This window comes from Chryseobacterium sp. RU33C (assembly GCF_900156015.1).
GTDB classification, from domain to species: domain Bacteria; phylum Bacteroidota; class Bacteroidia; order Flavobacteriales; family Weeksellaceae; genus Chryseobacterium; species Chryseobacterium candidae.
Genome location: NZ_FTMT01000027.1, coordinates 1 through 57,671 on the forward strand (window position 1 = coordinate 1; position 57,671 = coordinate 57,671).

The window sequence follows — 57,671 nt, forward strand, 5'->3', positions numbered from 1 at the left end:
ATTGGTTCAAAGAGGTGGAAGAAGCAGATTTTAAATCTTTTTCTACCTTAAGAAAAACAATAATGAATCATTACAGGGATATTTTAAACTATTTTCATCTAAGAAGCACCAATGCTGCTGCTGAATCCTTCAATGCGAAAATAAAAAACTTCAGAATGCAGCTCCGCGGTGTAAAAGACAAAGCATTCTTCTTATTCAGATTAGCTAAACTTTTTGCCTAGCCCCCAAATTTTGCGCTTGATCCGAAATCAGAATCAGATATCGTTGGAAAGCTGTTGAAATTGAAAATAAAGCCACTAAAGAAGCATCAGAAAAATAAATATCCGAAGTAGGTATTTGCTACTACTCCGGATTTATATATATTTTACTTTGCCTTCTTTAAGAGCCGAAGCGCTCTCTGGACTCTCTTTTTAAAATCATAGTTTAGTAATCGTTCTATCAGGAGAAGGTGATTCTGTTCCCTGCGCCCTTGTTTGACTTTGAGACGGGGATGCTGAAGAGGTAGATCCTGTTCCCGCACCTGCTTGAGGTTGATTTTGGGGATTTGTCATATGACTAAGACTATTTCCCGGTGCCACTGTTTGAGTTTGAGACGGGGATGCTGAAGAGGTCGATCCTGTTCCCGCCACTTTTTGAAATTGATTTTGGGCATCTGTACTCTGAAGAGGCTTTTTCTTCACCTCGTCTATTTGACTTTGAGACAAAGCGGATGCTGGAAGAGCCGAACTTGTTCCCGCACCTGCTTGAAGTTGATTTTGGGAAGATGTCATATGAGGAAGACTATTTCCCGGTGCCACTGTTTGAGTTTGAGACGGGGATGCTGAAGAGGTCGATCCTGTTCCTGCCACTTTTTGAAATTGATTTTGGGCATCTGTACTCTGAAGAGGCTTTTTCTTCACCTCGTCTATTTGACTTTGAGACAGAGCGGATGCTTGAAGAGCCGAACTTGTTCCCACACCTGCTTGAAGTTGATTTTGGGAAGATGTCATATGAGGAAGACTATTTATATTTCCCGAAACCTCTGGTTGACCTTGAGACGGTGATGCTGGAAGAGCCGATCCTGATCCCTGTGCCTTTAAAATTTTCAATTTATCAGTCATTGACATATGATTATTTGGATCATTATTTATCCTAATGTAACTGTCATTGTAAATGTCACTGTCTCTGTCTCTGTAACGTATCGCTGGTTTTTTTTCAATCGGGTTACCAGTAAAATCAATTGTTTTGACAGAGTAGTAATTTTTTATGCTCATATCTACTCCATAACCTTTAATATTATTTTTCTTTAAATCCAGATAGTTAAGGTTTGATAGGTCATCAATATCAGGTAATTCTTTAAAACGGTTGTATCCTAAATCCAAACTTTCGAGTTTTTCAAATTCTCCTATGCCAATAGGAAAATCAGTAAGCTTATTATGTGCAACTTTCAGTTCGGTAAGGTTTGGTAGTTCTCCAATATTAGATAGTTCTGTAAGTTTGTTTTTGGTGAAATCCAAACTTTTGAGTTTTTTACAATTTTCTATGCCACTAGGAATATAAGTAAGCTTATTATGTGCAACTTTCAGTTCGGTAAGGTTTGATAGTTCTCCAATATTAGATAGTTCTTTAAAACGGTTGTGTCCTAAATCCAAACTTTCGAGTTTTTCAAATTCTCCTATGCCACTAGGAAAATCAGTAAGCTTATTATGTGCAACTTTCAGTTCGGTAAGGTTTGGTAGTTTTCCAATATTAGATAGTTCTTTAAGTTTGTTTTTGGTGAAATCCAAACTTTTGAGTTTTTTACAATTTTCTATGCCACTAGGAATATAAGTAAGCTCATTATCTGCAACTTTCAGTTCGGTAAGGTTTGATAGTTCTCCAATATTAGATAGTTCTTTAAAACGGTTGTCTCCTAAATCCAAACTTTCGAGTTTTTCAAATTTTCCTATGCCACTAGGAAGATGAGTAAGCTTATTATGTGCAACTTTCAGTTCGGTAAGGTTTGGTAGTTTTTCACCAGAAAGGTTATCTAAGTTCTTAAGTTGGTTGTTATCTAAATAAAGTATTTTAAGATCTTTTAGGTCGTTTATACTGCTAGGTACATTTTTAAGATTGTTGGTATGTAAATCAAGGTGAGTAAGATTATCAATCTTCAATATTGCAGGCATCACTCTCGATAACTCATCGTTAGTTAAATACAACTCTGACAAATTTAATTGTCTTCCTAAAGATGCGTCTTGATTTAAAGCACTTTGTATTCTTTTTTTAATTTCTGTTAATTTTTTAAAATTCAAATTCATATTTATTTTTTTTATGTTTAAAAAGTATTTTTAAAGTTTTATTGATCTAAAGCATTTTAATATGTTTACTATCTTTAGACAGAACATTTTCTCTCTTCTGATTAAGCAAAGTTCTTGATTAGCTACCACCTTTTGTTTTTGATCAGCAATATCTCATACTTTGTTTGTATGGAATATTACCTCAAATAACATTATTTTTTTAACTGATCAAAGACGGTTTCCACAATATCTTTTACAAAAGCATATTGAATAAAATAATCTCATTATAATAAACTAGTTCTCTGGAATGGATATTTTTAGAGAACTAATTTCTTCTAATTCTTACTGCTTAGGATTTATATGTATCTTTTCTTGGTCTTCGTTGAGAACCAAACCGCTCTCCGGACTCTCTTTTAAAAGCGTGGTCGTTTTGGAGACGAAGGTGAAGAATCTAATTCTTCTTTTATTCCCAGTTTCCCTGTTTGAGGTTGAGACGACGACGGAGATGCTGAAGAGGTCGATCCTTTTCCTGCAGCTGTTAAAAGTTGATTTTGGGTAGATGTCATCTGAAGAAGACTTTTATTTTCCCCCCCCCCTTTTTGACTTTGAGACGGAGGGAATGATGAAAGAGCCGATTCTCTTCCCTGTGACTCTATTTCAGGTTGAGACGGAGATACTGAAGAGGTCAATCCTGTTACTTGTGCCCTTGTTTGAGTTTGGGTAATTGCCATATGATGATCCTTATTCTCTGCTGACCCTGCCTGAGCTTGAGACTGGGATGCTGAAGAGGTCGATCCTGTTCCCGCCACTTTTTGAAATTGATTTTGGGCAGATGTCATCTGAAGGAGCTCACCATTTTTCCCTCCCGCTGTTTGAGTTTGAGTAATAGGCATTTGATGATCCTCTGTTGACCCCGCATGAGGTTGAGGTGGAAGTTGGGCAGATTCAATCGGTAATTCTGATATTGAATTTAGGTTTCGACGTTTGGCATCCACATTCGCCGAATAATCTTCAATGCCACCTTTTGCCAGAGAAATAGATACTTCATGCGGTGTACCATTTCTTTCATCAGTGAGATTTATTGTACCTGTAATGTCTTTAATCGTTCTTTCTGATTTATTTGAAGACGGATTATTACTAAAATCTAATTGTTCCAGATTGTTCGATAATTCTAAGCCTTCAGGTAGGTCCAAAAGCTTGTTGAAACTTACTTCCATTCTTTCGATATTGCTAAATAATTCAAGTTCATCAACTAACATATGATGATTCCTATTCTCTGTTGACTCTGCCTTAGGTTGAGGTGGAAGTTGGGCAGATTCAATCGGTAATTCTGATATTGAATTTAGGTTTCGACGTTTGGCATCCACATTCGCCGAATAATCTTCAATGCCACCTTTTGCCAGAGAAATAGATACTTCATGCGGTGTACCATTTCTTTCATCAGTGAGATTTATTGTACCTGTAATGTCTTTAATCGTTCTTTCTGATTTATTTGAAGACGGATTATTACTAAAATCTAATTGTTCCAGATTGTTCGATAATTCTAAGCCTTCAGGTAGGTCCAAAAGCTTGTTGAAACTTACTTCCATTCTTTCGATATTGCTAAATAATTCAAGTTCATCAACTAACATATGATGATTCCTATTCTCTGTTGACTCTGCCTTAGGTTGAAGTTGAGACGGAGCGGATGCTGGAAGAGCCGATTCTTTTCCCTGTGACTCTGTTTGAGTTTGGGCATCTACCATCTGACGATTCCTATTATTTTCCACCCCCACTACTGGAAGAGCTGATTCTTTTCCCTGTGACTCTGTTTGAGTTTGGGCATCTACCATCTGACGATTCCTATTATTTTCCACCCCCACTATTTGACTTTGAGACAGAGCAGATGCTGGAAGAGCCGAACTTGTTCCCACACCTTCTTGAAGTTGATTTTGGGGAGATGTCATATGAGGAAGACTATTTATATTTCCCGAAACCTCTGGTTGACCTTGAGACGGGGATACTGAAGAGGTCGATCCTGTTCCCGGTGCCACTGTTTGAGGTTGAGACGGGGATGCTGAAGAGGTCGATCCTGTTACCTGTGACTCTGCATGAGGTTGAGTTAGAAGTTGGGCAGATTCAATCGGTAATTTTGATACTGGATATAGCTTTCGCTTGTCATTCAAAACATTATACAAATAACTTCTAATTGTACCGTCTGCCAGAGTACGCGTTACTTCTTTCAGTGTACGATTTCTTAGTTCAATGAGATTAGGGTCGTCATTAATCATTTTCATTAGCTGATTTCTAGCGGGTAGACGATAAAAATTACGCTCTTGAGGAATATCAAAAGGTAACTTACTCAAAAATTCATACACTACATTTTTGGAAAATTTTTCCACGATCTTGTCTCCTTTAGTGATAGTAACGGAACCTAAATCAGGGTTCTCTATCTTACGTCTGATTTCTTCCAAGTCTTTATCATTCGGATACAAAGTCTTTAATGTATTATTAGATTTTTCCTCTATCTTATTTATTGTATCTTTAATGCGTTTAATAGTTTTTTTTGATTCATTTGAAAGCCGTTTATTACTAAAATCTAATCTTCTGAGATTTACCAAATTGTCTAAGGAAAATGTCTCAGGAATATATTGAATAGGATTCCCATCTAGATTCAGTTCGGTAAGGTTTGATAGACGAAAAAATTCCTCAGGTAGGTATTTGAGCTGGTTATCATTTGAAACTAAACGTTCGAGTTTTTCATATTTTGATATGTTTTCAAGAAGTAGAAGTCTATTATTTGAAACATTCAGATCTTTAAGGGTTAATAGATTACCAATCCTTGGAGGTATGAAATAAAGTTTGTTGTGACTTACATCTAATTTTTCGAGATTTTCTAATTTTGAAAAGCCTACTTCAGGAAGTTCTTCAATTTCATTCCTATCTAATTTCAAACTCTTTAATTTTAGGTTACCTATCAAATTAGTTACTTTCGTAAGCTTGTTGTTACTTAAATCAAGTTCCGTAAGACCAGGAATTTTTTCTATTAAGGGCATCGCGTACAATAAATCCCAGGAATTTAAATCCAAGTGTGACAAATCTAAGGTTCTTCCTGAATCTCCTTTTTGCTCTAAAGCATTTTGTATTCTTTCTTTAATTTTTGTTAGTGTTGATTTTGGTTCTTGTTCATCCGTAATCATATGTATTTTTTTTATGTTTAAAAAGTATTTTAACGTTATATTAATCTAAAGCATTTTAATATGTTTACTATCTTTAGACAGAACATTTTCTCTCTTCTGATTAAGCAAACTTTTTGATCAGCTACCAACTTTTGCGTTTGATCACAAATATCTCATACTTTGCTTGTATGGAATATTACTTCAACTAACATTAATTTTTAACTGATCAAGAACGGTTTCCACAATATCTTTTACAATAGCATAGTGAATAAATTAATCTCATTATAATAAACTAGTTCTCTAGAATGGATATTTTAGAGAACTAATTTCTTCTAATTCCTACTACTTAGGATTTATATGTATCTTTTCCTGGTCTTCGTTGAGAACCAAACCGTTCCTTTTAAAGTCGCCGTTGAGGAGTGGATACTGTTCCCTGTTCAACTGTTTGACCTTGAGACGGGGATGCTGAAGAGGTCGATCCTGTTACCTGTGACTCTGCATGAGGTTGGGCATCTACCATCTGACGATTCCTATTATTTTCCACCCCCACTATTTGACTTTGAGACAGAGCAGATGCTGGAAGAGCCGAACTTGTTCCCACACCTTCTTGAAGTTGATTTTGGGGATTTGTCATATGAAGAAGACTATTTCCCGGTGCCACTGTTTGAGATTGAGAGGGGGATGCTGGAAGAGTTGATCCTGTTCCCGGTGCCACTGTTTGAGGTTGAGACGGGGATGCTGAAGAGGTCGATCCTGTTACCTGTGACTCTGCATGAGGTTGGGCATCTACCATCTGACGATTCCTATTATTTTCCACCCCCACTATTTGACTTTGAGACAGAGCAGATGCTGGAAGAGCCGAACTTGTTCCCACACCTTCTTGAAGTTGATTTTGGGGAGATGTCATATGAGGAAGACTATTTATATTTCCCGAAACCTCTGGTTGACCTTGAGACGGGGATACTGAAGAGGTCGATCCTGTTCCCGCCCCTGTTTGAAGTTGAATTTGGGTAGATGTCATATGAAGAAGCCTATTTCCCGGCATCTCTGTTTGAGGTTGAGACGGGGATGCTGAAAGAGCCGATTCTGGTTCCTTTTCCACTGCCTGAACATTTTGGGTATTTGGTATACCTAGAAAATCATTAATAGCATTTTGGTGTTCCGATTCAAAATTTTTGTATTCCTGTCTTATTGATTCTACCTTATCAAGAGGTGCTAGCAACGTCCGAAGTTGTTCCTTTTGGTCAGCGAACTGAAATACTTCATCTCCAAGCAATTCAAAATTGTTAACTATTGTATCAGATCTCTTTCCGTCTCCATCATTCATCATAAAAGTGTTCATAACTTTCTCATAATTATTGATAAGATTATCCCGTGCTATTTCAAGAGGATCCTTTTTTATTAATCCTTTATCAGACAGAAAACGATTGGTCACTTTTTTTAGCTTTTCCTCATCCAAAATACGAATATCATTATCAGTTTGAACCGTAAACATCTCAGTAAAGTCTCTAATTACATCAGGAGTTAACGAGCCTAAACCAAATACTATATTTTCTGACATCGAAGGCAGATTTCTTTCTCCAGTAACATTTACATTATCTTTCCAATTTTGAAATTTCTTTTCAGCATCTTTATACTTGACATTAGGGTCCATATTAAGTGCATTCTCAATTTCCTTTTGAGAATAAACCAAGTTAGCCAGGGCATTTGCCGCTTCTATTCTTTCGACTTTTGGCAGACTTTCCAGTTTACCCGTTTCCTCAATCATGGCCTGCCTTTCTATCATATATTGTTCTTGCGGCGATAATTGATTTACTTCTTGTTTTGACTTTAATAGCTCTGCGATCTTCACACTCATCAAATTTTGTTTAACAGGAGTGGAACAGTCTCCCAGAGAAATAGCTATTTCTGCCTGTTTACTATTTCTTTCTGTAGTTTCTTGACTGCTATCGAGCAGTTGGGATAACAACTTTTTAGTGGTAGGACCATATAACTCCAGGTTAGAAGTAGTATCAACAGGTACCTTACTCAGAAATTCTTTTATTACATTTTTGGAAGACTTTGTCTGGTTGCTATCCCCAATAGTACCAATAGTAGAGGAACCTAAATCAGAAGTCTCTATCTGTCGTACGATATTTGCCCTCTCATCATCATTCGGATACAATTGACTTAATGTATATTCAAATCTATCATTTACCTGCTCTATATTGTTCATAATCATGTCCACATAATTACTTGATCGAGGTGAAAGAAAGTTGTCACTAAAATCTAAGTGTTCGAGATTTCCCAAATTATCTAAGGTTTTAGGAAGATCATAAATCTGATTATTATTAACATTCAGATGGGTAAGGGCTGATAGTTTATCAAATTCGGGAGGTAAGTTGAAAAGCTTGTTGTTAGTTAAACCTAAGCGTTCGAGATTTCCTAAATTTACTAAGGTTTGAGGAAGAAGTTTGATCTCATTATTTCCAGCATTCAGATCAGTAAGGTTTGATAGATTACCAATACCTAGAGGTAAACTATCGAGCTTATTGTAACCTAAATCTAAGCTTTGGAGATTAGATAGTCTACCAATAACGTTTGGTACGCTCGTAAGCCCGTTGTTATTTAAATCTAATCTTTTGAGATTTCCTAAATTTACTAAGGTTTGAGGAAAACGTTGAATCTCATTATTTCCAGCATTCAGATCGGTAAGGTTTGCTAGATTACCAATACCTAGAGGTAATCTATTAAGCTTGTTGTGACCTAAATCTAAGCTTTGGAGATTAGATAGTTGACTAATACTGTTTGGTACGCTCGTAAGCTCGTTGTTACTTAAATCTAAGCTTTGGAGATTTCCTAAATTTACTAAGGTTTGAGGAAAACGTTGAATCTCATTATTTCCAGCATTCAGATCGGTAAGGTTTGCTAGATTACCAATACCTAGAGGTAATCTATTAAGCTTGTTGTGACCTAAATCTAAGCTTTGGAGATTAGATAGTTGACTAATACTGTTTGGTACGCTCGTAAGCTCGTTGTTACTTAAATCTAAGCTTTGGAGATTAGATAGTTGACTAATACTCTTTGGTACTCTCGTAAGCCTGTTTTTACTTAAATTGAGTCCCTTAAGATTAGGGATCTCCAATATATCAGTCATCACTCCCTCTAAAAGACTTGAATCTAGATCTAACCCTGAAAAATCTAAGATTTTTTCCTGCGATTCTATAGTATAATCTATTCTATCGTAAATTTCTCTCATAAGTGCATCCGTAATCATATGTATTTTTTTTATGTTTAAAAAGTATTTTAACGTTATATTAATCTAAAGCATTTTAATATGTTTACTATCTTTAGACAGAACATTTTCTCTCTTCTGATTAAGCAAACTTTTTGATCAGCTACCAACTTTTGCGTTTGATCACAAATATCTCATACTTTGCTTGTATGGAATATTACTTCAACTAACATTAATTTTTAACTGATCAAGAACGGTTTCCACAATATCTTTTACAATAGCATAGTGAATAAATTAATCTCATTATAATAAAGGATCAAACTAATTTTTGAACAGAGATACTGTTAGTAACAATTTAAAAATAACCCGACGGTAAGGAAGGATTTGTTATCACTGAACATCTTTTCACATCTATTTTTGTAGAAAAAGTATTATTCGTTAAATCAGTATCTCCTATTTGGCTACTTGCAACATTAGAAACCAATTTAAAATGATTATTACTTTTGATCTTCTTTCTATAATATTCACCGTTCAAGGTTATAATACCTGAGGATTTAGCAGGAAGTCCAACGACTCCATTTATTTCATTGGTCAAAAAATTTGAAGTTGGCAAATTAGAATTGGTAAAACCGCTGTTGACAGAAAGTGAAGTAATTTTGAATTTGGACAAATCCAATAATGTATTATTTTCATCAATAATCCTTCCATTAAAGTTGATATTACTTAATGCAGCATTTGTATCATTGGTAACCTCAATTTTAAAGCTGACTGAATTCTTTTTCTCATTACATACAAAACTTGAATCTGAAGTGCTATCAACTCTTATGTTACCGGGAGTGGTTAGGATAATATTCCGTATCTCCTGATAATTAAACCCACCACCTGTTGACGCTGAAAATCCCAGTTTAAGATTATTCGGCATAGGATACAACGATGAATTCAGGGTATAAGTTAATACATCTGTAAAATCTGATTGGTTTTCTTTTCTCCATTTAATATTTATAAGATAATCAGAAGCTAACTTTGAGATACTGATCTGAACTCGGCGATAAAAAACACTATCTGAAGGACGACTTGCCGTAATTGTGTTGTAATCTATTTCATTCCTTTTACGTATAGCTTCCTCGGTTCCACTTCTATCTCCTAATTCTTTCCTTACCAAATAAACATTCGAATTACTGTAGAGGCTACTCGTAGGTCCACGAACTACAAATGCATTAGGAATAGGATTAGAACTTCCCCCATTTCTATTTTCTGTAGCGGCTGCATAATTACCATAGGCATCCAATCCTATACCTAAATACCCTCCTGAAAGACCTTTTGTTCCTACTGGATTACTAAAAGTAGCATATCCAAGAGAACCACCAAACCCTCCTAATTTAAAATCAATATCAGTAACTGAGGCATCAAACAAAAATACACAAAATCCATCTGCACCGTTATAATTACCGTCACTCGTATCACGCCATGCCTTATACTCAAAATCTGCTACCACGCCAAGTGTGGTAGGAAATCCCTGCAGTACGTACATATAGCCTTTTTGATTGGCCTTTGCTTCGGTTAATCTAAGCCAACCAGACCCATTAGGATCTGCGCCTGTAGAAGCAGTCAAATAGGCATTATCTCCAATACGTAATCCTGTATTCTCAGAAGTTTTAAAACTATTTGTAATACTAAACTGGCCTGAAAGCCTACCATTCAATAATAAAATAAAGATAATTAGTATTAAATTGTTATATTTAATAAACATATATATTAAAATTCTATTTTACAACAAATACGATATTCATAAAGCTTGTTTCCGAAGCATTACTATTTACTGTATAGTTCAATAAACCATTAGCATCAATACTGACGTTACTAAATAGACTAGTGTCATAATAAGTTATGTAATATTCTAAATCATTCTTTCCCAAAACAGGAATTTTTCCTGAAGCACCAGCACTTGATTTAGCCGGAGAAGTAAACTGATCATAATAAAGTTGATATAAATCCTTGGTTTTTGGTCCTAAAACAGTAGTATCAAAAATAATAGAGGGCATATAAAAAAATTTAGGCATACTAAGTGACAGCCATTTTGATAAAACGCTGTTATAGTAATAAAATCCAGGAGAGTTTATATTACTGGTTTTTAAACTAGGTGTTGTAGGCGTGGTGGTTACATACACTACGGTAGCATTTTGGTCCGTTCCATAATAATTATCTTTTCCAGCTAAAGCATTACCGGTCATTCGAACAGTTAAGAGACCTTCTGCTATATTGGGCGAAGATGATCTTCCCAATTCAAAGGTTGATTTTGGACTAATAGTATTTATACCAACCTGACCATAACATATAACGAAAGAGGCAAAACTGGAAATTAAAGAAAATTTTATTATTTGTATATTCATTTTTAAACAATTATAATAAGTATATTTAAATTAATATATCTTGAAATTAATATAAGAAATCGTTTACTAACTCTTATAAAAACTGGGAAAAGAAATAATTTAATTGATAAGACAAGATTACTTTTTCCCGGAACCTTAAAAAAGTATGAAAAATTTTATTAAATTTGTTATATTTTCAAATCAAGACTATTGATATGTTTTCTCTACTACAAAAAATTTTAAATAAAACCGCGACGAATTAAACACTCAGCTTAATCGAGAAAATTAGGTATATTCTCGATTAAGCAAATCATTTTGAATTTCATAACAATAGAATATGATTTATTAAGACTATTTATTATTTATTTCCAGACTATAGAAAATCCTTTTCCATTTTGTAACCGTATTGCGGCTTAAATTAAAGTGAGCTGCCAGTTGGAGGTTATTGAGGTTATGTCTAACCTGATATTCCAACATAAACACAATACTATCCTTGTCAAAGGATCTCAAATTGCTATTTAGCTTGATACTATTCTGGTCTCTTCCTAGTAAAATATTATTAAGAATAATAACATCAAGAGAGTTTATCTTATTCCTATTTAATATTTCCTGACACTCTTCCATTTTATGGGGATATTTCATTGAAATCATATCCGTATAGATTTTTTTATAATTTGGTAAAGTACTCATTAGTAATATATTGTTTTATAACTTTTTATATAGCTATATATAAAGTTTAATTATTTATTTTTAGTAAAAATGGTAATTGTAATAGTTTTTAGATTTTAACTTGTAACTTAATTATTAAAAATTTTCAAATAGATCTTTAATTATTTTTTACAGAATGTTAAAATCTTAATCTTCTTTAACGGGTCCTCTTTTGGCGATCCATTTATGCAAAGTTGTTTTTGGAATTCCGTACTCTTCGATCACCTGAGCTTTTGTTTTAGTCCCTACACTTATAAGTTCTAATAGAAATTCTTTTACTTCATTTGTATAAATATTTTTACGAAACTTGGGAAGTACCTCACGCCTACCTTCATTTGTTTTTCTATTAATAGTACCTCCCTGAGGTGCATATAAAATCAGGTGTTGGCTATAGATTCTAAAAAAATCATATTCTAAAAGTTTACTCCAAAGCAAAAGATTTTTCGTATCAAGGTGTTCACATTGATACATATTCAAAATATCGTTTTCACTTGCATTAAAAAAATTACAGATTCTGGAAGATTGAATTTCACTATTCAGAACCTCTTTCTCAATTAATTTTCCAATATGGATATCTCTAAAATTCATTTCAGTATATTATATATATTAATAAAATTTCGCTATTACTGACAGTTTTAATATATGATACATACAATAATTGTTTACATTTCCTTGGCTAAAAAAAATAAATAACCGTTTTTGATAAAATCTAATAAAATAATGTTTACTGAGGTATAACCATTCATTACCGTTATCTTCATTTGGTTGTCCCAATAAATTCAGCAACTCCTCTTTGGTTTTACCTAAGAAAAAATCTTGAATGTAACTTTCATCTAAAATGATTAGCTCATTTTTAAAGAAACTTATTTCCATATACAAGTTTTATTTAGAAAGTAAAATTTAAAATATCCTCAAAGAACCATATAACTATTACTACTTTTCATAATTATGAAACTAGAGAACTACAAAAATAAAATCATCGATTAGAGGCAAAATACTATAAAAAGTCATCTAATAACTATATAAATCACAAATAAAATATTTTAAAAACCGGGTATGAGAATATTATAAACTATTAATATACTTCTACAAACCCGGCGCATCACCACTAAAACTATTAGATTTCCAAATAATACTTAAAAAAAATGACTCAAATTATGTATTTCTTCTATCTTGTATGAATAAAAAGTATACTGTCTTCTACACAATGACTTATTTTAAATGCCTATATAAATCTATTGAGTTATACGTTTAACTTCTGTATTAATTTAAGGTATTGCAAAGGTTTTGAATTAACCATTCTTTGAATAATGTTATGAAAGATGGTATTTCTATTTTGAGAACGGTTAATACGATATGAAAATTCATTAAAGTAACTTTCTACATGTTTTTTGCTTGCATGGGTGGGTATTGTTCGGATCCAAGACTTTATCTGGTGGATAATCACGTGTAATTGTTTAAAATTCTTTCCCTGATCCGAAGAGATTTGCTCAATGTTATACTTTTTGCTCAAGGGAAGATATCCTTTCCACTTGTCAGTCACCACTTTAGCTGATTCACTGATGTGCTGCTCAAAAATAGGCGTTAAGGATTTAGCAGAATAATCATCAATACTTTGATGTAAACACGTTTCACTTGATGCTTTTCAGTAAGTTCAACTGCCACAACCGCTTTGGTTTTTTGGGTGTTGTAGCTTCTGCCTTTTTTACCCTCTTCCATTCCTCCTACCACAAATTCATCCACATGAACCAACTCAGACATCGGATATTTCTTACTGCTTTCCATGGCTTTCCTCACCTTATGCATAAATGTCCATGCCGTGGGCTGACGGATGCCATAGCGAAGACCTACCTGAATGCTGGACATCCCTTTACTGCTGTTAACCATTTCAAAAACAATATGAAACGCTTTGCGTAACCCAAATCGAACCCTATGAAATAAGGTCCCTGCTGTGGCACTTTCTACATGATTGCAGCTATAACAATGATACTTATATCCTGATTTTTCACATCCTGAAGTATGACCGCACTTCCTACAAACAAAGCCATCCTGCCATTTCAGGTCAAACAAATACCCAAGACATGAATCGTCATCGGGGAAGACTTCTCCAAAGTTGATAAGGTTTTGACCTTTAAATATTTCCATATAACTCAATTTCAAGCAATAATATACAGAATTTATTTGGATAACTCAAAAAATCTATTAAAGTAAAAATTGATAAAAGAGTTTAATATAAATTATAAAGGGTTTAGTTTGGAGGAAATATTGTCATTTCTACATTAAGTATCAGTTTTTGTATAATGTCACCATTTTCCTCTAAATAAACAACCATAGCTCCATCATAAGCACTATCATTAGATGCACTAGTTTTCATAACTAGAGGTGGCATCACATTATTGGTATCTAATGCAACGCTATTATTAATTGGCTCAGATTGCCGAGGACATTCTATAGTTACTTGAGTTACGACCATACGTGTATTCCAGTTGTCAACTAAATTAGGAATTATCCTTATAGTATTTCCAGACTGCAAATTACCCTTAAGCACTTGGAAACCAACACCATTAGGATTTTTATAATCAGAGCCATTAAAAAACCAAGTTGAGCTTGTGAGATCCTGCCAGACGCCACCTGGAGTAGTAACATTAACATCACCAACTGGAATTCTAAAATAAATTTTTTGTGCCCCACCACTTGGACCAATTTGAGACAAAGGTTTCCAACTAGCCAATCCATTGTCATCAGAAGTAAGAACCTTATCTTTCCCCTGCGTACCGTCTGCTATTTTTATATTACCCGCTACATCCAGTTTCGCTGCCGGATTCACTGTGCCTATCCCCACATCTCCAGAGGATCTAATAGTCATTCTGGCTCCATAATTAGTGGAGTTCCTTGTGTTAAACTGCAACCCTGCATAGCCGTTAGTTGCATCACGATCTATCCCCTCTATAGAAGCTCCGGTTATATCAGTGCTAACACCAGATGGAACGAAATGTATACCTCCAAAGCGATTATTTGTACCATTTGTATTATATAAAACAATACTTCTGTTATCAACTTGTAAACATGGTGCACCACAATTAGAATTTCCAACACTCAAAACGTCGGTGGAAGAGTCTCCTTTGGGATTCAAAACAGATAAAACAGCATTAGGATTGGTTAGTATACCAACTTTACCACCATTAAATATATGGTTTGCAGAATTCTCAGCTTTGTATTCAACATTTGTATTATCATAACCTATGTATCCAAGTCTAGTTGTACCATCTCCCTTGTATATTCCAATATAACCAGCTTCATTTGGTGTACCTCCGTTGATTCGGACAGATCCTGTTGCGTTATTAACTCCTTGAAAGATTAAATCACTGGATGACACCCTTCTTGTTTCTGTAATTGTACCATCTGAGTTATAAATATTAATAGGTGAACCTCCAATAGGCTTCCAGACTCCATTACTAATATTATCAGAAGCAGAAAGGTTAGAAAAATAATAGAATCCAGGATCTACTCTAGTAGATATATTTGTATTATTATTTCCGGTAGGTGTGAATCCACTACCTGTATTGTATACTACCATTCCGTCATAAGCACTTGGAAAAATAAGATCTCCAAGTTTTCCTGTATCAAATGACCATTTTGTCAAGTCTGTTCTTGGAAAAAGTAAACCTTTACCAACTGTATTAGAACCAGATATACTAGTATCAAAATTAGTTGAAGCATCTAAAAAGACATTACTATCACTAAACGCATTCTGAATCTGACCATTTGATAAAACTTGCGCATGTAAGAAGAAAGGCGCAAACACTAATAAAGAAAAAGCACATATATATTTATTATTTTTCATTTTGTTTTTGTTTTTGTTTTTATATTAAAAAAAGCGATACTAAACACCAGAGACCACATACCATTTTGTACCATCAGAATAAAGAGTCATTCCCCTATTCGGCTGGCAAGTAGTATTGTTTATAGGTACATTCACTACAAATGTTGCAGTCCCTGCCACTCCACTCACAGTACTATTATTTCTGTAATATAAAATTTTACCGATCATTGTGTTTGGAGCTGGAAGTTGAATATTATGAATACCAGTATTATTATCTAAAATAATTGTTTCATTCCCTGTGTATGTGGGATTGGTTTGATTGACACTTAGTAGAACATTGGCATTGTAAGACATCTTATTCCAAATAAGACCGTCAAAATAATAATAACCGGCATCGGTAATATTCTTTGTCTTTGGGGTTGCAACTGCAACTGGTGCAGTTGCATAAATAATTGCTCCGATCTGATTTGTTCCAAACTGATTATCAGCACTACTAATCTGGTTACCAGTAAGACGTGGGGCAATTAGACCTTCAGGTTTGGAACCGTCTGTTGTTTTTGCTTTAACTTCTAGAGTAGCCTCAGGTGATGTGGTATTGATTCCGACTTGCGAAAAAACATACTCACACGACAAAAATAATGTCGAAATAAAAATAATTTTTTTTACCATTTTTTTGGAATTAATTTTTGTTTTTTGAAAAATTTTAAAATTTATATTATTAATTTTCTATTTAAAATGAGTTAGATATATTTAAATTATAAGGATCAATTTGAAATTTTTTGTTGTATTTATAACTCAGAAATAGATAAGCTATTGAATTTACTCAAATCGGATATAATATTTTGGCCAAGTGTGTGGAAGTATGTTGTCTGTATTTTGTCTCCTGCTATTGCATTAACAACCGCAGAGATATTACCTCCATAATAGTAAGCAGCAGTAACTTGAGAAGCATGTTCAATTGTTGCTGTAATTTTAACACCATTCTTTCGTATCTGAGTTTCAAAAAAATTATTGTTCGAAGCTATTGCTGATGGTACAAGAGAAACATTTACTAAATAATTCCCAGTTCTAGGAACGGTAAAAACTCCTGTAGTAGGATCAAAATTGTTATTTGTATCTATCGATTCTGTCCAATTAAAAACAGGAGAAGCAAAAGCAAAATTTATAAAAGTAAAAGAATTGCTGGGCAAATTTGCTATAACAACAGATTTTTGAATATCTGATTCAATACTATTCCAATCTGTTCCGTTACTATACTGTAATTCTCCTCCGGAAGATGTAACATATCTCAATGAACCAGCTCCTGCATCAGATGAACTAAAAGATGTTTGCCCAATTCCTATAGAACCCTCTCCAGGTGAAGAATCTCCAGGTAAAGAGCGTACATCTATTTTTGTAATAGGAGAAGAATTACCTATTCCCACTTTTCCGTTTCCAGTAAAAGTAAGGTTATTAGTTGTAATATCAACAACTCTATCACTACTAAGTATTCCATCAAAATTATAAATATTACTTACTGAATTGTCAATTCGTTGCCATATACTACCATCAAAATAGTAAAGACCTACAGCTGTGATATTAGCTGTTTTAGCAGAGGCGCTTGTAACAGGAGAAGTTGCATAGACAATACAACCTTTTTGTGGAATATCATGCTCGATATCACCAGATTTAATTTGATCACCCGTAAGACGCGGCACTATAATACCTTCAGCTTTACTACCATGGCTACTTGGTAAAATATCTAACGTCGCTTTAGGCGATTGAATATTAATCCCCACTTGCGAGAAAGTAAATTGATAAAGAAAAATTACTAATATATATGTAAATCTCATTAGATAATTATTAATTTAACATTCAAAAAAATAAATTACAATTCTGTTATTGATAAGGTATTAAAATCGGCTGTGTGATTTAATCTGTTGGTCCCTAAATCATGAAAATAATTAATATTAACAGTATCACCAGAATTTAAATGCACAATACCTGAGATAGTAGCCCCACAATAAAGATTACCAGCCACTGAAGATTTTATTCCAGCATTAATTGATGTACCATTCACTACTATCTCTACTTGAAAACTACCAGGAATATTTAAAGTGGCTACAGGCAAAAGCGCAACACTTACTACATAGTTACCATCTCTAGGACACGTAAAAACACCTGTAGTAGGATTAAAATTATTGTTTACATCTACTGATTCAATCCATCCAGTTACTTTTTTAGAAACTCCTCCGTTCTCAAAATTAAAAGTATTATTCTGCAAATTTGCTACAATCATTGATTTCTGAATTATAGATTTAAGAGTATTCCACTTTACTCCATTGCTATACTCCAACTTACCACCTCCAGATGAGTTATATCTTATTGCACCAGCACCTGCAGTGTCTGCTGTAGTAGTAGTTTCTCCTATTGCTATAGCACCTTCTCCTGGCGAAGAATTACCTGGTAATTTACGAGTATCTAGTTTCATTTTTGGAGTAGAATTACCTACTCCAATTTTACCACTGCCAGTAAATACCAAATTATTATTGCCCATATTAACATTTCTATTTGTAGTAATTGTTCCATCAGAATTATATAAATTACTGTTTATTTTTCTCCATGTAGTTCCATCGAAGTAATAATATCCAACATCTGTAATATTAGCCGTTTTCGCATCTGCCGTTGTAACTGGTAATGTCGCATAAATAATAGCTCCTGTTTGCGCAGTGCCATATTGTGAATTTCCAGCCTTAATTTGATCTCCGGTAAGACGGGGAGCGATTAGACCTTCTGCTCTACTTCCATCTGTTTTATTCGCTGCAATATCTAATGTTGCTTTAGGAAACTGAGTATTGATACCTACTTGAGAGAAAGCAGATTGTGATAAAAAGAATAATAAAAAAAATAATATGATTTTTTTTTTCATTTTAATTGAATTATAAGATTAATTTTTAGACTTACATTTAGAAAGTCATTTTATAAATGCAAGTTTGTTGTTTTATGGTTTCCAACATATGTATAGTTGTAGTTAAAAAAGACATTAATCTTCAATAAATCTAATATCAATTTGTTATTATATTGAAAATAATTATTCTAATTAGCCTAAACGAAATATCAACCTTGATCCGGATATAAATAATAAATACACTTTGAGTGTCAGGCAGTACTCTCTAAGAATAGTAATTTTATTTATCATTGTATTAGAAAGAACATCCAGAAAAATTTACTTTAAAAATAAATGTTGTTACGAGTTATTTATCGCTTTGCATTTGCGGCGATTAAACGCACTGTATAAACTTTAGCGTGTTTAGAATTTTGCCGTTTGTATGGTTTCCATTTTCTAAGCACCAATAATGATAAATTATATTGGCAATATAAATATTTTAAAATTTTGCATAAGACAAAACATAATAAAAAAAGATAATGGTTTTCAAAAATAAATCTTATTGTTAATAATTAAATGTGCAAATCTTCATGAAAATTGTATTACACAGTTTGTATTTACGGTAAAGACTTATATTAATATATTTGTTAATAATTATTATACATAAATCAATAATTTTTGTAACCATTATCTAAGAATTTTTTATCTTAATCTTACAATTTATATACGAATAATTCAGAAATCTTACGTGTAATATGAATTTTATTTATTGTATCACTATTTATATGCCAAGTACCATAAGTTCTAAAGGACAATCGGATTTGATCACCAACATTAAGATGTACCATTGTTTCCGGAGTTGCATCATAACTAACAATACCGCCATTAATATAAATCCCTGCAGTGACAATTTTACTATCAGATGCAATCGTAACAAAACTACTTGCTCCATTAGGTTTTAAATCAATATATCCTTGAAAAATACCACTAGATCCATTAAATGGAGTAGCCCCTGGCTGATTAACAAGTCTAATTAATGATTTTATATAATATACACCTTCTGTTAGGACTGTCATAATACCGGTTGCAGGATCATATACATTATTTGGATCTGAAAGTTCGTTTAATTTTAGAGGAGTCTGAACATTATTAATCCAACCAGCATCAGCAGCCCAAAAAAAATCATCACCTCCACCACTATACAAATATGGGGTTGAAAAAGAATCAACACCACTGGCAAACATAGGATTCTTCCATTGGGCCAATCCATTGGCATCAGAAGTAAGAACCTTATCTTTCCCCTGCGTACCATCTGCAATTTTTATATTACCCGCTATATCAAGTTTCGCTGCCGGATTCGCTGTGCCTATCCCCACATCTCCAGAGGATTTAATAGTCAATCTGGTTCCATAATCCGTGGAGTTCCTTGTGTTAAACTGCAACCCTGCATAGCCGTTAGTTTGATCACGATCTATACCCTCTATAGAAGCCCCGGTTATACCAGTGCTAACACCAGATGGAACGAAATGTATACCTCCAAAGCGATGATTGGTTCCATTTCTATTATATAGAACAATACTTCTGTTATCAACCTGTAAACATGGTGCACCGCAATTAGAATTCCCAACACTCAAAACGTCGGTGGAAGAACCTCCATTGGGATTCACAACAGATAATGTAGATTGAGGGGATGTAGTATTGATTCCGACTTGCGAGGAAAAATACTGAAACGACATTGATAACATCGAAATAAAAATAATCTTGGATTTCATAAAATAAATTTTGTGTTTATAATTATAATTTAAAGCAACTAGTATTTTCAAATTTTGAAAAAAATTGATTTATTTTAAAAGTAGAATTTTTATCAAAAAGAAATATAGGCAATGAATAAGTTTTACGTTTCTGTTTGTGCACAACTTTAAAATAGAAATATTTCATCACGAAAAGATTCTGAAAATAAATTCTTAAAATGTCTTCATAAGCAAACTCATATTTTTCATAAAAACCTTTCCAAAAAAAACTAAGAAAAACAGATTGGGATAAATAAGTAATACCTAATCCTGTAATATCTAAATATATAATCTTAATACGAAATAAAATCACATATAAAAGTAGAAACAAAACAGTGCCTATAAATGTAATAGAAAATATGAAAAAAATAGAGTTAAATAAGTTTTTGAATATAATAATGATAATGAAAATTAGGAAAATGAAAATCCATATAAATGATAAAATTTCAAAGTAAAGAATTGCTTTTTTTTTGTTATTTAAATACATATTTTAATTTTTAATATTATAATTAAAAAATTTTATTTCACATGCCTATATATAAATTGGCAAAATACCCCTTGATGTATAATTATTTACAAGACTATCTGAAGTAAATTGAAATTTTAATAATTGTTGTTCTTTTATGAACCTGCTAAACATAATAATTTAGCAGGCCATAAAAAACATCATCGTGATTTTAGAATCATTTCTAAATTTTAAAAACAATATATAGACTAGGAGAATTTAAACTAGTAAATACTAAATAAAAAATATTCTGTGAATCAAAACAATGTAACATTTACTTTGAAAAGTGAAGTATTAGAGTGTTACAATCTAAAAATAAAACACTTTATTTGCTGTCATTCACAATATTCACAATAACATCGGTTATATCTCTTCCTTTGTTGTAGTAGCCTAAAGATCTTTCAACATCTTCCAAATACCAAATAGTCTCTATCTTGTTTTTGGAAGCATAAGAAGATATTACTTTATTTATTTTAAGTATAAGAGGTTCCAAGGTCTGCCTGTAATTCTCATCAACAATTTTTTGGAATGATTTTTTACGATTCTCCAGAAGTCTGTTTTCATCTATAAGTAAAGCAACCTGATCTGCATCTGCCATTTTCATTCTTTTTTGCACCATTTCTACTGTTTCGCCATCTTTCGGTATATAAGGAGCAGCAAGTTTTTGATATTTTTTATTAATCTCAAGTCCCGCAATTTCTATTTGCTTACTGTATTCACTTTTTAGACTGTCAATCTTTTTTACTTTAGCTTCATAACCTTTTATCTGGCTGGCAAGTTTACTACGAAATATAAAAGCTGTATTTTGAGCAGACAGAGATATAAAAACTGAACCTAAAAAAATAATTGATAAAATTTTAGACATTGTTGCGTAATTTTTGTTTTAACAAATTTATTTGTTCACCTAGAATATTAGTGTAAAGCTTTAGTTTAATATTCTTTTAAGATCAAATGTTCCTTTCCATTGAGCACAATAAACAGAACTCTTTGCACTTAATACATGAGTTGAAGTGTCTAAATTAAAAGTAATAGTTATTTCATTTCCTAAGCTTGGGTCAGAAGTAATGGATAAAGTGTTTGTATTATCTCCGGTAATTGTATAATTTGATACAGAAAACTGACTATCATCTAAAGCAAGAGAAGTTGTTATATAATCTTTCAAAACAGTCATTCTTCCGCCCACACCTCTAATTAAAATTTTACCCGATAACACTGGCGAATTACCAGTACACCCACGTCTTACTTGAAATGTCAGTTCATAAATGGCAGAATCATAAGGATTAAAAAACACATTATTTGAAATAGTATATGAAGCATTATTCAACACCTCTGCAGTAAATACACCCATAAACCCTCCACTAAAAATTGGCAACCATACTCCTCCGTTAAAATAATAATACCCAGCACGCTTAACTTCGATAGTTTGCCCGGCTGGAGCAGGATCCGGTACGGTTACACAAACTATCGCTCCATATTCAGATCCTGTATATGTTTTCGCCCTTAACTGTTCTCCGGTAATACGTGGTGGTATTATTCCATCTAATTTGGAAGCATTAGTGGGATCTCCTACAACATCTAAAGTAGCTTTAGGAGACTGTGTATTAACACCAACTTGAGAATAAACACAAAATGAAAAGAACAATAAGCCTGACGTAAGTGTAATTTTTTTTCTCATAATTATTTTTTTTTAAAATAACGGATTTGACTTCAAAAATTTTGTTATACTATATATTAGTCAATAATAGACTAATATTATAACTAATTGACTTATAATGTGTTTATTTTTTTTTATTTTTTTTAAAAGACAATGATTTGTTTGGCGAAAATATGTACTGTTAATAGGGAAAATACTACGTTTTTAAATCAATATTAGGTGAGTAAAAATCTGATTTTAAAAATATTACGAATATTATTTTTTTTTATCAAAAAAAATAATATCTTTGCATCATTAGTCTATTATTGACTAATAATTTACATTATTTTTGAGTAAATTTAACAAATACTTAAAATTAAAAACAATGATTTTTACATTTTCCCTTTTGCAAGAGAAAACTGATCGATCTTTAAAAAAGATAAGTTTATCAATTACCCAAAAAAATGAAGTTTTACATTTCAAAACACCATTATCAATAGAAGAAAGTGATTGGGACTATGAAAAACAGCGCCCCAAAAACATATACTGTAAAAAATATAAAGAGCTTAATTACATCCTTAATTCGATAAAAGTCAGAATCTCTCAACTCATTAAAGAAGGAAGCAAAAAAAAAATAAATACCGAGATCAAAAAAATCACTTCTTACAAAAGCCAGAGCTACTCAGAAGGATCACTTCTTTCAATGATTTCTCTATATATAGTAGAAAAACAACATACAATACAACTAACTACTTACAGAAGATATATGGTATTCATGCGCTTAATTGAGAAATTTGAAGGATTTCTTGCCCGCAGGATTTATATCCACGAAATTAATTCCGAACTTATTAGATCGTTTAACAATTTTGCAAAAGCAGAACTTTACTGTGAAAGTACAATATCCAGAACGTGCCAATTTCTAAAGACCATATTGCATTTCGCAGAAAGAAAAGGCCTTAAAACAGAGATCAGAAACATTGATCTTCCCAAAGTAAAAACTCCAAAAAAAATAATAATTCTAAATGAACAGGAAATTCTTAAAATCAAAAACACAATTGTACCACCGGAACTTGAAGACTCAAAAAACTGGCTATTAATAAGCTGTTATACAGGACAAAGGGTATCTGATTTTATGAGATTCAACGAGAAACAACTTATAGAAATCAATGGAAAAACGTGCATTTCTTTTACACAACGTAAAACTCATAAAGAAATTATACTTCCGCTACATCAAACCGTTTTAAACGTCATTAAAAAATATGGCAATTCTTTTCCAAAACCTATTGAAATAGGAATTTACAATGATAACATAAAAAAAATCGCAGCATTGGCAGGAATTGAAAGCAAAGTAGAAGTAAAGAAGAGGATAGGATATAGAAGTGAAGACATACAAACTGAAAAGTGGAAGATCATAAGTAGTCACATAGGAAGACGTAGCTTCGCATCCAATTTTTATGGCAGAATACCCACTTCACTTCTTATACAGGCCACAGGCCACAGCTCAGAGAGAATGTTTTTAAATTATGTAAATCCGTTAAATCATGAAAGAATCACAACACTCGGAAATTATTTCGATAAAATGTATATTGAGAGAAGTTAGATTTTATTTCTTTTGTTAAAAATTATTTGAATATCCGTTATTTATCATCAGTCTTTTTTAACGTTAAGGGTGAGCAAAGATTCGTTTACCTGTTGCCCGCTTTTATTTTCAAAAGCGGGAGTTATACTTAACAAAGAAAACAAAGATTTATTTAGTGCCAAGTCCCTTTTTATTTTGAGTTCTCTTAATATTTTAAGTTTTGTTTTTTTAATTATATATTTTTTTCAATTGCCTTGTAGTCTAACTTAGCTTAACGAAATAAATTCTTCACGGATTAAGTATGCTGCTGCTGAATTTTTGTCTATCAATTTATCCGATATAGAAATAAAACATGATTTTAGTCGCATATGCGCTTTCACTTTTTCCCTGATCTCCTTATTGTAATAAACTTCGATAACAAATTTTTCCGATAAATGTATGGTGGTCGTATCTTTAATTTCTCCTTCCTTAAGTAATTCAGAATACCATTCGATACCTTCGAGCATTAATTTATCAAATCCAGAACCCAACAACAGCCAGATTGCATTTTCGATATTGGCTATCATTTTCCTCGTATCTGATATGAATACCATACCCACACCGGAATGGTAAAAAGCGTATTTCCATCACGTCAGTTTAATTTTTTTGACGGGTCTTAAAAATAATTTATAATTGGTATTAGTAATCGATTAGTGTTCTTATCTGTGTAATAAGAATACAAAGAACTGTATTTTTAATTAGGACATATAATGCAGTTAGTTTTTAGCAATTATAAATATAGAAATTTATTGATTACGCTACTAAAACAATTATAAGATACCGATTTACTGAAATATTAAAGCAATAACGGGAGACCATATTTCTGGTAATAACTATTCAGGCATCTTTTTCTACATTTTTAAGACTGACACGAATACGCTTATTTTCATCAGATGCAAAGTCTTCGAAATTTGAAAAGTCTACGTCGTACCGTATGGATACCTGAACGCCTCTATCTTGTATTTCATCTAAAATCTTTGTCATCATTCACGAAATGGTTCTAATTTAACACTTTTGCAAAACTCATCTATCAATTTTATCCGTTTTATTATTGTAATCATAAAAATTAGATACTTTAAAAGGTTCACAAATAAGCAAAAAAGTATTTGCAAACACAAATACTATTCTTTAGTAAACTACTAAAATAATAAAAAAAAGGTCAATAGTTAATATGATTTTCCGCACCAATAATTGTAATCAATTTACTTGTTCTCTCACAATCCTATACAAAGACATACCCAACTAATGTCTAACATCTACACTTTTTTTATCGGCAATAAAAATATTTACATAATATCTTAAGTTGTTTTTTTGCCGATAATGGCAATGTCTTAAGGTAAAAAACTTAATATTTCAACTCAGATAATTGTGAAATTCTTTCTAAATCTTCAATCAAATGTTTCGATATTTCTTCGGTCTTGGGTACAAAAAACCTCTGAAATCATTTGATTTTCAGAGGTTTTTGCTTTTTAGGGTGGTCAAAAGGGTGGCTAAAATTGGATCAAGCGCAAAATTTGGGGACTAGGCAAAAAGTTTAGCTAATCTGAATAAGAAGAATGCTTTGTCTTTTACACCGCGGAGCTGCATTCTGAAGTTTTTTATTTTGGCATTGAAAGATTCAGCAGCAGCATTGGTGCTTCTTTAATCGAAATAATTCAGAATATCCCTGTAATGATTTATTATGGCCTTTCTCAGAGTCTCAAAAGAAGTAAATCCTGACTCTTCCGAGGAAAACTCTTCTCTCAAAATTCCAGATAATGCTTTCTCGATTTGTAAAACACCATAACTTCAATACCCAGTTCTCTTGCCAGCTCCAAAATATTAGACCCCGCATAGCTCAATTGAGCTGTTTGTTTTTTTAAAGCCGGATCATAGATTTTTCGGCCTTATTTCATTTGTTAAAATTAAGATGCTATGCTTATATAACTGGAGGCTAAATTAGTATATCCATTTATCCGTATCCTGAGAAAGAGCTTCAAGTCCAATGTCTATAATGTTATAGAGCAGACTTACAATAAAGTACAATATGACAATTAATTAAAAACCTCCATCGTCATGTGAATATGATGGGTGCCATCCCCATAATATCCCCACCAAGTACATCTATACATTTTTCCGTTATGACTAATCAGTGCATTAGCAATTTCATAATTATTATCACCATAAAACATGCTAAAGTTACCATCTGCATTTATAAAATTTCCAGTAGGAATAGTTGTATATGGAACTCTACTTGTAGAAAAATTTGTTGAGGAATTAAAAAAAACAAAATCTGTAATTGGGGCACCAGAAACATTTTCTATAAGAGGAGCTATAAGACCTGAAGTTCCTTTGGTGTCGAAAACAGCGTTCATTCTTAAGCCATCAAATTCCGGTACCTGAACAAGAGTAGACGGGCTGTTATTTGTTAAGTATCCAACAACATTATTGTTTTGATTAGTCGGTGGGTTAGTTCCAGTTTGTGTTACATATCCTGATACAGTAGTCATTGTATTATAATTAAACTTAAAGTATAAATGTCTAAAAGTACCGGCATCTACCGGTGATCCGACATTTGTACAAGCCCATACAGGAGCAGCCGGTGTTCCGTTATTAGACATAAGGCACCTTTGATCTGTATCATACACCAAAAGCCCAGTCGCAGGCGATGCTATCTGCAACCTGTTTGCACTGCTCATCGCACTCAGCAAGGTTCCTTTATAGCCTGCCGGTGTTTTCCTATCCGTGGGTGCTACGGTAAGATTGGAAGATGCGTCGGGTGATTCTGTATTAATTCCAACTTGAGAAAATAATAGGGTTGAGAAAAATAAGAATACAGGAGAAAATAATGTTTTCATTTTTAAAGTATATTTTGAAATACAAATATATTGTATACATATACTCCCTTCTACATGTTGTTAAATGCTATACTGAAAATCATTTATATTTTATAAACAACTGAAATAAAACACTTTAAAATACTAAATACCGAATTTGATTATTTTTTCTTCATATAAATTTCATCTAAACTTAAAGTTTGAGATTAGTATTAACTGAATGATAGAATTCTGCAGCAGAATTGTGCGTAACGAAACGCAGACTTAGAAAATATCGTTTAGTAAATGCTAAAAACCAGCTCTGAAATTTGAAATTTTAATTGAATGGCAATTATAAAAATACCCTTAAAACTAAACCGGTTTATTGGGAAGAAATTTCCTTATTGTAGTTTTTAATAAATGCCGAAGGGGTGAGGCCTTCAATTTCTTTGAAGACTCTGTTGAATGTAGACTGGTTTTTAAAACCCGATGATGAATAAATGTACATTAACGAATATCTATCTAGATTTTGCTCAATGATCATTTTTTTTGCACTCTCTACTCTGTATCTGTTAAGAAAATAATTAAAATTACATTGAGCATTAATCTTGATGGCTCTAGAGACATAGCTCACATTGCTGTTTAGCTGCAAGGCCAGCCAGGCAACATTAAAATCTTTTTCTAGATAAGATTTGTTGTTTTCAAAATAATACAAAATTTCCTGATACAGTAAATCGTATTTGCGCCCATCTTCGGAAACAGGATTATTCTCGTCTTTTTCCAGAGAAGTTTCATTTGGCATATCATTATCACTGCTACTGATATTCGCTTTCAAGATGAATTTCAATCCACTAATCTTATGTGCGTAATAGGAAATAAAGCAAATCAATAGTAAAATATTTACAATTGAAGAGATATTTACCACCAGGATATTTATATGTGATGGCTTTAGAAATGCCAAATACTTATAAATGTGAGGGGTGATTGCAACTGTCATTACGATTAAAAATAGTATATATACACACCATTTAACAACTATTTTATAATTGTACAATGTATTCAGACCATAAGGGATCAGAAAATACCACAAAAAAACTATAGGCGTTTTTTCCCATAATACAAGCGAGTACAAAAATAGAAACCAGGAAGTAAAGATGAGGTAAAGATGAAGGAAATGCTCTATACTATCAAATGGCTTATTCTTCACATACAACAAAACAAATATGCCCATAATTAAGGCCGCTAAATTATAATAAGCAAAAAAATAAGCACCCATAAATCCGTATAGAAATACGTGCGCTGTTATGGTTAATATGACTAAAACAATAAGATTGACAAAGAATCTTTTTTTTAGTGCTTTTAACTGTTTAATCATAGTATTTTAGATATAAGGCAAATATTCTTATCAATATACGTGCTTGTAGTAATAATTTTGTTTTGGCGCTTTTTAGATTCCTTTGAAACAACAAGAACACAACTGATATAATGTTGTAATCAAAAGCGTACACTGCCGAATATTTTATTAAAATATAATTTATTTCATATTAGGGATAATTAATAAACTACCCCATTGCAGAGCCTCAAAGTATTAAAAATCGAAAAGAGTGAGTTGGGTCTCATATATTTTCTGATACTTTATATCTTTTTAATAACATCTTTATTGCCATACTGACCAACATCTTCAGTAATAAAAGAATTCCTATACTTAACTGGAAAAGCCAAATGATAAAGAAACACGGTTTTTATTATGTTGTTTCAAAATATGATCATCCATAAATCAAAACTAATTCTTTTTCTATTGAAAAACCATCCGTTTTTCAAACTTTGCCTCTTTTAACATCGAGGCTGAGCATCGAGAAATTCTTTAGATTAATTTATAAACTTAGATAATCATTGGTAGAACTTCATTATCTGATAGCTTTTATCATATCAACAAAAAAGATGTTACAAATCATTATTTGTAACACCTAAAACACACATGATGAAAAAAATTTTATTTACAGTACAAAGGTATTGAGTAAATCTATAAAATAACATATGCAATAGATAGTAAATGAAATGATTATATTATCTTTTGTTAATTTTTCAGCTATTTATTGGCAACCCTTCTTCTTATACGGCTCAGACTTTGAGGCGTAATGCCAAGATAGGTGGCAATATCAAGTATTCTCACCCTATTGAAAATAAAGGGTCTGTTGTTGATAAGCTGAAGATAATTCTCTTCCGGCGTATTGCTTTTCAATTGTACCAATTGGTTTAATGACTGTGCAAAGGCCTCTCGCAATATATTCATTTCCAATCTTTCAAAATTAATATTGTCCTTACACAAACTTCTGCTGTCCTCAATATGAAGGGTAAAAACCTCAACATTTTCTATTGCTTTAACTGCAAGATTAGACGGATTCTGCATCATATAGCTTATATAATCTCCGCTCCATTCTCCTTCAAAATTAAAATCAATAATATATTCTCTATCGTTTTTTTCTTCGATATATTTCACTGCACCTTTTGACAGAAAAAAATATTCTTTGCAAATCTCTCCTTTCTTTAGAAGATACTCATTCTTTTTAAAGCTCGTTTGCTTCAGTTTTGATAACTTAATATAAAACTCTTCATCAGAAAGAGGAAAGAAAAAATCCCAGTTTTTTCTTATATCTGCAATCAATTGTCCGGAAAACCCTCTGTTTTCAAATTCAAAATTGTACATAATTATTTTTTGGAATAAAAAAATTTAAAATAAAACAGACTGTGATATTAACGAGTAGATGTATTCTCTTTTTTTATTAAACACCATTTATCGACACAGAAAGTCTTTTTCGAAACCTTCAAATGAAACAAACTGTATGATTACCAAAAGTTTTTATTTAAGGATAGCTTAGAAGTTCATATCCCTTTTTCAGCTTCACTGCAACAGCGTTATACCAAAGTTTCCATAGATTGATTTAATAATTAAAAAAATCTGTATTCAGGAATGATGAAAAACGAATACCCCGATTCTACATACCATTGTCTCATTGAAATGACAGAAATCTGTCATTTGAATTTTAATCTATAGTTATTAATTTAGTAATCTGGTAATAATATTTTAGGGTTGTTTTGATTAAAAGCATTCCATAGTCTGTGGAGGCTTTTTATTTTTTAGCCAAACAGCGGTAGTTCATATGTAAAATAAATAAGTTTACAAAAATCTATCGCACTTAAGAATTATTAATCTTTTCGCCGGACATTGAAATTCTCATTTTAAAATCTTCTAAATCAGAATCACTAATATCCAAATGGCTTACAAATCTGACCAGCTGATCGCCAAATGCAGTACAAAGGATATTTCTTTCTTTCATTTTTACTACAAATTCATTTGCATTACCATCAGCCGGTATCATCATAACGATATTTGTAGCAATGGGAAGTACTTCTTTAGCAAAAGTGCTTGCCTGTAATATTTCGCCGATTTGTTTTGCCCGGCGGTGATCTTCTTTTAATAACTGTATGTTATTATCAAGAGCATATATTCCAGCAGCTGCCAGTGATCCTGCCTGTCTCCAGCCGCCACCCATTAGTTTTCTGAGACGGCGTGTTTTCTCAATAAATTGACGATCACCAATTATTACAGAGCCAACAGGACATCCAAGACCTTTTGATAAACATATTGAGATACTGTCAAAGACACGCCCATAATCCTCGGGAGACTGAGGTGTTTCTACCAAAGCATTAAAAAGTCTTGCACCATCTAAATGAAGCTTCAGATTGTTTTTTTGGCAAACTTCCTTGATCTTCTTGATTTCTTCAAAGTCATAATAAGCTCCACCCCCTCTGTTTGTTGTATTTTCTAATGAAACAAGCCTGCTGATAGGCTGGTGTATATCATCTGCATTATTAATGGCCCCTTTCAAAAGTTCTGCGGAAATAATGCCATAGTCTCCATCCAGAGGCTTGACTGAACATAAAGAGTTCACAGAAATCCCACCACCTTCATACAAATAAATATGCGAAGACTTATCGCATATCACCTCATTGCCCGGACTTGTGTGCGCTTTAATTGCCAATTGATTAGACATTGTTCCGCTCACACAAAACAAAGAAGCTTCCATCCCAAACATCCTGGCAACTTTCTCTTCCAACAGCTTAACTGTGGGATCTTCCTTGTACACATCATCGCCTACCTCAGCTTTCTCCATTGCTCTTTTCATATAATCACAAGGTTTTGTGATAGTGTCGCTACGGAGATCAATAATTCTATTCATTATTCTGATTTATATTTTTATTACATTTAAGTTACAAATTAGGAAAAAGCCTATTCAGAACCAATGTATATATTTTCATACAATTCAATATATAACAAAAGATAATCTGATTTTTTCGGAAAAAAAAAATTGAAAACAGGCCTTAACCTTTAAACAATTAATATGCTATACATCACTACATATGTTATATTGCAAAAATAACAATTGAATAAATGAAAACATCTAGTAGATATCCATTATTTGTTGCAGTTATTTTTGATGATAAAGGTAAAAAAGTCCAAAAAGTATTTTTTTATAGAAGAGATTACAGAATCATTCGAGAAAATTGCAATGACAGTCTAGTTCATTGAGTTTAATTTGGGAAAAGCAGTATATAAATTTCTATACCAAATATATTTTGATGTTTAATTTTCTACTATTACCAAGACAAAGTAAATTATTGCAACAGAAATATAAATTGATAGATTTCCACTATTTGTTTTATATAAACATCTTACTACTTTCATGTCAATAAAAATATCCAGATAAAAAATAAATATTTTTAGATATCAATCATAAAGAAAGTATAGAAGATAAACTTTATGAACACATAGAAGATATTGCTTAGTGATACTTAACAATAATTTTGAATTGTCACAGCATATAAAAACATCTTAAGTAAAAACCGGACTGAGCGACGTTAGTAATATAAAAATTTTGCATAGTAAAACCTCAAATTTTAATTTTTTAAAAAAATATATGAAAAATAAACTATTATTTTGTTGGCTATTTTTGATGGCTATTATTATTAAAGCTCAAAATAACGATTGTTCAGGGGCTGTACTACTAACGGTTGGTACAAGCTTCTCTTCAGGAGCCGTGAATTCTAGTAATACAGGAGCTACTACCGATGGTCCTGTTGCTTCCTGTAATTCAGACGCAGTTGAAAATGTTTGGTTTAAGGTGGTGGTTCCCGCAAGCGGAAAACTGATGATTGAAACAGGTCAGGTTGCAGGTTCTCTGTTTGATGATTCCGTGCTTACTGTTTACAGTGGGACATGTGGTAATTTAACAGAAATTGATTGTAATGATGACAAATTGCAAGATCTTTTTTCTTCTCTTTCATTAACTGGACAAACTCCGGGTGCTACATTGTATATAAGTGTCTCTAAATATGATGACTATACAGAAAATGGAGAATTCCAAATTTCGGCATATGATTTAATACCAGCAGCCAATGATAATTGCGCAGAAGCAATATCATTATCAGTAGGCACAGACTTTTCTTCTGGAGCAATAACTGCTACGAATCTTACTGCAACTACTGATGGACCTACTGCTTCCTGTAATTCAGACGCAGTTGAAAATGTTTGGTTTAAGGTGGTGGTTCCCGCAAGCGGAAAACTGATGATTGAAACAGATCAGGTTGCAGATTCTCTGTTTGATGATTCCGTGCTTACTGTTTACAGTGGGACATGTGGTAATTTAACAGAAATTGATTGTAATGATGACAAATTGCAAGATTTTTTTTCTTCTCTTTCATTAACTGGACAAACTCCGGGTGCTACATTGTATATAAGTGTTTCTAAATATGATGACAATACAGAAAATGGAGAATTCCAAATTTCAGTATATGACACGACTTCATTAGCAACCAACGAAGTCATACAAAAGAAAAGAGAAATCAATGTATCTCCAAATCCTTTTACTGATCAGCTTACTATATCTGATATATCAGACGTACAATCAATTTCTATTTTTGACCCATCAGGAAAACTTATAAAAACTATTGAAAAACCTTCATCTGTAATTTATTTAACTGATTTAAAAGATGGTTTGTATTTACTTTCTTTAAAAATGAACAGCGGAATTATTAAGACTATTAAAATAATTAAAAAATAATTTTATCCTTAACAAATTATATAAAATCATATTATAGTAATATTAATTAGTTGAACCAAAGTAAAAACTTTTTTACTTTGGTTTTTTTGTTTTGTAGGTTCTCTTTTTTATTTTAGGATGGTTGCGCAATAATAAGTTAAAAAAAAGCGGTATTCATTCCAAACACCTCAGCCTCTTTATTTCCCAGCAATGACACCATGCAGTCATTTTATATACATCGTCTCCTAATCATATCTGTTCGTAAAGAGCACCATCTCTTCGCGGAAAACCGAACACATTAAAAATGATAATACGATGTATATAAATTTTAAAAGATGTCCTGCTAATCTCATACCATGAGCAGACTGTACTTCATCGTATAGGCAATAAGTTCTGCAGAGGTTTTCGTGTTGGTCTTCTTTCTCAGATTGCTTTTGTGATTTTCCACCGTGTGATAAGATATAAAAAGCCTTTCAGCTATTTGCGGGGTATTCAGTCCTTGAGCCATCAGATTTAGGATCTCCTTTTCGCGAGCAGTGATAGCGGGGATATCAATATCTATTTTTTTGTGTACATTCTGATTCACATGTCTGAAATAATGCACCTCCTTATTAGACATATCAATAACAGATAACAATGGCAGACTTTGAATCTCAAAATGGGACAGATCGTATACTAACACCAGGGAGGCCTGAATTTCATAATTCTCATTTATGCGCTGCAGCGGAGATTGCAATAAAATCCAGCGGTAAACACCTTTTGAATCAAGCATTCTGCCATAATAATTGAACCGAATACCTTTTTTTCCGGACCTTAGGAGGTTGAGCCGCATTGTTGCACTAAAGACAAAAGCCCCCATGATCAGCGGTCTGTCATCCGGATGGAAAAGCCCCATAAAAAAATCGGTATCAGAGTTCACCCAGTCATCTTTTGTAAAAGGAGTAAATTGCTCTATATTTTTACTCACAATCTCCGTCCTCATTTTGATATTGTTTGTGATGAACCAAAAGAAGGGACCTATGGCAAAATTTTCCGCACTTTTTATAGTATCTTCGAAAAACTCATAGTAATTATCATCCAAATTTCCTTTTTTAGAAAAAAAATCAAAAAGTTGTTCAACATTAATAGGATCAATTTTTTTCTTCATAACAGTAAGTGTTTTTATGTTAGCCTAAAATTTAATTTTAAACCATATTTAATTTTAACAAATTCAAATATAAAGCCAAAAAAAACTGCGCTTTAAATTAAATTCAAACAATTAAATTGCGAATAATTCAATACTAAGTGAATTTAACAACGAAATCACCATTTAGAAACATTCAAAGCCGATAGTGGATGGGCATCTTTAAATTTTTTAAAATCTTCCTGTGTATATTCGGGGCATGCGCCTTCCTGTGATGTAATAAAAGCTCCTAGGGAAACTGCCTGTGCCATGATCTCATGAGCAGAATCTCCTTTCCCGATTCTTTTGGACAAAAATCCAGCTAAAAATGAGTCACCACTTCCAACAGTATCCCTAACTTCTACAGGTATCGTAGGATAGAGATAAAAATTATCTCCGTCTGTATACAATGCTCCTTTGCTTCCTTTGGAAATGATGATTTCCGGAATCCCAAATTTTTCCTGCAAATACCTGATGCTGTCTTGTTCTGTCTTGTATTCTTTCTTCAAAAAATTAAGTACCAGCCGGAGTTCTGCCTTATTGAATTTTGCCAATTGGGTCTTATGCAGAAGGTCATTAATGGTCCTGATATCATAGTAAGGTGCTCTAAGGTTAATATCAAAAACATTGTAAGGGCTTATTTCAAGCATTTGAAATAATGCGTTCTTTGACTTTTCATTTCGGGTAGCCAATGTCCCAAATACCAATGCATCTGCTGTTTCCACGGATTTTTGGTTTTCCGGGGTAACCTCGATAAAATCCCAAGCCACATTTTCTACAATATCATAGTGGGCCTCATTATTTTTATCCACAGTAGCAATAACGGTGCTTGTGGGATGTTCCTCACTCACCTGGATATCTTCCGTCGGAATTTCCCAGTTTTTAATTTTCCGCAACAGTTCATGGCCAGGCCCGTCATTGCCCACACTACTGATCACTGATACATCTAATCCCATCTTAAAAAGATGATAAGCCACATTGAACGGGGCTCCCCCGATTCTCATTTGGGATTCCGGAAATATGTCCCAAAGAACTTCCCCAAAACAGACTATTTTATGTTTTTTCATTTCTATTATTTATTTAATTATATATTGACAATACTTGAAGACCAAACAAAGCCGGGAAAAAGACTGGTAGCTGAGGTCGCATTTTCTCTCTGATATTATTTTAAAAAGAATAGGCCTGCACCGAAAATTGCAGAAATGCATTATTGTTCACTGGATTCCACATTCCCCATATTCCGATAGGGATCTTGTATCCCTCGATGGTAAAGCTTTTCGAAATGATAAGGCTTATTTCATTGAATCCGGCGTCTTTTGCAAAGAAATTATTCTTTTCACCTCGATTGTTCAGAGCGAAACCATAGCCTATTCTTCCCCGTACTTCCAGATTTTCCTTTTTATATACAGGATATTCACCGAAAACAAAAGAAGAATACTTATTCCCTGTATTTTTACTGTTTCTGTCCCTTCCAAAAACAACGGTATTCCAGCTAAGAATAAGAGGAAACTGATCACTGATGGTATAGTAAGACCTCAGATCCCAGAATCTTCCGGTTTCTGCTGCAGAATAATTAAAGAACTCTTTGTTATTGTATAGTGCATCAGGCGAGAAATTGTAGATATCCCACAGTTCCAGTACCAGATGTTTATTTTTGTAGCCTATATAATTATTGAATTCCTTATAAGAGCCATCTGCATTACCTCCTGCCCAAAAGCCTCCGTAGAAATTTTCAAAGTCCAGATGAACATCTCCGGTATAGATCAATCCCGCAGAAACTTCTAATCCTCTCCAAAGATGGCTGTTCCTGAGCTGCAATGCGGAATGTATTTCCTGCGCACTCAATGACATGCTTCCAACAATTATTGAAAAAGCAAGCAGCAATTTATATTTTATCATGATCTGTTTTTTTATAAATATCAGATAAGATCCTTTTCTCGTACTTTAGACCCAAATAAAGCATATCCAAGCATCAGTAATTCACAGATTACGGTAAGAGACCATGTCCATCTCCATGATCCGAAAATATCTGCCAAACCTCCCTGAATAAGGGTGAAAATAGCTCCCCCGAATACAGCAGAAATAAATATTCCGGAAGCTTTTGAGGTATATTTGTTTAATCCTTTTATGGAAAGTGAATAAATACAGCTCCACATAGAGGAATGCAGTAAACCTATAGCCACCAGAAACCAAAGATTTTGTGTAATCATAGAAACCAGGGCAAGTATAGCAGCCAAAATCGTTGTGACAATCAACTGTGTCCTTGCTGATATTTTGTTAAAAAAACTGGATATTGATCTTCCTACAAGAAATCCTCCCCAATAGAGGGTAGATAATAAAGCATGGATTCCAAAATCTACTCCACCGATAATAATATCTGTTTTCCCAAAGAAATTGATGGGACGCCCTGAATCCATCAGCTCAAAAGCATAGAGATTAATATTAGCACCTATCGCAACCTCTGTTCCTACGTAAAAAAATATGGCACCTACCCCTAAAACAAAGTGCCTGAAAGACCAGATGCTCCTTTCCAGCTTCTCCCCATCTACAGCTCTGGTATTCGCAATATCCGGCAGATGAAGTCTTTTAGTAACCAAAATAATAATCAGGATGCATAGGATGAGCATAGAAAGTGGAAACAATAATTGTTTGATCTCTATATTTTCAATGGAAATACCACTAAACATCACTACTGTAACAAAGAAAGGTGCTGACGTGGTTCCTATAGAATTGATTGCTGTCAAAATATTCAACCGCTGTACTGGCTGAGTGCCTTTCATCTCATAAGATGCAGCATAAGGGTTGACCACTACCTGGATAACTGCCGCTGATGTTCCCATCAAATAAGACCCAATGATAAAAATGATAAAGCCCAAAGGAATAATGGCATCCCTGATGCTGAATTTCAAATCTGGATATTGAGTTCCCATCCAAGATGAGCACAGATACATAAACAGCCCCGAGATCATAAAAAGAAGTCCCCGCAAAATTGTGTTTTTGTATCCGTAAGCATTGACCCATTTACTTCCCAAAGTCCCGTTCAGCAGGTAACCCAAAAAGAAGAAAAAGGTGGTAAGTGTCGTCAATGTGTTTCTAAGACTGCCAGCATGGCTGAGAAATGTAAATTTTAAGGGGGCCTGCAGCTGTTCGTTTACGGTAGTCAAAAATCCGACAATGAAATAAATGAATGTAATAATTGCAAATGGAAGAACAGCATGATTATGCTTTCCTCCTGATGGCTGTATATCTGGTTGTATAATCATGGTAATTTATTTAGAATTGATTGTAAAACAGGACTGGTTCCCTGATTCTTAATTTCATCTGCAAACCGCGCGTATAGCTTCACAAATTTATCCGAAGACCTTAGTCCAGTACTCTTAAAAGATGACAGTTCTAAAAAGTCTAACGGTTCAACGCTTAAGATCAGTTGCTCATCATCCGGAGTCAGCCAAGGCTCAGAAACCTCATAAGAATTCCCTTTGTCATCCTTTTTGTATTTGAGATAATGCCTGTAGGCAGCGATAAGAAAAGCAAGTCTTGTAAGGTCTGCATCGGCTTTAATCATTTTGTCCAGATTTGGCGTGATATACACCGGAAATTTTGAGATCCCGTCAAAACACAACCTTGCCACCTGATCGCTCACACTTTGATTAGAGAATCTTTCGAGAAGCGTTTTTTTGTATTCTTCCAGGTTTGTATTTTTAGGAACAGGAACAAAAGGGGTGATATCAATATCCATAAAATCACGAACAAACTTTTTGAGATTCTGGTTTTCCATGGCTTGGTCCACTTTACGGTATCCCATAAGAAAAGAAGGGTAAGAGAGCAGGGTGTGTGAAGCATTTAAAAGGCTCAGTTTCATATTCTCAAAAGCTGTCACATCATCTGTAAATTCCACTCCAACTCTTTCCCATTCAGGTCTTCCGGCAATAAAGTCATCCTCTATTACCCATTGTATGAAATCTTCACAGTAAACAGGAGCCAGGTCCGCAATTCCGCTGGAGCTGTTCAGTCTGGTAATATCTTCAGAAGTTGTGGACGGAGTAATGCGGTCTACCATACTGTTGGGAAAGGTAACATGGTTTTTTACCCATTCTGCAAGATCTTTGTCCCAGGCTTGTATAAATTCGGTAAAAGCTTGCTTAGACGTGTTACCATTATGCTGTAGATTATCACAGGAAAGAATCGTAACGCCTCCGTTATTCCTCATTTTCCTCCTGCTCAGACCTTCTGCGATGAATCCGAAAACAGTGGAAGGATTTTCAGTATTGCGCAGATCCTCCTGAATTTTTTTATCTGCTAACAAAAATTTGCCTGTTTCCTTATCAAGATTATATCCTCCTTCCGTAATCGTTAAGGTGATTATTTTAACATTGCTGTCTGCAATTTTTTCTTTCACCGCTTCCGGATCTTCAATCCCCCAGATGAGTTCATTTAATGATCCTATTTTGTAGACTTGATTTGTTTCATTTCTTCCACATACTGTAAGTGTATAATCAAGATTCTGAGCTTTAAGGTCATTGATAATCTTTTCATCGGAAGGCAATAGGCATACTCCACAGATTCCCCATTGCTGCTGGTCTTCAAATTCCAATAATTTATTGGTGTAAAACTGCTGATGAGCTCTATGGAAATTTCCTACACCAATGTGTAAAATTCCCGTCTTTATCTTTTGAGGATCATAATGATAAGAAATGGTATTCATAGGTAAATTCTTAGTAAATTAGTGAATGGGTTAAAACTATATTAACAATCTGTTCACATTTCATTTTTTTTATAAAATTTCTATTGGGAACGTTCTCAAAATTCCGGGCACGTTCCCAATTGCCGATTTTTTTTATTAATTTTAACAAAAACATAGTCCCATGAAGCGAGCAACCATTAAAGATTTGTCAAAATTTTTGTCATTATCTACCTCTACCATCTCCCGGGCACTGCTTAATGATAAAAATGTAAATTTTGAAACGCGTCAACGGGTACTGGATGCTGCAGATCAGTTAGGATATAAACCTAATCTGACTGCTCTGAATTTAAAGTCCGGAAAATCAAAGACAATAGGGATTGTGGTCCCCGAGATGGTGACTCCTTTTTCGGCAAAGGTGCTTGAAGGGATTCAGAATGTGCTATATCCTTTAGGCTACAGACTTGTGATCACCCAATGTGATGAGAATCCGCTAATCGAAAGGGAAAACCTGGAACTTCTGGAAGGATTTGATGTAGACGGGATCATTATCAATGTATGTCATGAAACCTTTAATAATGATATATACAGGCGTATAATGGGACAGGGAATTCCTTTGGTTTTTTTCGACAGAATTCCCGATAAAGCTCTGGATGTTTCAAAGGTAATTGTGGATGATTATATTAAAACATCTCTAATGGTGGAGCATCTCGTTGAAACCGGTAGAAAAAGAATAGCGTATATCATGGGACCGCCAACAATCAGAAATGTCAGAGAACGATTTAACGGATATAAGCGTATTGTGGATAAATACGGTATCTTTGATGAGCGTCTGATTACCCAAACGGAAGGAATGACTTTTAATGATGGGAGAAATGCGATACAGCAGTTATTAGATAAAAAGGTAGAGTTTGACAGTGTCTTTGCATTCAGTGATACCCTGGCAATTGGAGCTATGAATTTTCTTCTTGAAAAGAGTCTAAAAATTCCCGATGACGTAGCCGTTGCAAGTTTTTCAGGAACTGAATTATCTACGATGGTTTATCCTCAACTGACCAGTGTGCAGCAACCCTTAACAAAAATGGGTGAAATTGCAGCAGAACTAATCTTAGAAAAAATAAAAGATAATTCTACACCAAGCAAAACTGTTTCACTGGATGCATTATTGGTATTCAGAACATCAACTTTGTAAAAAATACCAGGTAAAAACATACTTACATGTACCGTAAATCAGCTTTACTACATATAACAATCTCTATTACTTGCAGACAACCAACACCTTATATTTCTAGTTTCATATATAAAAATGTATGATTGTCCATAAGAGTTCAATCAAAAAAATGAAAGCTGCCCCCTGCACAAATGCCCAATCGACGAACTTCAACCCGACTTTGAACATTGCTTTCTTAGCAGTTCGTTGTTTATATCACACCATATACTCCTGAATTAGCTCCTGATATTGTCTATATGAAATAACTTCATCATTTGCGTTATCCGGGTGTGTACGATGCGTATTTAATGAAATGCTTACGCAAGGGGTATTTTTTTCCGTTGTTAATCTTTGTAGCAGTTCTTTTAATGCTATGTTATTTTTTTCTGTTAAATGATTTTGCGGTGTAAAATCCTATGAAGAATACAATAGCGATAAGTATTACCAACGGTAACTCAAAACTAAATACTGTAAATTTTACTTTGACATTTTCAAGGTTTTGACCAATAAAAACCAAAAGTAAAATCAATAAAGCGATATCGATAACTTGACGGATAGAAATGTTTTTCATCAGTATTATTTTTTAAAGTTCAGTCATTCTTTTCGGGTACTATATATGATACATTTGCTTCTCGGGAAAAAACTACCATTTATAGTATCCATAGGTTATATCTGACGTTTTCATAATCACATTGAAACTTGCCAATCGTTTTATACTTATCTATTTTCCCAATTGAAAAACAGCAATAGGTGACATTCGGTTTTTGTTCAGCGACAGCCGTTTACCATCTGCGCTTACCGTAAAATTATTTACGTTTTGTATTTGTTTGGAATATTCGATTTCGTTTATTTGTCCATTTTTGCAGGCCATTCTTGTACTTGCCAGCGCATTGATTTTCAACGCATAGATATTTTCCATTTCATACGTTGACCTCATCAGGTTGCAACCCACCTTTGTTTCTACACGTTTGTCTTTAGTATGAAAAATGATGTAGTAATCTTTTCCATCAGCCATAACAGTCTTACCCATAAACTCTACCAATGTCCATCTCTTATCTGTAATAGTTTCATTATTTGGCAACTGACCGGTGTTGCTGTTTTGTCCGCTGTTTTTGGTAATACTGATTATTTTTTGTTCTGTTTTTACAACAGGTTGAGTGGTGTCATACACAAAATCAAGATTAATGGTAACTATGTCTCCTTTGTTCAAACTCTTTATGGCAGCTACATAAGGTTTATTCAAATCTTTTTTGTAATAGTCACTGATCAGTACAGCATATTCTTTCAGCTTTTCTGTGCCGGCTTTACCATTGATCAAATGATTTTTGTAATCTATAATGCTAAACTTGGCCAAGTTGCCGGATTCGCCACATCTGTCAGGGCACAAAGCAGTACGCCCCATACATTGGTGAAAATCTGTGCCATTATAACGGGCTGTAAAAAGGTGCGATGAAGTAAATGGTTTTTTACTTAATTGATTGTTAGAAAGCGTAGGTAACATCTTTTTTTTGCTTAGTTCTTTCACCAGGGTTATTTTGACACTGGAGGCATCTGCCTGAGGATCTTCTACTTTTTCTTCTTTGATCACGAGTTCATATTCATAGCCCTCCTGGTAATTAAAACCTTCTATATGATCATAAAAATAACCCCAATACTTTTGGTCTTCCGACCATTTTACCTGCATACAGCGCGTCATTCCGGCTCCGGCATCACAAGGTTTGGTTTCAGCCCCGATCAAGATTGTTTTTTCTTTGAATTTTTGAGTTGCATTACAAGCTAATAGCGTTAAGGATAAGATGCAGGTTGTAATTAAAGATTTGTAATTCATTTGTAATTGATTAGAAAAACTGACTCTCTGCAGTCGGTTTCAAATTATTATGTAAATGTGTTTTTATGTTTATTAATGTAAGTGTATGATAGGGTTTTTGATCCTATCCTGGATTTCTCAACGGTATGTAAAAATATGTTCTTCATTGTTCATCATTGTTTTTTTGAGCAATGTTTCAAATTCTCTGGCACAGAGGACAGATCAGTCAGTCCATAAAAAGCGGGATGCCAACATCCCGCCCAACTTAAAAATTGTATAATTTGAATCTCTAGAATTCATGGTTAAAATTATAAACAATAATAATTTATGGATATCTGTAAAATCTACACTGTTATATTCTTAACTCTTAGCGAAGAGTTGAACAACTTATACTTATGAATTAAGCAACTCTTAAACGCGCCCGCTCTGATGCTATTTAGATCTCCTGAATGCAACGGCCTTCAGAGCAGTGTTGATACGTTGCTCGGCCCGGTAGTTCACTCTGATCTCACGATCTTTTCATTGGACAGGCTTCCCTAAATCACATTATACAGTGCAATGGCAACTCCTCTGATATCAGCTTCGGACAATGCAGAGAATTTTTCTATCTGTTTACAGAGATCTTCTACTGTGATCTCATCGTCATTGATGGCTACCGCATACCATTTCTTTTTTACATCGTCTGTCACACCAGGCTGGACTCTCTGGATCAGATTGTACTTGATAGACATAATATTGTATTCATCAATTTATGTTTACAAAGCTAAGGGCAATTCTAAAAGGAATAAATAGTAGAAATCTGTCATTTTATTATCTGTTATAATTAGGTTACTTTGTTTCAGTCGGAAAGACTGCTGGTTATTGGTCTTCTCTGTTTTTTATTCTTTCACTTGATTATTGAAGTTGCAGGAGTGGGCAGATAATATACTTACAAAAAATGAAAAGACTGAATCACATTGACACAGATGCCTTTATCCGTTTTTTCAAAATAGACGGAGAAGAGCCCGCTACGGATTACCTCAGCTATTTTTCCGGTTTTATAGAAAGGATAGAGGATTTTGCGATAGCGCCGTTTTGCTGGGCAGTGTCAAACCATTACACGCTTAGGCTGGAACATGTGAGCCATAACATTGATGAGTTTACGCCCTATTCCAAAGAAGAATGGCTCACCCGGGATGCTGCTTACTTTTCTGAGCTTTACCATCCCGATGACCGGGCCTTTATCCGGTCGGCCATCCATTTTATGACCGACATTTATCTTGGGGAAGGAGAATTGGCCAGAGAAGGCATCAGGTTTAGTATTTATGTGAGGATGATAAGCCGGAACAATATCTACCGCTGGGTGCTGATGCAGTTTGCACAGCAGTTCATCAGCTTGGCAAAAAATCTGGAAAGTGTCCTGTTTGTGGTCTATGATATGGATGGGCTTCAGGACAGGGATGTCCCGTTGCTGTCTATGGTAGACCATACTAATGGAAAATCGACCCATTATATCTATGAAGAACAGCAAATAAAACAGCAGCATACCAGCCCGGTTATTCTCACGCGTCGTGAGAAGGAGGTACTGGCGCTGATATTCAAAGGCTTCACTACACCACAGATCGCAGAAAAGCTTTTTATCTCATACCATACGGTAGAAAATCACAAACGCAACCTTAGGCAGAAGACCAATACCAAAACCACCGGTGAGCTGGTGGCCTATACGATAAAGCACCTGGGTGCTGAGCTGGGATCCTAGGAAAACCTGGCAGTCTACACCAACGGCAATATCACGAACCAAAGAACATAATTTGATCCGGAATGGCCTCCTCTTCTATTTGGGTTGCCTGTTTTATATGTTTAAAAGATCAACGGGAGTATAGCAACAAGCATTTTTCTACGCAAAAAAAATCTGAACTTTATTAAGTTATCCCTATTCATAGTCATTACATCACAAATGGTAAATTTTTGAGCCTTTAAAGCAGAGGACTCTCATTCAATAAAAAAGACTGCCCAAAAATGAGCAGTCTTACTTTTATGGTAAAGGATTATGAGATTACTTCACCATCACTTTATAGGATTTTACAAATGATTTATTTTCTAACTTAATGATATAGATCCCGGTTGGTAATGCAGTGGTATTAATTTCTGTATTTGCATTGAGCTTGCCGGTCTTCACCACCTGTCCCATAGCAGAGTACATAGTATAATTCCCTTCATCCAGACCAGATACAATCAGATTGTTACCTGCCTGTACAGGATTAGGATATACTTTGACATCCTTTGCAACATCTGTTATGTTTAGCTCTTTTTCAGTGGTATTGGAACCGTTCTTCATAAATGCAGCATATGGAGAAAGTGGGGAATCTGGTGCTCCTCTTTTTACAAGGTCTGTATCTACCAAAGCCTGGATACCGTCTTTGTCACTATCGTTGATTATAGAGATAAATCCACCGTCTAATGTATCAAGATTGGCTTTCCCGATCTGGTGCAAGTCAAAATCTAAACCGTTGGAAGTGATATCCAAGAAATCCGGAAGGTAATCACCGTCTGTATTTTTAATCAGATATTTCATTACTCCAGAATCAGGATAAGTTTCCAAAATATCGGCAATACCATTATTACCTATTGCAATATTGCTGTCAATCACTCCATTACGGTCGGTATCAATCTGGTATATAATTGATGTTGGGATTCCGGATTCAAACAGATCCAGAACGCCATCGTTATCAGAATCCAGATCACGGTAGTTCGGTACGCCATCTCCCAAAACTGGCAATAACAGAAGATTACCCTCATTATCATCATTCTCGAAGAGTCCATTTTTATCAAAATCTTCAACAGCATCAGGAATCCCGTCGTTATCAGAATCCAGGTCACAAGCATCTAAGATACCATCACCATCTGTATCCAATACAGGTGATTTGTCGTTTACTACTGAACATCCCTCCGCGCAGTCCGGTATTCCGTTTCCATTAAGGTCTATACTGTCATCACCGTTAGGACAACGATCGAAGCAGTTTGCCACCCCGTCATTGTCATCATCTTTGCTGGCAAAAGCATTATAAATATTGTAGCCCTGGCCCAGGCTGACGGATAGCAGTGTACTGAAGGTAATTTTTATACGGTTAAAAGGTTGGGTAGACCTACCCCCAACATAGAACCTGTTGCTTCCACCTGTAAGTAAGTTCCCGGAGATCAAGCTTCCGGATGAGAAGGTGTCTGTTAATGTATTTCCGTTATAGAACTGCACGGTAATGGCATCAAAAATACCTACACCGATCAAACTTCCCGATTTTTCGAGAGTATAGCCTGCCACTGTATTGGCCGGAAGCATACTATTGGTACTAACGGTCAAACTACCAGGCAAAAGAAATACCCCTAGCAATGGAGCCGTGAGCTTGGCGTAATTGTTCGGATTATTGTCTACCACAGCACCAGGATTTGATAGATTTGGTGCAAAAAGACCCAAACCAGAATTGGTCCATCCATATCCGTCTACGATATTTCCGGAAATAGAAGACCCGCTTGTCTGGATCTTATCGTCACATTCGCAACCTATAGGTTCTTCGAAGGCATAATACACTTTCAGTTTTCCTAAATTGAAACCAATTCCCTGAGTAACTTTCAACCTTACCTCGTTGAAAGGCTTCGTGGTAGTGAGGGTTACTTTTTGTTTTGCAGAACCAAAGCTTATAACCTTGATATTCATCAGACCTCCGCCATCAGATAATCTTCTGGAATCCTGAAGTTGCCCAAATAGATAGGTTTCAACAGTAATGGTCTTTAGAAACTCCGCACTCAACAGTTTCCCCTGATCATCAGGCTCTATAACAAATCCTGTTCTGTTGCCAGCGGGGTAGACCTGATTCTTATCTAAAACCCCTACAGAATAAGATCCCAGCAACCCGACAGGAAGAACAATAGATCCGTAAGAATTTTTATTGCCATCTCCAATCTTTTCTTTGTCCACAACAAATGAAAGTGGTGAAATGAAACTACTGCTTCCTGACACGTTACCATCTACACCGCTACCGGCAATGATATCATCACAGATGCCATTGTTATCGGTTGGTACTGCAGAGGGATCGAAAGCGAAGGCATAATACACATTCAAAGCGCTGAACAAAGAAAGCACATTGGTTTGATAGAGCCTTACCTCATTGAACGCTTTCGTTGTTTTGAAATGCAGGAATATTCTGTTTTTACTACCCCCGAATGCCGGTACGGATAGCAAAGTACTGCTTGTTGTTGTCTCCTGCAGGACACCGTTTTTATAGGTACTGATCCTCAAAGAGCTCAGCAGGTCTATGGTGATAAAACTTGCCCCGAGATCAACATTAAATCCTGTGATATAACCAGCCGGATAAGTTGTGTTATTATTTTTTACAGAAATTCCGTTTCCACTCACTAAAGAAGCAAAGTTACCCAGGCTCACTTTATTATCAAGATTGGCATCTACCACAGGGGTCATACTTCCATTGTAACATGCTAAGCAAATCCCCGAATTATTTACAGGTTTTGCCTCTACTCCCATCCCGCGGATAGGTTCGTAGCCTTGCTGTGCAAATGCTATCGCAGACATCAGGAATGTCATCAGCATAACAGCTAATTTTTTTGTCATTTTTTTTGTCATTTTTTTGTTTTTTTAAGTTTTTGTTTAGTTTAATTTATCAGGTTTCAGAATATTAATTTTTCAGATTTAAGGATCCGTCCATAAGCTCCAGAGTTTCCATTAATACAGCAAACCTTTTTGGTAGTGACAAGACCTTTTGTGTTGGATTCCAAACTTGTCTGTACTCCGGTTCTGCTCATTTCCCAATCACGGTTGCCAATCTGCTGTAAGGTAATGCCTGTTGTATTGGAGGATCATAGCAAGCACATTGGAGGGTGTTGGTATTAAAGGCAAAAAAAATATATCCGATTCTCCGGAAAATGTTATCATTAGCTTTGCCACAGAGTTTATATTGGATGCATCGATGCCAATCCTTCAGCCTGAAAGAGATCAAACAGGTATCTCACACACCATTACTTTGTTTATTATCCGTTCTAAAAACTGCAGTCATTTCTTCCTACAGGTGGTAACACGATGGAATTTCCCTCCTGACTATTCAAATAATCTAAAAGTGTGAAGATATGGAAGCACCAGATGGCTGTTGCCCAACCTGTGTACCGGAAAAATCCGGTATATCATCTATCGCAGAGCTTAATGACAATGGTTTAATATCCTTCGCATCTATGTTGAATATTGCTGATGATATCTCTAGGCCTCTTCTTCTATCAGAGATAAAGTAAGATAGAAGAAGCGATGATAAGTTTTCGTTATGTTATTGTAAGTCTCTGTAAAGACGATTCACAAAGTTACTGTCATTCACAATTGGAGTAGTTTTATAAGTGCTTGCTGTAGACGTATAAAACCCATTAAACGTATCGTATAGCCCTGAAACTGCTGATTGCACCGTAATTAATATGCTGACAACAGTACAAAGGAGAAAAAATTATTTTTCATTCATAATGAATATTTTATGGTCAAATAACAATGATTATAGAGCACTCTATGGCTGTCTTATCCCTTTTATTTTAAAACATAACCCAACAATGTTCAAATTTAAAAAAGGGATAAGTCCATTAGAGTATTTAATTTAAATGAATTTCCGATATGTTACCTAAGTTGAAAATGCTATAAAAACACCTAAAACTTTGCTGAGTTTACGCCCTTGCGAGCCTTAAAAACACTTATAAAATCAAATAAAACTTAGCGAACCTTGCGTTAAAATAGTTTTAGGTAATAGAACAAGGATTCATATAATTTAATTAATACATACCTGTCCATATTGTACCGTTACACCCTTCGTGTCTCTTCAGGTTAGAATTGTACCGAATTGCGCCTTCTTCAGCAGCAGTACAAGAGTCATTATTCGGTTTGGAAACGCCCTTCATTTGAATAGCCGCACCATTCCCTGTAACAGAACCGGCAGAAGGCCTCATATTGATTCCTACTACGGTATTATCTGCATTATTTTCATTAAAAAATACATGTGTCTTATTGGCATAAACGTTTTCATTGCCTGCGCCCTGTCCGTTAATTCCAAGAACTATCGATCCATTACCAGAAATCGCTTTATTTCCTGTCCCAAATGTAAAGGAACCAATCCCTACATTATTTGAAGATCCTACAGCTACTCCACCATCATTTGTGTTAGTAAATCCTAAGGTTATCCCAGTTGTACCGCTAACTGTATTCAAATTTCCGAATACCAAGTTATAGGCTCCTGTTGCGGAATTAGAATTGCCAATTACTTTTGCTCCTCTTGTCACTGTGTTGCGTGATCCAATAGCAACAGATGGAGACTCACCATTGATTGCAGTAACTGAATTATTTCTTCCTATTGCAACGTTGGAAGATGATGAATCGATTGAATTATTGGTTCCCCAGGAAAAGGCTGCATAATTACCTGCGAATTCAGTAGAGTTCCCCCCCCGTAAAGTTCCGTTGGCATCCAATATCGCTTTCACATTTTTCTTAGTGGCAAAAACAAGATTCTGGCCGTCATTTGTTCCCAGGTAATTGCCTGTGCTGATATCGGTTCCCAAAGCTGCCGATGTGGCGGTGGTTCCTGTATTACCATTGGTGTTCCAATCAATAGGAGAAGCTACCCAGCGGGCATTACCATCTGAATCGGATATCAGTACATTGCCTGCGGCTTGTGAACCATCGGCCAAACGCAAGCCGGAGCCGGCGGTAGAGGATACAATGTGAAGCTTAGTAGCAGGATTTGTAACGTTGATGCCAACATTACCGTTATCCAATACTGTAACGATCTCTGCAGTGGAAGAATTGACTTCTAACGCTTTGGTGGCAGAGGTGTTTCCTTTTGATAAGATATCAAGAGATGCACTAGGGTTATCCGCATTAATCCCTACCTGGCCGAATGCCATAGAGCTTCCTGATAGCAATAAAAATGTAAATAGGTTTTTTTTCATTTTTTGGTTTTAATTAATAATTTATTTTAAATAATTGTGTCTTTTAAATTTGTGTGAACTCATTCCATTCTGCCCGATTTTAATCATCTTTATTCATCTTTATCTGATGTAAATAGATTAAAATCAATAGCACTATAGGTCTTTTTGAAAAACATATTTACCTATTTCTTGAACTAATATTGAATAAGTGCTATTGATAATTGGTTATATAAAGAATTCTTTCTGCAAGCTTAGGACGACATCCTCAGATCATAATCTGCAATTTTTAAACAGTGTCATGCTCTGTCTGTGGATGCTATTATTTGTAAAAGATGTAGGTCAAAAAAAGCGTTTTGGAAAGTGTAAAATTTTCGTGCTTTAAAAAACAGAAAAAATCACAAAAGAATTTATTGAGTCAAAACATCTTGCTCAAAATTCATTCTTATAAAATATTGACAGTGCTAATTTTTATAACGAAAGCATCTTTACAAAAGCCTAAAGTTAAATAAGTAACGCGATAATGGAAGTACTTCCGCAGTAAGAGTTCCTGTAGGTGAGGATAGTAGATTTAATTTTCATTTGTTTGTGTGTTTTTTAGGTTATTAATTTATTGCCACGATGGATTTATGCAACTTTCATTTCTGTTTAGGTTCAGGTTTATATTTTATTATTATATCAATTTTTATTAAAAGTCTTGCGATAATAGGCATGTAACAGATTAAAAATTTAAAACTTTTCGGCCACTATAATGAATGCCTTTGCGCCTGAAGGTGGTCCCGATATGTAAAATGTAACCCTGTAATAGCCATTAGCTTCAACATCTACTATATTGACGATATTTAATTCATAATTAACAATATTATTAGAAACATCGCTTGTAACATTCTGATATGTAGAATAATTAGATTGTGTAAAAGTTCTCGTCCAGTTATTGTATTCAAAACCATTCTGAGCATATTGCTGGTTAAAACCGATATAAACATTTTTATTAGCCGCAGGCTGATTGATCAGCGCTATCTGAGGCTGAAAGTTGCCACTCACATTTCCAAACCTGAACCTATAGTCTCCTATGGATACTGTTCTAGAAGGATCTGGAGCGGTTCCAGTATAAATTGCTTTTATAATATCCGACCCATTGGTGGGGTCAGAACATTGTCCGAGATTTTCCCAAATAGCTCCATCAAAAAAATAGTAACAAGGGCTGGTAATATTGACTGTTTTCACAGAAGGAACTGTTACAGGAGATGTGGCATAAACAATTGCTCCTTTCTGGGCTATCGTATACTGATTATCTAAGGTTTTTATCTCATCTCCCGTAAGTCTTGGTGCAATGATACCCGGAGGCGGGATAGCTATAGAAGCATTTTTATTAACATCCAGTGTAGCTTTTGGATCTGACGTGTTGATGCCAACCTGTGATAATAATGGATGGAAACATATGAATGTCAATAAAATACAAAATAAAATTCTATTCATCATAATTTGTAAAGTAAATATTTTTACAAAAGTACACTCGTCACATACACAAAAAAATAGTAGATATATACTATTTTCAGCAACAAAAGTAGATTGAAAAAAGTTTTTAGAAATATCTGTAACCTTTATATCGAAACATACGTTTCTTTTACTCAAGTGAAATCAAAAATATCACTTCAAAAATCGAAAAATCTTATTACTAGTTTCAAAATGATCGATATCCACTATTTCTGTTCATTACCTTTTTTTATTTCTTTACAGTCTCAGGAGTAAAAGCGGAATTTACAATTATGGTTGTTATTCAGATACTTTCATTAGAAAAACAAATTGGCTTATTGCGCCATCTAAGCAACAGTAAATCTACAAGTTATTGATATTGTTGAATAACTCAAGTAAAATTAAAAAAATAAAAATTAAATTGAATATTAAAAATATACATATAGGTTCCTTAATTAAACAGAGAATTATAGATCTTGATATCGACAAACACCGTGTATGCAGTTTTTTAAATATTTCTGAAAGCGAGCTAGAGATGGTATTTATAACCGATAAAATAGATTCAGATCGTCTTTTAAAATTGAGCAAATTGCTGAAGTATGATTTTTTTCGCTTATACTCACAGCATCTTATTTTGTATTCTCCAGAGTGTAATCAAAAGACCAATATTAAAAAGTCTACTTTACCAATATTCCGGAAGAATATCTATTCGAAAGAAATTATTGATTTTATTCTAAAAAAAATAGCTTCCGGCCATATGACTAAAATAGAAGTTATAAATAGATATAATATTCCAAAGACAACCTTATATAAATGGATAGAAAAATATAGTTAATGTTTCAGTTGTAAAAAGTTGTGTAAAGTACAAAACTGAATTTAAATACCTTTTGGTTTTGCTTTTTAGTAAGTATAATTATATTGAATTTAAAATATTTTTTGAATGGAGAATAAATCGCCACATTTCAAGATTATTTTTTTAGATATTTTGAATGAAGAATTTCCTGAAAAAATTCAGGAATGCAGTACGATTTTAGCAAAGGATTGTCTAACATCTTTGGATGTTTTGGTTTTGAATAAGATTATATTCGGACAATCGAAAAATCTTAAAGATAGAAACGTGTATCGCTCATATACTTTGGAAGATATAAAGTATATTTTGAATTATCAGAAAAAAAATAATTTGAATAATTCCGAAGTGTGTATTATATTTGGAACAAGTAGGAATACGATTGCAAAATGGAAAACCTTTTACTCAAAATTATAAAATTTTTGAGTACAAGATGAATCACACTATTCTGAATACAGGTTATAAATGAACCTACATATAAAAAAGGCAGAAGAAAAATTTCTTCTGCCTTTTTATATTTTAATATTGTCTATTCCAGATTATTTTTATCCTTTTCCAATTCCCAAACATAACTACACATCAAAACCTGTCATTCTTGCAATGCTAAAAAATCTTTATTTTAAATAATAAGATATCGTGACCAATTATTTACCGGCACTGTTTGTTCAAACCTGAATTTTCGTGGTTCTATAGTAGCCAATCTCCGCAATAAAAAATTTTGTAGATATTGTTTTATAAAAATGTAGTATTTCTACGTATAGAATATGATATAAAATTAAAATAGATTTGCATATCTGATTTACAGCTGTTTACCGAATTACAATATTGCTTGTAATGCAATTAAAAGTAAAAAATCTCAATGATTCATTAGAAATCAGTACAGTAAGTAAAAGCTAAATAACCCACGATATGAAAATGATTAAATTTTATTCCCTAATCGCAATATATGCGGCAACAGCAGGCATAAAAGCACAGGTAGGGATAAATACAACAAATCCACAGGCAACTTTAGATGTTGCAGGAAGTACTAATACAAGTATGAGAGATGGTATTCTGCCTCCAAGAGTTTCTAAACAGCAGTTAGCTTCTAAGGATGTGGGAATCTACGGAAGTGCCCAGAAAGGGACCATTGTCTATGTTACAGACTCAACTACACCCACCGGTACAACGCCAAGTATAGCAGAGGTTGGCAGTATTGATAACATTGGATATTACTATTTTAGCGGATTTCAATGGGTTCCTTTTGCAATGAATATCTACAATACAGACGGAAGTCTTTCAGGAAACAGAGTAGTGACTCAAAATGCCAATAGCTTATCATTTACAACCACGGCAACCAATGGCTTTTCTGTTGACGGGACTACCTTTTCTGTAGATGGAGCCAATCACAGAATCGGATTGGGAACAAGTTCTCCTGAAACAAAATTCCATGTAGTTTCAACTACTCCATCTTCAAACCGATATAATTTGATTGATGCCAGTGCCGGAACCAATCAGTACGGAATTGTCGCTTTAAGAAATACTTCTGCTTTGGCCACAGGAAATTTTTCATTGCTTAGTTTTACCAATAACGGGCCTTCTTCAGGTGGGGGAAATTGGGCATTAGGATCTGTTCGTACGGGATCAACATTGACCAATGGTTCGGAAGAAGATTTTTATATCGGAAATTCTACCGGAGGTGGTTTAATTGAAAGAATGAGAATTAATCCTATAACGGGAAATGTAGGAATCGGAACGTCTCCTGCAACAAATAAACTGCACATTAATGCGACCAATCCTGTAAGACTGGAGGGACTGCAGGCTGCGGCAGGAACGGCAGGAAGCTTAACGGTGAACAGTACAGGCGTTGTACAGTTAAAAAACTCTTCCAGCATCAGTGCTGCAAGAGGTACCGGAATAGTTTCAATTACACAAAACAATACTTTTGTAAATACCTCCGTTTCGGTAAAAACTTTTGATAATCTCAGTGAAATGACGGGAAACACTTTTACAGCATTTTCTACGGGATTGTATAAAATTGATTTTACCATCAATTATCCTCAAAGAGGATCAACAGAAGACGGTGGAGATGGTTATTCAGGATATGCCCAGATCAGTCTGAACGGAATTCAGCAGTCATTTACCAATACTAAAGTTGTTCTACCTGAAGTATCTGGAGCTCCGTCTTTCGTTACCTGTACAAATTCTGCATTACTAAAAATAAATGCAGGCCAGGTACTTTCATTTCAGGCCCTTACTTTTGGATCAACTCCTAATACAACAAATATTGTAGCCCCTTTTACAATCAACGTAGTCCGCATTGATTAATCCTTTGAATTACACTAAAAACAGGTAAAGCTCCCATTACCTTACAGGCAAATTCTATCAACACAAATACATCATAAGAACAGCTTCATTTTGCAGCTGTTCTTATGTATTTAATAATATTTTTTTAATTAGAAATACAAACATAATTATATAATGTCTGGTGAGTTTTTATTATCGAAAAAAAATAAATCTGTTATATACTTATCACAAAACTGATATATACTGTCGCCATCTACTGCATTAAAATCTACTTCGTGCTGGATGACATAAACGTTTGACCATTTCAAGGTTGTTAAAGTTCCTTCTTTGTGAGATTTATTGAAAGTTTCCTCTCCCACAGTAGGCTTGTATTTACCATTCAAGAAGATTTCAAATGACAATATTTACATTTTCAGGTAACATTTACGCCGAAAACATGTCCAACCAATGCTGTAATTCCCATTGCGACAGTTCCCCAGAAACAGATTCTCAACACGGCAATTTTAATATCGGAACCTCCGGCTCTGGCAGAAACAGCTCCCAAAAGCATTAAAAATATGATTGAAAAACCATACTGGAAGTATACCATTTGCTTAAGAGGAGCCAAAAGAGAAATGGTAAACGGCAATAAAGCTCCTACTGCAAATGAACTGAATGAGGCGAGTGCTGCCTGCAAAGGTTTCGCCTGTGTGATTTCATTTATACCCAGTTCGTCACGGGCATGCGCTCCAAGTGCATCGTGTTCTGTAAGTTCAATAGCTACCTGCATAGCGGTTTCTTTGGTACAACCTCTTCTTTCATACACTTTGGCCAATTCTCTAAGTTCTATTTCGGGCATTTCTTCCAGCTCGCGCTGCTCACGAATCAAATCTGCCTTTTCAGTATCTTCCTGTGAGCTTACGGATACATATTCCCCGGCAGCCATAGACATTGCTCCGGCAATCATTCCTGCCAGTGCAGCAAGAATAATCACATGCCGTTCCGGAGCTGCTGCCGCAACCCCTATGACAATACTTGTGGTGGACAACAACCCGTCATTTGCCCCTAATACAGCTGCCCGAAGCCAGCCTACTCTGTTTACATAATGTTTCTCCAGCGGATGATGCATAATTTTTGTTTTGGTAGCAGCATAAAGTTACCAAATGTTTCATCAAGAATCATTTTAAATTAACTTCATTTCATTATCAGTGAAGGTCTTCTATTTTTATCAGACAGCTAAAGGTTCATTTTTGAGGTTATTTTCAATTTAAATATTCAGGAAACCAAGAATATTATTTCAGGAAAAAATCTATTATATAAAGCATTTCATTAAAAAAACGGTCATACAGACTGCTCTATATGACCGGTATTGAACATCAATCTATATTAATTAAAGGAAGATGTTGCAGTTTACATTTTTAACAATATTATTTCTTTCCAACATTTTTATTGAGGATGGTAATTGTTTCTAAAACAATCTATTATGAAGGGATCTCAGGGCTTCTATCTTATAAGCAGATGAGACCAGAAGTGAAATATTGTTCTCACTTCCTCCATAAGAAATCATTCTTATCGGAATATGTTTTACCGCTTCAGAAACAATAGTGGCATACCCATTATTGTTTTTTCTGAAATCTCCCACAATACAAACGATAGACTGTTCATAATCAATTTCAACTGCTGAAAAGGATTCCAGCTCTTTCACAATTTCAGAAAGATAATCAGTTTGATCTATAGTAAGTGAAACAGCTACTTCAGAAGTAGTAATCATGTCAATAGGTGTCTTGTAACGTTCAAAAACTTCGAAAACCCTTCTTAAAAATCCGTAAGCCATCAACATTCGTGAAGACTGAATACGAATTGCCGTAATATTGTCTTTTGCGGCAATGGCTACAATCTGATTTTGATTTGTACTTTCTCCGGAGATCAATGTCCCGGACGCACTCAAATTCATCGTATCCAGTAATCTTACGGGAACATTATATTTTCTTGCCGGGAAAACACTTTGCGGATGAAGAATTTTAGCTCCAAAATAGGATAATTCGGCAGCTTCATCAAAACTGAGTCTGGCAATAGATTTTGTATTCTGAACAAATCTGGGATCATTGTTATGGAATCCGTCAATATCTGTCCAGATCTGGATTTCTTCAACCTGTAATGCTGCTCCTAATAATGATGCTGTATAATCTGAGCCTCCTCTTTGTAAATTATCAATTTCACCTTCGGCATTTCTGCATATATACCCCTGAGTGATAAATAAGCTTTCTTCAGGGTATTCTGAAATTTTACGCCCTGCGTGCTCTCTGATATAATCAATATTGGGTTCTTTATCTTCATCAATCAGCATGAAATCAAGTGCTGATAATAGCACTGAAGGAATTTCAATTTCCTTTAAATGGAAATGGAAAAGCGTTGTTGAAATAATTTCTCCCTGAGCCAGAATAATCCGTTCTGCACTGGAGGTAAAGTTTTTATTTTTAAATTGATAAAACAGATCAAAAATTTTGTCAATGAACAGTAATGCTTCTGCAATACCTTCTTCAGTTTTAAACAGTTCATTAACAAAGTTTTTATACTTATCATACATTTCATCAATATGTTTGTAAGCAGCTTCAATATCTTTTTTCTCATACAGCTCTGATAATTTTACCAGGTCATTGGTAGTTCCTGAAACAGCTGACAAAACAACAAGATGTTGATCTGCTGCCTGAGATCTGATGATAGGTAATAACTGCTCAATTCTCCCCGGACTTCCTACTGAAGTTCCTCCAAATTTTAATACTTTCATAATAGATTTAAATTGTTGAATATTTTCCAAAAAAAAAGAGCTTGTCGTGATGACAAGCTCCTGATATATTTTAGTTTCTAACCAAAGGAAAATGACTCACGACGTTCGACGTAAGTTCTGTTTCTTTGCTTTTTTAAGGTTAGATAAAATCATTTTCTTTTTTTGCTGGGCAAATATACACATTTTTATTAATCTCAGTCTAAAAAAATTCTTTCTTTTGGATGTACACCCAACACAACCAGTATTGTAGCTAACGCTTTATGAGCCAGACCATAGAAATCCTGAACAGGTTCATATTTTCGGGAAAATCCTATTTTCTTATCTTTGCAGCAATGAATTTATTATATATCAACTGGGATGTCAATCCCGAAATCGTCAATATTTTAGGGCTTCCCATAAAATATTACGGATTACTTTTCCTTGCGGGACTTGTTTTATCATTAAATATTTTAAAAAGAATTTATAAAAAAGAGGGGCTTAGTTCACAAGCCCACGAAGCTTTATTCTCTTATGCACTGATAGGAATTTTAGTGGGTGCGAGATTGGGACATTGTCTTTTTTATGATTTTGATTATTATTCCCAGCATCCGGTAGAGATATTTCTACCTATTCAGAAAGGACCGGATGGGATCTACCATTTCACAGGATTTGCAGGTCTTGCCAGCCATGGTGGTGGTATTGGTCTGGTTATTATGCTTCTTATCTATGCCAGAAAGTATTCAATTCCGTTCATGACCGTTTTGGATGCAATAGCTATTGTACTTCCGTTGGGAGGTACTTTTATCAGGCTTGCCAATCTTATGAATTCCGAGATTATAGGAACTCCTACCAATGTTCCATGGGCTTTTATTTTCCGTCAGGTGGATGATCTTCCCAGACATCCTGCTCAGCTTTATGAAGCTATCTCTTATTTTATCATTTTCATTGCTGTATACTTTATTTACAGGAAGAATATCTTTAAAATCGGAAAAGGGTTTTATTTTGGAATCAGTATTCTGTTGATCTTCATCATGAGAATCCTGATTGAGTTTATCAAGGTAGATCAGGTAGAATTCGAGCACGGAATGAGCCTGAATATGGGGCAGCTTTTGAGTATTCCATTTGTTCTTCTCGGATTATTCTTTATTATCAGAAGTATATGGGAGAAAGGAAAGATTAAAACCCTTTAATTTTCTTATTTCTTTTACCATAAAAAACTCACTGAATCCTGTTTTTCAGTGAGTTTCTTTTTTGCCTGGATTTTATAATATATTATCTCGTTGTATATCCGCCGTTGGCAAAGATGGTTTGTCCGGTGATCCACCATCCTTCTGTTACCAGGAATTCTACCAGAGGTGCAATATCTTTAATATCAGTAAGTCCACCCAATGCGGATGCCGATTTATGATAAGCCACTGCATCATCCGTTTCCTGCCCGTAGAAGAAAGGAGTATCCATTGGGCCGGGGGCCACTGCCGTTACGGAGATACCTCTTGCTCCGAATTCTTTGGAAGCCGCTCTTGTAAAATGCTCTACCGGTGCTTTTGCTCCTGCGTAGGTGGAATACAATCCGGTGTAAGCCGCCAGCAATGAAGTAACAATGGTACAAATCTTTCCGTGATCGTTTAGTTTTTTTCCCGCTTCCTGAAGAAAGAAGTAAGCCGACTTGGAATTGACAT

At 34.4% G+C, this 57,671-nt stretch carries 42 protein-coding genes and 2 pseudogenes (1 of these 44 running past the window's edge); 8 read left to right on the top strand and 36 right to left on the bottom strand.

The features are described from left to right. On the top strand, window positions 1-221 hold a 221-nt coding region (locus BW946_RS18635; protein WP_139326039.1), incomplete at its 5' end, for a transposase. A 195-nt stretch (window positions 222-416) separates the two neighbouring features. On the opposite strand, the gene BW946_RS18640 is transcribed toward BW946_RS18635, so the two are convergent. From BW946_RS18640 to BW946_RS21720, 15 genes and pseudogenes are all read right to left on the bottom strand, one after another. Further along, window positions 417-2,279: a leucine-rich repeat domain-containing protein gene (locus tag BW946_RS18640; RefSeq protein ID WP_076597597.1), complete on the bottom strand. Its 1,863-nt coding sequence runs from the start codon at window positions 2,277-2,279 to the stop codon at window positions 417-419. Window positions 2,280-2,671: 392 nt separating this feature from the next. Then, window positions 2,672-5,437 (bottom strand): hypothetical protein, encoded by a 2,766-nt coding sequence (locus tag BW946_RS18645; RefSeq protein ID WP_076597598.1) that lies wholly within the window; start codon window positions 5,435-5,437, stop codon window positions 2,672-2,674. Between the two features lie 379 nt (window positions 5,438-5,816). Continuing rightward, the gene (locus tag BW946_RS18650; RefSeq protein WP_076597599.1) at window positions 5,817-8,672 is read right to left on the bottom strand and encodes a leucine-rich repeat domain-containing protein; all 2,856 of its coding nucleotides are present in this window, start codon (window positions 8,670-8,672) and stop codon (window positions 5,817-5,819) included. 313 nt (window positions 8,673-8,985) lie between these two features. Beyond that, window positions 8,986-10,380: an L-type lectin family protein gene (locus BW946_RS18655; RefSeq protein ID WP_076597600.1), complete on the bottom strand. Its 1,395-nt coding sequence runs from the start codon at window positions 10,378-10,380 to the stop codon at window positions 8,986-8,988. Between the two features lie 13 nt (window positions 10,381-10,393). Next, window positions 10,394-11,020 carry a hypothetical protein gene (locus BW946_RS18660; protein ID WP_139326040.1) on the bottom strand — a complete coding sequence of 209 codons (627 nt, stop codon included), beginning with the start codon at window positions 11,018-11,020 and terminating at the stop codon, window positions 10,394-10,396. An 834-nt stretch (window positions 11,021-11,854) separates the two neighbouring features. Beyond that, on the bottom strand, window positions 11,855-12,295 hold the full coding sequence (locus BW946_RS18670; protein ID WP_076597603.1) for a transposase: 441 nt from the start codon (window positions 12,293-12,295) through the stop codon (window positions 11,855-11,857). 18 nt (window positions 12,296-12,313) lie between these two features. After that, window positions 12,314-12,580 (bottom strand): hypothetical protein, encoded by a 267-nt coding sequence (locus tag BW946_RS18675; protein ID WP_076597604.1) that lies wholly within the window; start codon window positions 12,578-12,580, stop codon window positions 12,314-12,316. A 370-nt stretch (window positions 12,581-12,950) separates the two neighbouring features. Beyond that, a pseudogene (locus BW946_RS18680) lies at window positions 12,951-13,852 on the bottom strand (IS1595 family transposase). Window positions 13,853-13,955: 103 nt separating this feature from the next. Continuing rightward, on the bottom strand, window positions 13,956-15,551 hold the full coding sequence (locus BW946_RS18685) for a hypothetical protein (protein WP_076597605.1): 1,596 nt from the start codon (window positions 15,549-15,551) through the stop codon (window positions 13,956-13,958). Window positions 15,552-15,590: 39 nt separating this feature from the next. Further along, complete coding sequence (locus BW946_RS18690) at window positions 15,591-16,199, bottom strand: hypothetical protein (protein WP_076597606.1); 609 nt, start codon at window positions 16,197-16,199, stop codon at window positions 15,591-15,593. 119 nt (window positions 16,200-16,318) lie between these two features. Further along, the gene (locus BW946_RS18695; protein ID WP_076597607.1) at window positions 16,319-17,362 is read right to left on the bottom strand and encodes a hypothetical protein; all 1,044 of its coding nucleotides are present in this window, start codon (window positions 17,360-17,362) and stop codon (window positions 16,319-16,321) included. A 35-nt stretch (window positions 17,363-17,397) separates the two neighbouring features. Next, window positions 17,398-18,438 (bottom strand): C1q-like domain-containing protein, encoded by a 1,041-nt coding sequence (locus BW946_RS18700; protein ID WP_076597608.1) that lies wholly within the window; start codon window positions 18,436-18,438, stop codon window positions 17,398-17,400. A gap of 671 nt (window positions 18,439-19,109) precedes the next feature. Then, window positions 19,110-20,168, bottom strand: a complete 1,059-nt coding sequence (locus BW946_RS18705; protein WP_139326041.1) for a hypothetical protein — start codon at window positions 20,166-20,168, stop codon at window positions 19,110-19,112. A gap of 848 nt (window positions 20,169-21,016) precedes the next feature. Further along, entirely contained in the window at window positions 21,017-21,556 is a 540-nt protein-coding gene (locus tag BW946_RS18715; protein ID WP_076597611.1) for an OmpH family outer membrane protein, read from the bottom strand. A 60-nt stretch (window positions 21,557-21,616) separates the two neighbouring features. Then, entirely contained in the window at window positions 21,617-22,366 is a 750-nt protein-coding gene (locus BW946_RS21720; protein WP_076597612.1) for a hypothetical protein, read from the bottom strand. A gap of 343 nt (window positions 22,367-22,709) precedes the next feature. Here BW946_RS21720 and BW946_RS18725 point away from each other — a divergent pair, with 343 nt between their 5' ends. Beyond that, a complete protein-coding gene (locus tag BW946_RS18725) occupies window positions 22,710-23,924 on the top strand; it encodes a tyrosine-type recombinase/integrase (RefSeq protein WP_076597613.1) in 1,215 nt (404 codons plus the stop codon). Window positions 23,925-24,169: 245 nt separating this feature from the next. Here the strand turns inward: BW946_RS18725 and BW946_RS18730 are convergent, their stop codons facing one another. The 5 genes from BW946_RS18730 to BW946_RS18755 form a co-directional block, all read right to left on the bottom strand. Further along, a complete protein-coding gene (locus BW946_RS18730) occupies window positions 24,170-24,469 on the bottom strand; it encodes a hypothetical protein (protein WP_139326042.1) in 300 nt (99 codons plus the stop codon). Window positions 24,470-25,975: 1,506 nt separating this feature from the next. Continuing rightward, window positions 25,976-26,779 carry a hypothetical protein gene (locus tag BW946_RS18740; protein ID WP_076597615.1) on the bottom strand — a complete coding sequence of 268 codons (804 nt, stop codon included), beginning with the start codon at window positions 26,777-26,779 and terminating at the stop codon, window positions 25,976-25,978. A 340-nt stretch (window positions 26,780-27,119) separates the two neighbouring features. Next, entirely contained in the window at window positions 27,120-28,112 is a 993-nt protein-coding gene (locus tag BW946_RS18745) for a helix-turn-helix domain-containing protein (protein WP_076597616.1), read from the bottom strand. A 714-nt stretch (window positions 28,113-28,826) separates the two neighbouring features. Next, window positions 28,827-29,444 (bottom strand): Crp/Fnr family transcriptional regulator, encoded by a 618-nt coding sequence (locus BW946_RS18750; protein ID WP_076597617.1) that lies wholly within the window; start codon window positions 29,442-29,444, stop codon window positions 28,827-28,829. Window positions 29,445-29,934: 490 nt separating this feature from the next. After that, the gene (locus BW946_RS18755; protein ID WP_076597618.1) at window positions 29,935-30,978 is read right to left on the bottom strand and encodes a threonine aldolase family protein; all 1,044 of its coding nucleotides are present in this window, start codon (window positions 30,976-30,978) and stop codon (window positions 29,935-29,937) included. Window positions 30,979-31,716: 738 nt separating this feature from the next. On the opposite strand from BW946_RS18755, the gene BW946_RS18760 reads away from it, so the two are divergent. Next, entirely contained in the window at window positions 31,717-32,859 is a 1,143-nt protein-coding gene (locus BW946_RS18760) for a T9SS type A sorting domain-containing protein (protein ID WP_083688920.1), read from the top strand. A gap of 328 nt (window positions 32,860-33,187) precedes the next feature. Here BW946_RS18760 and BW946_RS18765 read toward each other — a convergent pair whose 3' ends face one another. The 5 genes from BW946_RS18765 to BW946_RS18785 all read right to left on the bottom strand — a co-directional run bounded on the left by BW946_RS18765 (window position 33,188) and on the right by BW946_RS18785 (window position 38,705). Further along, the gene (locus BW946_RS18765; RefSeq protein WP_076597620.1) at window positions 33,188-33,985 is read right to left on the bottom strand and encodes a LuxR C-terminal-related transcriptional regulator; all 798 of its coding nucleotides are present in this window, start codon (window positions 33,983-33,985) and stop codon (window positions 33,188-33,190) included. Between the two features lie 155 nt (window positions 33,986-34,140). Continuing rightward, window positions 34,141-35,067 carry a carbohydrate kinase family protein gene (locus BW946_RS18770; RefSeq protein ID WP_076597621.1) on the bottom strand — a complete coding sequence of 309 codons (927 nt, stop codon included), beginning with the start codon at window positions 35,065-35,067 and terminating at the stop codon, window positions 34,141-34,143. Window positions 35,068-35,167: 100 nt separating this feature from the next. Next, a complete protein-coding gene (locus BW946_RS18775; protein WP_076597622.1) occupies window positions 35,168-35,899 on the bottom strand; it encodes a hypothetical protein in 732 nt (243 codons plus the stop codon). 20 nt (window positions 35,900-35,919) lie between these two features. Beyond that, complete coding sequence (locus BW946_RS18780; RefSeq protein ID WP_076597623.1) at window positions 35,920-37,263, bottom strand: MFS transporter; 1,344 nt, start codon at window positions 37,261-37,263, stop codon at window positions 35,920-35,922. Further along, window positions 37,260-38,705, bottom strand: a complete 1,446-nt coding sequence (locus BW946_RS18785; protein ID WP_076597624.1) for a mannitol dehydrogenase family protein — start codon at window positions 38,703-38,705, stop codon at window positions 37,260-37,262. The genes BW946_RS18780 and BW946_RS18785 overlap by 4 nt, the downstream gene beginning before the upstream one ends. 160 nt (window positions 38,706-38,865) lie before the next feature. Here BW946_RS18785 and BW946_RS18790 point away from each other — a divergent pair, with 160 nt between their 5' ends. After that, window positions 38,866-39,873, top strand: a complete 1,008-nt coding sequence (locus BW946_RS18790; protein ID WP_076597625.1) for a LacI family DNA-binding transcriptional regulator — start codon at window positions 38,866-38,868, stop codon at window positions 39,871-39,873. A 394-nt stretch (window positions 39,874-40,267) separates the two neighbouring features. On the opposite strand, the gene BW946_RS18795 is transcribed toward BW946_RS18790, so the two are convergent. The 4 genes from BW946_RS18795 to BW946_RS21520 all read right to left on the bottom strand — a co-directional run bounded on the left by BW946_RS18795 (window position 40,268) and on the right by BW946_RS21520 (window position 42,938). Continuing rightward, entirely contained in the window at window positions 40,268-40,462 is a 195-nt protein-coding gene (locus BW946_RS18795) for a LapA family protein (protein ID WP_076597626.1), read from the bottom strand. Between the two features lie 150 nt (window positions 40,463-40,612). Beyond that, on the bottom strand, window positions 40,613-41,719 hold the full coding sequence (locus BW946_RS18800) for a DUF4377 domain-containing protein (RefSeq protein WP_076597627.1): 1,107 nt from the start codon (window positions 41,717-41,719) through the stop codon (window positions 40,613-40,615). 515 nt (window positions 41,720-42,234) lie between these two features. After that, window positions 42,235-42,429, bottom strand: a complete 195-nt coding sequence (locus tag BW946_RS18805) for an HU family DNA-binding protein (RefSeq protein WP_170872103.1) — start codon at window positions 42,427-42,429, stop codon at window positions 42,235-42,237. Between the two features lie 356 nt (window positions 42,430-42,785). Further along, entirely contained in the window at window positions 42,786-42,938 is a 153-nt protein-coding gene (locus BW946_RS21520) for a hypothetical protein (protein ID WP_168801984.1), read from the bottom strand. Between the two features lie 3 nt (window positions 42,939-42,941). Here BW946_RS21520 and BW946_RS21095 point away from each other — a divergent pair, with 3 nt between their 5' ends. Continuing rightward, entirely contained in the window at window positions 42,942-43,436 is a 495-nt protein-coding gene (locus tag BW946_RS21095; protein WP_083688922.1) for a response regulator transcription factor, read from the top strand. A gap of 297 nt (window positions 43,437-43,733) precedes the next feature. Here the strand turns inward: BW946_RS21095 and BW946_RS18815 are convergent, their stop codons facing one another. From BW946_RS18815 to BW946_RS18825, 3 genes are all read right to left on the bottom strand, one after another. Beyond that, a complete protein-coding gene (locus BW946_RS18815) occupies window positions 43,734-46,301 on the bottom strand; it encodes a T9SS type A sorting domain-containing protein (RefSeq protein ID WP_170872104.1) in 2,568 nt (855 codons plus the stop codon). Between the two features lie 1,190 nt (window positions 46,302-47,491). Beyond that, the gene (locus BW946_RS18820) at window positions 47,492-48,661 is read right to left on the bottom strand and encodes a hypothetical protein (RefSeq protein ID WP_136522216.1); all 1,170 of its coding nucleotides are present in this window, start codon (window positions 48,659-48,661) and stop codon (window positions 47,492-47,494) included. A 705-nt stretch (window positions 48,662-49,366) separates the two neighbouring features. Beyond that, entirely contained in the window at window positions 49,367-50,119 is a 753-nt protein-coding gene (locus BW946_RS18825) for a hypothetical protein (RefSeq protein WP_076597631.1), read from the bottom strand. 934 nt (window positions 50,120-51,053) lie between these two features. On the opposite strand from BW946_RS18825, the gene BW946_RS18835 reads away from it, so the two are divergent. Together BW946_RS18835 and BW946_RS18840 are read left to right on the top strand one after the other, a co-directional pair. After that, complete coding sequence (locus tag BW946_RS18835) at window positions 51,054-51,377, top strand: hypothetical protein (RefSeq protein WP_076597632.1); 324 nt, start codon at window positions 51,054-51,056, stop codon at window positions 51,375-51,377. 492 nt (window positions 51,378-51,869) lie between these two features. Next, on the top strand, window positions 51,870-53,267 hold the full coding sequence (locus tag BW946_RS18840; RefSeq protein ID WP_076597633.1) for a hypothetical protein: 1,398 nt from the start codon (window positions 51,870-51,872) through the stop codon (window positions 53,265-53,267). A gap of 193 nt (window positions 53,268-53,460) precedes the next feature. Here BW946_RS18840 and tssD read toward each other — a convergent pair. The 3 genes and pseudogenes from tssD to BW946_RS18850 all read right to left on the bottom strand — a co-directional run. After that, window positions 53,461-53,638: pseudogene (tssD, locus tag BW946_RS21525) on the bottom strand (type VI secretion system tube protein TssD); the annotation flags it as partial. A gap of 20 nt (window positions 53,639-53,658) precedes the next feature. Further along, window positions 53,659-54,354 carry a VIT1/CCC1 transporter family protein gene (locus BW946_RS18845; RefSeq protein ID WP_076597634.1) on the bottom strand — a complete coding sequence of 232 codons (696 nt, stop codon included), beginning with the start codon at window positions 54,352-54,354 and terminating at the stop codon, window positions 53,659-53,661. Window positions 54,355-54,693: 339 nt separating this feature from the next. Then, window positions 54,694-56,013, bottom strand: coding sequence for an aspartate kinase (locus BW946_RS18850; protein ID WP_076597635.1), 1,320 nt, complete (start codon window positions 56,011-56,013; stop codon window positions 54,694-54,696). A gap of 332 nt (window positions 56,014-56,345) precedes the next feature. Here BW946_RS18850 and lgt point away from each other — a divergent pair, with 332 nt between their 5' ends. Continuing rightward, window positions 56,346-57,182: a prolipoprotein diacylglyceryl transferase gene (gene lgt, locus BW946_RS18855; protein WP_076597638.1), complete on the top strand. Its 837-nt coding sequence runs from the start codon at window positions 56,346-56,348 to the stop codon at window positions 57,180-57,182. 82 nt (window positions 57,183-57,264) lie between these two features. Here lgt and BW946_RS18860 read toward each other — a convergent pair whose 3' ends face one another. Further along, window positions 57,265-57,671, bottom strand: partial view of an SDR family oxidoreductase gene (locus BW946_RS18860; protein WP_076597636.1) — the 3' portion only. It continues 349 nt past the right edge of the window; the window shows 407 of its 756 coding nt (coding positions 350-756); the start codon falls outside the window, past its right edge — the gene reads right to left on this strand; its stop codon occupies window positions 57,265-57,267.

Excerpts from the sequence above, each read along its gene's own strand:
- BW946_RS18640 (WP_076597597.1), bottom strand. The coding sequence starts at position 2,279 with ATGAATTTGAATTTTAAAAAATTAACAGAAATTAAAAAAAGAATACAA.
- BW946_RS18645 (WP_076597598.1), bottom strand. The coding sequence starts at position 5,437 with ATGATTACGGATGAACAAGAACCAAAATCAACACTAACAAAAATTAAA.
- BW946_RS18650 (WP_076597599.1), bottom strand. The coding sequence starts at position 8,672 with ATGATTACGGATGCACTTATGAGAGAAATTTACGATAGAATAGATTAT.
- BW946_RS18655 (WP_076597600.1), bottom strand. The coding sequence starts at position 10,380 with ATGTTTATTAAATATAACAATTTAATACTAATTATCTTTATTTTATTA.
- BW946_RS18660 (WP_139326040.1), bottom strand. The coding sequence starts at position 11,020 with ATGAATATACAAATAATAAAATTTTCTTTAATTTCCAGTTTTGCCTCT.
- BW946_RS18670 (WP_076597603.1), bottom strand. The coding sequence starts at position 12,295 with ATGAATTTTAGAGATATCCATATTGGAAAATTAATTGAGAAAGAGGTT.
- BW946_RS18675 (WP_076597604.1), bottom strand. The coding sequence starts at position 12,580 with ATGGAAATAAGTTTCTTTAAAAATGAGCTAATCATTTTAGATGAAAGT.
- BW946_RS18685 (WP_076597605.1), bottom strand. The coding sequence starts at position 15,551 with ATGAAAAATAATAAATATATATGTGCTTTTTCTTTATTAGTGTTTGCG.
- BW946_RS18690 (WP_076597606.1), bottom strand. The coding sequence starts at position 16,199 with ATGGTAAAAAAAATTATTTTTATTTCGACATTATTTTTGTCGTGTGAG.
- BW946_RS18695 (WP_076597607.1), bottom strand. The coding sequence starts at position 17,362 with ATGAGATTTACATATATATTAGTAATTTTTCTTTATCAATTTACTTTC.
- BW946_RS18700 (WP_076597608.1), bottom strand. The coding sequence starts at position 18,438 with ATGAAAAAAAAAATCATATTATTTTTTTTATTATTCTTTTTATCACAA.
- BW946_RS18705 (WP_139326041.1), bottom strand. The coding sequence starts at position 20,168 with ATGAAATCCAAGATTATTTTTATTTCGATGTTATCAATGTCGTTTCAG.
- BW946_RS18715 (WP_076597611.1), bottom strand. The coding sequence starts at position 21,556 with ATGTCTAAAATTTTATCAATTATTTTTTTAGGTTCAGTTTTTATATCT.
- BW946_RS21720 (WP_076597612.1), bottom strand. The coding sequence starts at position 22,366 with ATGAGAAAAAAAATTACACTTACGTCAGGCTTATTGTTCTTTTCATTT.
- BW946_RS18725 (WP_076597613.1), top strand. The coding sequence starts at position 22,710 with ATGATTTTTACATTTTCCCTTTTGCAAGAGAAAACTGATCGATCTTTA.
- BW946_RS18730 (WP_139326042.1), bottom strand. The coding sequence starts at position 24,469 with ATGATAGCCAATATCGAAAATGCAATCTGGCTGTTGTTGGGTTCTGGA.
- BW946_RS18740 (WP_076597615.1), bottom strand. The coding sequence starts at position 26,779 with ATGAAAACATTATTTTCTCCTGTATTCTTATTTTTCTCAACCCTATTA.
- BW946_RS18745 (WP_076597616.1), bottom strand. The coding sequence starts at position 28,112 with ATGATTAAACAGTTAAAAGCACTAAAAAAAAGATTCTTTGTCAATCTT.
- BW946_RS18750 (WP_076597617.1), bottom strand. The coding sequence starts at position 29,444 with ATGTACAATTTTGAATTTGAAAACAGAGGGTTTTCCGGACAATTGATT.
- BW946_RS18755 (WP_076597618.1), bottom strand. The coding sequence starts at position 30,978 with ATGAATAGAATTATTGATCTCCGTAGCGACACTATCACAAAACCTTGT.
- BW946_RS18760 (WP_083688920.1), top strand. The coding sequence starts at position 31,717 with ATGAAAAATAAACTATTATTTTGTTGGCTATTTTTGATGGCTATTATT.
- BW946_RS18765 (WP_076597620.1), bottom strand. The coding sequence starts at position 33,985 with ATGAAGAAAAAAATTGATCCTATTAATGTTGAACAACTTTTTGATTTT.
- BW946_RS18770 (WP_076597621.1), bottom strand. The coding sequence starts at position 35,067 with ATGAAAAAACATAAAATAGTCTGTTTTGGGGAAGTTCTTTGGGACATA.
- BW946_RS18775 (WP_076597622.1), bottom strand. The coding sequence starts at position 35,899 with ATGATAAAATATAAATTGCTGCTTGCTTTTTCAATAATTGTTGGAAGC.
- BW946_RS18780 (WP_076597623.1), bottom strand. The coding sequence starts at position 37,263 with ATGATTATACAACCAGATATACAGCCATCAGGAGGAAAGCATAATCAT.
- BW946_RS18785 (WP_076597624.1), bottom strand. The coding sequence starts at position 38,705 with ATGAATACCATTTCTTATCATTATGATCCTCAAAAGATAAAGACGGGA.
- BW946_RS18790 (WP_076597625.1), top strand. The coding sequence starts at position 38,866 with ATGAAGCGAGCAACCATTAAAGATTTGTCAAAATTTTTGTCATTATCT.
- BW946_RS18795 (WP_076597626.1), bottom strand. The coding sequence starts at position 40,462 with ATGAAAAACATTTCTATCCGTCAAGTTATCGATATCGCTTTATTGATT.
- BW946_RS18800 (WP_076597627.1), bottom strand. The coding sequence starts at position 41,719 with ATGAATTACAAATCTTTAATTACAACCTGCATCTTATCCTTAACGCTA.
- BW946_RS18805 (WP_170872103.1), bottom strand. The coding sequence starts at position 42,429 with ATGTCTATCAAGTACAATCTGATCCAGAGAGTCCAGCCTGGTGTGACA.
- BW946_RS21520 (WP_168801984.1), bottom strand. The coding sequence starts at position 42,938 with ATGGATGGCCGACCGGATAAAGGCCCGGTCATCGGGATGGTAAAGCTC.
- BW946_RS21095 (WP_083688922.1), top strand. The coding sequence starts at position 42,942 with ATGACCGACATTTATCTTGGGGAAGGAGAATTGGCCAGAGAAGGCATC.
- BW946_RS18815 (WP_170872104.1), bottom strand. The coding sequence starts at position 46,301 with ATGACAAAAAAATTAGCTGTTATGCTGATGACATTCCTGATGTCTGCG.
- BW946_RS18820 (WP_136522216.1), bottom strand. The coding sequence starts at position 48,661 with ATGAAAAAAAACCTATTTACATTTTTATTGCTATCAGGAAGCTCTATG.
- BW946_RS18825 (WP_076597631.1), bottom strand. The coding sequence starts at position 50,119 with ATGATGAATAGAATTTTATTTTGTATTTTATTGACATTCATATGTTTC.
- BW946_RS18835 (WP_076597632.1), top strand. The coding sequence starts at position 51,054 with ATGGAGAATAAATCGCCACATTTCAAGATTATTTTTTTAGATATTTTG.
- BW946_RS18840 (WP_076597633.1), top strand. The coding sequence starts at position 51,870 with ATGAAAATGATTAAATTTTATTCCCTAATCGCAATATATGCGGCAACA.
- BW946_RS18845 (WP_076597634.1), bottom strand. The coding sequence starts at position 54,354 with ATGCATCATCCGCTGGAGAAACATTATGTAAACAGAGTAGGCTGGCTT.
- BW946_RS18850 (WP_076597635.1), bottom strand. The coding sequence starts at position 56,013 with ATGAAAGTATTAAAATTTGGAGGAACTTCAGTAGGAAGTCCGGGGAGA.
- lgt (WP_076597638.1), top strand. The coding sequence starts at position 56,346 with ATGAATTTATTATATATCAACTGGGATGTCAATCCCGAAATCGTCAAT.